Genomic DNA, 46508 nt, shown 5'->3' with positions numbered 1-46508 from the left:
GCTCAGCCCCCGCGCAGCCTCGACCTCCCTGGACAGATTCTGGCCATCGTCGCACTCACCGCCTTCACCGGCGCGGTGATCGAATGGCGTCCGCTCGGCCTGAGCCACCCTCTCGTGGCCGGCGGCTTCATCCTCGCGGTCATTGCGACGATCGCCTTCGTGACGATCGAAGCTCGCGTCGCGGCGCCAATGCTGCCGCTGTCGCTGTTTCGCAAGCGCACGTTCAGCGCCGCCGTGCTGTTCGGCATCTGCGTGAACCTCACGTACTACGGGATGGTGTTCGTGCTGAGCCTGTATCTACAACGGGTGCGTGGCTACACGCCGCTGCAGGCAGGGCTGGCGTTCTTGCCGCTGACGGGCGGCTTCCTGGCGTCGAACGTGATGAGCGGCTGGGTCGTGGCACGCTACGGCGTGCGCGTGCCGATGATCGTCGGCGCAGTGACTGCGGCGCTGGGTTACGGCTCACTGCATCTGGTCGATGCGAATACGCCTCTCATCGGCCTGCTGGTGCCCTTCCTGATGATTCCGTCGGGGATGGGCCTTGCCGTGCCGGCGATGACGACTGCCGTGCTGGCATCGGTGGAAAAGCAACGCGCCGGGACCGCCTCCGCGGTCCTGAACACCGCCCGGCAGGCGGGCGGTGCGGTGGGTGTAGCAGCCTTCGGCGCGCTTGTAAGCGGCGCGGGCGCGGCCCACATCGTGTTCGGCATGCAGGCCGCCACGGCCATTTCAGCCGGTCTGTTGATCGCAGGTCTCGTGCTGGCTTGCCTCGTGCACCCGCACCCGCATGCGCAGCATTCCGAAAACGAAACCAGCAAACGCTCATTGCGTACGGTGCGCGACCCGGAACGCGGTTAGCCTGGACCGGCGGCCCCGTGCGTCAATCACAAAGCACAACGGCCATGCATGCGACGCCGCGCTACAGCGCGGCCTCCTGAATCACGCCCGTATCCAGCGCGCGTTCAATCAGCCCTTCGCTCTGCACTTTGCTGATGGCATCGGCGATCAGTTTGGCAGGCTCTTCGATCTCGGCCTTGATGGCGCTGAGGAAGCCGGACGCGTCGAGAATCACCAGCGTCTCCGCCGAATCGGCCCGGCTGATGATCACGCGATGCGGTGTCGGCCCCTCACCGAGACTCGCGCAAAACTGCATGGCGTTACCGCCGATCGTTTGCTCGAAACTTTGAATCATCTCCACTCCTTGCAGACAGTCTGAATCGAAAAGACGGGGCGGCACGTAACCTGTACTCGCCGATGAGGACCATGCTCGCCTAAAGACCGACGCAAAAAACCGGCCTGATATCCAACGTGTCATCCAGCCTGACATCCAGGCTGGCAACCAGGCTCTTAAGCAGGCTAACGGCTCATCTGGCCCAGGCCGCCGCGCGGCGCGCGGGCAGCATCGATGCTCATGCGGCCCGGGCCGGTCACGAACAGCAGCAAGAAGCCGCCCGCGATGCCGATGTTCTTCCAGAAGTGAATCACCATATCGTGCTGCATGACCGGATCTGTGATGTTCCAGAAATCATGCCCGAGGACAGCGGTAGCCACCGTGTACACCGCCATGATGAGCGCCAGCGGGCGAATCTTGAACCCGAGGATCAGGAACAGGCCCCCGAGCGCCTCTATCGCCGTGGCAAGCGGCGCTGCGACCTGCACGAACGGCACGCCCTTCGAGTGCAGATAGCCGACGAAACCCGCGTATCCCACCAGTTTCATCACACCGCCCCATAAGAACAACACCGCAAGGGCAACACGTGCGAGGAAGATTACGCCGGAATCGACGGGACGCGTCATGAGAGAAGGCTCCAGTAATTGAATAAGCAAAGGACCGGGGAATGTGCCGTCAGTTCCCGGACGCAGACTGTCAGAATATGTGCATTGACCGGGTTTACCAAGCGAAACTAACCCGCGCCGACGCCTTAGTGGCCCGCATTTTTCCTACAAAAAGCCGTCAAAAGGGCGACCTATCTCTCGCCGCGCGCGTGCGCCCTTGTTATAATTCTTTCACGAATTCGAACAAAATCTAACGCACAGGTGCGTCACGGGCCCAGGAGTTCCATGCTGAAAACTGATCGCCTTCGCGCGCTCGCTGACGCGCTGGCCCGACAAAACGTGATGCGTCTGCGCGACGCAGCCGCGTTGCTCGGCGTTTCGGAAATGACCGTGCGCCGCGACGTGGCCGGCAGTCCTGGCCAATTCACCTATCTGGGCGGCTACATCGTCAGCGCCACGGATGTGCCCAACACCGCCGGCTATTCGCTGGAACAGGAAAAGGACCACTTCGCGCAGGCCAAAGCGGAAGCCTCAGCAGTCGCCGCGAAACTGATCACCCACGACGAGACGCTCTTCATCGACTGCGGCACTACGCTCACCACACTCGCCCGGCTGATTCCTGCCGAGCGCCATGTCACTGTGGTCTGCTATTCGCTGAACGTCGCGGAAATCCTGCGGCGCAAACCCAACGTGCGGATGATTCTGCTGGGGGGCATGTATGTGCCGTCGTCGGATTCATTCTCCGGCGAGGAAAGCATTGAGATGCTGCGCCGGATGGGCATCAACAAGGCGTTTATCTCGGCGGGCGGTGTAGATCCGGCGCGCGGCGTGACATGCTGGAATTTCCATGAAGTCGCGCTCAAGCAGGCGGCCATGGCGAGCTCCGTGGAACGCCACCTCGTAGTGGATACCAGCAAGCTCGGCGTGGTCAAGGCTGTGCGATTCTCGCAGGTCGACGACTTCGATTCGATCATTACCGAAAAAGGTCAGGAACTGCGCAAGCGCAAATGAGCGCGCCCGTCTGCCGCGTTTAAGGATAGGTAGCCACTTCGATCAGGTTGCCATCCGGATCGCGGCAATAGACCGACGTCATCGGGCCGCGCGCGCCGGCGCGGGCAACCGGACCGTCCTCGATCGCAACGCCTTGCGCCTGCCATTGAGCCTTGACCGAATCAGGGCTCGCCTTCGTCACAAAGCAGAGGTCTGCACTACCAGGCACTGGCGCGACGCCGGTGTACCAGGCAACCGTATCCGCATCCTTCGGCCGCAGATTGATCTTCTGCCCGCCAAAATGCACGGCCACCCGTGTCCCGCTGCGCGAATCGAAGTCCACACGTTGCATGCCCAGTACGCGCACATACCAGGCGGCACTCGCCTCGACGTCGGCTACGTTGAGAACGAGGTGGTCGATGCTGTCTATCGAGAAGCTCATGATCGTCCTAAGTCGTGAATCGTGAGAATGGATGGGCAATGCACGGGTCGATACTCGCCGTGGGCACGCGTCAAAGAACCCTTCGGTAGCGTCAAAATATCATGGGCGGACCAACTGCGTCGGCAGGGCCACCAAGGCGGGCTATGCGGAAAACCCGACCTCAACACAGCGCGTCGGGCAAACCGTTACCATCGCGAGATGAACTCGGATGACGCGTCACACGCATCGTCTGTGCAGATCGAACTACACCCCGGCAAAAAAGGACGCCCGCATGACACAGCTTTTCGATTTGACGGGTCGCACGGCCCTCATTACCGGTTCGGCGCGCGGCATTGGCTTCGCGCTCGCCGAGGGGCTTGCCAACGCGGGGGCGACTGTCCTGCTGAACGGCACGCAGGCAGACACCGTCGCGCAGGCGGTCGAGCGGCTGCAGGACAAAGGCTTAAAGGTCCAGGGCCGTGCCTTCGATGTGACGAACGAGCCGGCCGTCGCCGCAGCCTTCGAGCAATGGGACCATGAGGGCGTGCAGGTCGACATCGTCGTCAATAACGCCGGCATCCAGTTTCGCAAGCCTCTCGTCGAACTCGCACTGAGCGACTGGCAACGCGTGATCGATACCAACCTGACAAGCGCGTTCATTGTCGCCAGACAGGCCGCGAAACGGATGATCGCCCGCGGCACGGGTGGCAAGATCGTCAACATCGGTTCGCTCACCAGCGAGGGCGCGCGGGCGACGGTGGGCGCCTATACGGCGGCCAAAGGCGGCATCAAGATGCTCACCCGCGCGATGAGCGCCGAATGGGGTCCGTCGAACATCCAGGCCAACGCGATTGGCCCCGGCTATATCCTGACCGACATGAACCAGCCGCTGATCGAAAACGCAGCGTTCGACGCCTGGGTCAAAAGCAGCAATCCATCGCAACGCTGGGGCAAACCGGAGGAACTGGTCGGCACCGCGATCTACCTCGCGTCAGCGGCGTCGAGCTATGTGAACGGACAGATTATTTATGTGGACGGGGGCTGGCTCGCGGTGCTTTAAAGGGCGCAGTGCGCGTCGAGCAGCACCGAACATTCCTCTGCACACGCCTGCCTGACACGCTCGATCACCCCAGCCCAGCCCTCACCCGCGGACTGGCGGAATAACCGCATCGTGTCCGGGTACCAGGGTGAGTCGGTTCGATCGTGCATCCAGCGCCAGTCGAGGTCTTCACCGGGCAGCAACACCCAGCACCGCTTACCCAGCGATCCGGCCAGATGCGCAATAGACGTGTCAACGCAGATCACCAGATCGAGTTGAGCGACGATCGCCGCGCTGTCCGCCAGGTCCGTCACCTCCGAACCCAGCTGCAGCAAGGGCTGGCCAGCCGGCGGAGACTGTGCCTCGTCCTCCCCCTGGCCTTTTTGCAAACTCACGAAGCAGACGTCCGGCACGCTCCACAGCGGCGCCAACAGCGCCAGCGAGGGCAGCGACCGGTTCGCATCGTTGTGGTGTCTGGCATTGCCCTTCCACACCACGCCGATTTTCCGGCCAGCCGGTAAGCTACCGAGCCGCGCACGCCAGTGCTCGATCAGCGACGGATCGGCGCGCAGATAGTCGGCGTATGGAATTGTCTCCATGGTCGTGCCCACGTGCAGCGGGAGACTCATCGTGCTGGTCCAGTAGTCGTACCCCCCCGCGCCGGCGAGACCCGTTTCGTGGTCGAGCACGGCATCGACACCATCGATCGTGACAAACAGACGGCGCAGCGCGGCCATGCAGACCACCGCGACCCGCGTCACGCCCAGCCCCTTCAGTTGCGAGATATAGCGGCCAAACTGGAGCATGTCGCCGAGACCGTCCTCCTGCCAGACCAGCAGCGACTTCCCAGCGAGCGACTCCCCGCGCCACCGGGCACACGGCAGCAAGCCCGCGGTCTTGCCGTGGATGAACTCACGCATCTGATAGCGCGACTCGTACAGCCGCCAACCCTCGTGAAATTGACCCGTGCTGATCAAGAGGATGGACAAAGCGAAAGTCGGTTCGGCATAACCGTCGCGCAGGGCGATGGCCTGCCGGTAGGACGCCTCCGCTTCGGGCAGGCGCCGCAGGCCCTTAAAGACGTGGCCCAGGTTGTAGTGGGCCTCCGCGAGTTCGGGGCGCAACGCGAGCGCTCGCCGGTACGTCATAGCAGCTTCGGGCAAGCGGTCGAGCGCGTGCAGTACGTTGCCCAGATTGTTGAGCGCTTCGACCGCGCCCGGGTTGATTCGCACTGCTTCACGATAAGCCGTCTCGGCCTCGGGCAGGCGCTCCTGGTTCTGCAGCACGATGCCCAGGTTGTAGTGCGCTTCCGCGTAGTCGGGGCGGATCGATAGCGCCTGCCGGTAGGATGCCTCGGCTTCAGGCAGGCGCTTGAGGTCGCCCAGCACGCTGCCCAGGTTGTTATGCGCTTCCGCGTAGTTGGCGCGAATGGCGAGCGCCAGCCGGCAGGCAAGCTCCGCCTCGGGGAGGCGCTTGAATGTCTTCAGCACACCCGCGAGGTTATTCAACGCCTCTGGATATTGCGGGCGAATCAGCAGCGCCTGCCGGTATGCCTCATCCGCTTCGGGCAAGCGGCCTAGTTCCTTCAGTGCGTTGCCCAGGTTGTTATGGACCTCGGCGCAATCGGGCCGCACTGCCAGCGAGTCGCGGTAGGCGGTTGCCGCCTCCTCGAAACGGCGGTAATCGTAAAGCACGATCCCGAGGTTGTAATGCGCCTCCGCGTAATCGCCCCGCAGAGCGAGCGCCTGACGGTAAGCCTCTTCTGCATCCTGCGGGCGCTTCAGCGCATATAACACCGCGCCGAGATTGTTAAATGCCTGCGCCTGATCGGGACGGAGCCGCACCACGCTGCGAAACAGCGCCTCGGCTTCAGCCAGCCGGTTGAGGCCTTTCAGCAGGATGCCAAGGTTGTTGTACGCGTCGATGAAATCCGGTTGAACTTCGATCGACTGGCGCCAGAATCCTTCGGCTTCTGCCAACTGGTTCAGACCGAGTGCGCAGACTGCTGCGATGTTCAGCGCCCCGATGTGGGTCTCCGTGCCGACGGCGTCCTGATGTCCGGGTGTGCGGTCCAATCCTGGCTGCAACAGGGCCAGCGCCTCGGCGAATTTGCCCGCCTGGCAGAGTGAAACCGCCGTTTGCAGGCGCTCGGGGCTAGAAGGCGCGAGAGTCGAAGCCGAAGTCATCAGGGGTCGTGGCTGAGGTTAGCGGTTATCAGGTAGCGGTAACGGGCCGTTACGCGGGTTTCAGGCGCCCGGACGCCTCGTTGCGCGCGGGCGCCGCTGCGCCGCTGCACGGGCCAAACGAGGGTGCGCCAAGGATGAAGGTTACGGCAAGGGACGCCCGCCCGATGGCGGGAAATGAGGGGCGTGCAACGCGTTATTCGGGGGATGGGCGGCGCGCGATTCCCGCCTCACGTTCATTCGAAGCGCACTTCGCCGGAGCCGATCCGGTTGACCGTTCGCACAGCAGGTTTGCCTTGCACGTCGACAACGCCAGACCCCATCACGTTGACCGTGGCGGAGTCGGAGGCATAGCCATGCAGATCACCCGAGCCTTGAACATTCGCGACCAGTGCGTTCGCGTGAAGCGCGCTGACGTCGATGTCTCCCGATCCGGAAATCGAGGCGCTGACTTTATTTACGCTACCCGACGCCAGGATCGAACCCGACCCGGAAACATTAAGCGCGAGCGACCGGTCGCTGATCCCCGAGACGCGCATCGTTGCCGATCCGGCAATGCTAACCGCTTGCAGCGAAGGGCCCGTGATTACGACCTTCAACGGCGTGGCCAACGACGCAACATCCTTGAGTTCAACCGTGAGCACACCATTCTTCACCGCAGTGACGACATGCGGCAAGACTTCGGCCGGCGCCGACACGGTGACCGACGTATACGGGCTGATCGAGAATGCGCCTTCCACAGCCCCAACCAATCGAACCCCCGAGAACGCGTCGGTCTGCCGCTTCTCCGTCTTATCGGCGCCCGCGCTTCCACTGCTCTGGGCCATCGCGACGCACGCGAAGACGCTGCAAATCGCCGCAACGGTAAATCGAACTATCGATACTCGCATTTCTCTGCCTCCTGATTCGTCCGTTGCGTGGCCAACTGCTCGGTCAATCCACGGCAAAACCGTACCTCCGTCAAAGGCGCGCCGCCGATCACGATGTCCTTGCTGGCCTGATCGCTGACAAAGCCAATCCGCTCGTAAAATGCAATCGCGCGCCGATTCTCTGCGAGCACCCAAAGCGCGACCTGCGTATACCCCGCCTGATGCAACCGTTGGCACGCGGCGTCGCTCAGAATGCGGCCTATGCCTCGCTCCCAGAACCCAGGCGACAGATAGAGCGCTTCAACTTCGCCCCACTCGTTGTCTTTATCCGCATCCCGGCAGGCGCCAAAGGCGATCCAGCCAACGAGCGCCCCATCTACGGATGCGAGCAGAACGCGCAACTTGCCTGCTTCAAGCGCGGCGCGCCAACTCTTCGCGCGAGCAGCGACGGACAGGTCCTTGAGAAACGCCTCGGGAATAATCCCTTCGTAAGCTGCCTGCCATGACGACACATGAACCGTCGCGATGGCCTCAGCATCGTCTACGCTCGCCTCGCGTATATCCACGTTCATCTTGATCGCTCCTTGTTCAGACATGCGTGCCGCATGGTTCAGGCCCTGGCGGCACGCCTGCAACGTTCGGATTAAACAACGCAGTGCGTAATGCGCCTATCGTCCAATAAACGGCAGAGAAATAGCCGAACGCGCAATGCCTAATGCGAAATTGCGGAGAAACAATAAGGTTTGACAAACTGCCCGGCACAGATTCGACCGCATATGAAATGGCAATGAAAAAGAAAACCAATCTATCCGGCAAACGAGTTTCATGTCTTTCGTCCCATTACACAAATGGAATTCGCGGACATCGATAATACGGTAAAAAATAATCTTCGAAGAGCCTATGCGGCCGGGATTAAACGACGCAAGTTGGCGGCATGCGGCCCGCGACGCAGTGTCGGTGCGGATCAGATTGCGCTCAGGCTTACGTGCGGACCATGAGCACGAGCAAGTACATGCCGTCCAACGTCGTTCACACGCTCGCGAATGCTCGCGTGTGGCCCATACCGCTCAGTGCAGATCCGCTCGAACACGCGCTTCGTAGCTTTCTTCAATCTGCTCGGCATGATGAACCAGACTGTCTACGAAGCGCTGGGTAGCAGGATCCTTGATAAAGCTGGCGGCCGAAGTAGCCGCAAGAATAGCCGAGCTCTCCTGCGGCTTGGCGATGACAAAACCCTGCACATAGTCGACGCCGATCTCCTTGAGCGCGGCGAGCGTTTCGGCATCCTCCACCCACTCGGCGATGCTGCGCATCCCAAGGTTGCGCGCGAGCGCAACAATGGCCTCGACGATCGCCGTGTCGGCCGGATGCGCACACATGGTGCGGATGAATTCGCCGTCGATCTTCAATGCATCGGCTGACAGATCCTTCAGGTACTTGAACGACGTGTAGCCCGCGCCGAAGTCATCCAGCGCGATCTTGCCGCCCATATCATGCACGCGGGTAATGAAACGTTGCGTGTTCTCCAGATCGTGCAGCGCGACGCTTTCGGTGATTTCGAGGCACAGGTAGCGAATAATCGAGCGATGCCGCGCGAACAACGCGAAGATGTCCTCCATGAACTGCTCGTCGTTCAGCGAACCGCCGCTCAGATTGACGCAGATGAAGCGGGTTCTCGACAGCGCCGCGCGATTGACTTCAAGCCAGTCAAGCACCGAGGACAGCACCCATCGATCGATGGCGGCAATGTTGCCCGACTCCTCCGCGGCGACGATAACCTTGCCGGCCGGCAGCGTCGAACCATCAGGAGCGCGCCAGCGCAGCAGCACTTCGAAATCGAGCGAGCCGGTGGGCGCCGCGAGCGACATGATCGGCTGCATGACCAGAAAAAGACCCGACGGCAAACGGTTCTGCCCGAGCGTTTCGACCAGCATCAGTTCCTTGGCGCGCTCTTCGAAGGCGGCCGCACCCTTGCGATAGGTGACGAGATGGCCGTGAGCCACATTCTTCGCCTCACGGCACGCGCCATCGGCGTGCGACAGCGCGTCCTGCACACGCACGCCGGGCGAGCATTCCACCAGCCCAATCGAGGCCTTCACCTGAAACGCGCATTTGCCCACCTGGTACGGGGCCGCGCTGAGCAACGTGACGAGTTCGCGGCATTGCGCGATCGCATCGTCGATAGTCGTATTGCTCATCACGCAGATAAACTCGTCGCCGCCAATCCGCCCCACGGCATGCTCGGGCCGCACAAGCGTACGGGTGCGCGCAGCCACCTGCTTGAGCACCTCATCGCCGGCACGGTGTCCAAACAGATCGTTGACGAGCTTGAAGCGATCGAGGTCGATATACGCCAGCGCCCAGGGCGTCACCTCCTCGCTTTGCGCCGCAATCGCCAGCTCAACGCCACGCCGGTTGAGCGACCCTGTCAGCGGATCATGCTCGGCGAGAAACTGCAGCCGTTCGAGCGCCTTCGAGCGTTCGGTCACATCCTGCAGCGAGCCTTCAATGAAGCCATTCGAACGCGTCGCCTTAAGTGAGTAGCGGCGCTCCTCGGTGCCACGCGCCTCAACGCCGCTCAACTCAAGCTCACCTTCGCTGCCACGCTGCGCCAGCGCCTGCAACGCACCCCAGGCACCGGCTTCAAAATGCTCCTTCCAGTGACGTTCCCGGTACTCGGCCTTGCGCAAATCGAGCATTGCACGCAGCGCAGGATTGGCGCGCACGAAGTGCCCTCGTTCATCGAGCGTAAAGAGGCCGATTGGCGTGACTTCATAGGTATTGCGCAACTCGGTCTGCATCCGGCGGCGCCGCTCGCGCTCGGCGCGCATCTGCTCGGCGATCGCGAATGCTGCCATCATGCTCGACGACAGGGCCGCAAGAACCGGGCTGATGCCCGCGGTCAACGCCGGAATGCCGAACGCGGCGCCCAATACCTCGGAGAACGTTGCGACAAGCACGATGGCAAGCGAAGCGACGTACCACATCACGGTGCGCGAGCGCGCCTTCCACATGAGCCGGGCCAACAGGAAGATCAACACGCTAATGCCGAAGCCGCCTATGCCCCACAGCACTGGAATGAACATCGAGTAAGGCAGCGGGAACGCCAGCACCAGCATCGCCAGGCCCGCATACTGAGCGGCACGCAGCAGCCACCCATAGCCAATTCGCTTCAGTTCGCGGCGGAACAACTGGCTAAATAGTGCGCCTGTCAGCAGGTAGTACGCCGCAAAGGTCAGCCTGCGCAGTATCGAGAGGTCGCCGGCCGGAATGACCCGGTCGAGCCATTCGTTGTCCCAGCCCATCGCGTTCGCGCACAAGCGCAGATTGCCGACGAGCCAGACGGCGAAGATTACATAGGTCCACTCACGATTGATCAGCGCGGTGACGAACACGAAGAGCGAGAGAGTAAGCAAGCCGCCCGCGATCAAGCCGGAGCTTTCTTCAAAGTCGAGTTCGGAGTTGCGCAGTCCGCTGACGTCCCGGCCCACCACGGTAAGCTGCGCAGGCCCCGAGAACTGGCTGCGGCAAAGCAGCGTTTCCGGGCTCGACAAGGGGCCAAGAAACAACGCGAAGCCGGCTTTCGATGCACGCATCCGGCCAGACGCGCCATCCCGGTCCGCGCGCCCGAGTGACTCCAGCGTGTCGGCCCGCCAGCATTGCGCCATTGAGGCATGCCGGGACGGAAGTTCGATAGAGCTCACGCGTTTTGCGCTGGTCTCGACTGGCGCGGTGAACGCGAACCAGATCGGCGTCTCTGCAAGACGGGTACGAAAGTTGGTGACCGACGGACTACTGGCGAGGCGGGAGAGCGCCTGCTCGGATGTCATCGCGCCGGATTTGTCGTCGAATACGGTGAAAGAAATGGGCGTGCCAACCCGTGCCGGGAACTGGCGCGGCAAAAACACCAAAGCGACCAGCGCTCCAAGGGCAATCAAGGCCGGTACGGTATAAACCGAAAAACCGTACAGCGCCTGATCCAGCCACGATCCGGTGCGCCTGACTTTGAAGCGGGAAAAAGCACCAGACAGACCCATACCTGCAACTCTCCCCGAGTGATGCTTTGTACCATGTGGTAGACGACGCTGCGGCACTACCCTTACAAGTCCGCCGCGCCGCCACCTTTCTCTCTTATAACCCGATTCACATGGGAATCCGGGCTTATCTGACTAGCTACTTGCAACGATGTCTGATTCCTGATCGCATCCTACCGTGTCCAGCGTCAAAGTTGAATCTCCGGCGCCCCGCAAATTGATGTCCGGATGGCGAGTCTGGAAGATGAAGTTAAAGAGCGGATGCCCCGCTTCACGCCATTCCCGCCGCGCGACACCGACCTCGCCTGCCATCACGCGGTGTGGCAAGCCGCCTACGTGCGACATCGGTAAGAATTCCCGAGCACCGAATATGTCCTTGAATAGCATGGCCTCATATTCCCGGTCGATCGGCGATCTAGCCGTAATGATCATCCAGTCAACGTACTGCTGCTCGCAAAACAAAAACAACGACTTGAACAGCATCGCTTTCACCACGCGGCCCGGCGAGCCGCCGGCCACCGCGAGGCGTGTTGCTTCGGCGAGACGCCCCGAATTGCACCACGCCGGCAATTGCACCGAACTTTGCACCGGCAGTCGCTCGAAGTCGTTGGTTTGAATCCGCATCGTGCCGAGCGGCGCGCCGTCGAACTTCGATTCCGCCAGCAAGATGGTCGTGCCGGGCGCCCGATCGCAGTCCTCAACCGTCATCTTTTCAGCGAACTCCGGCAGATGCCGGCCATACGCCGAACGGCGAATGCCCACGGCCCTCTCGAGGTCGCTTTCACTTGCCGCTATACGAACAGTAAACGGCATCCATTCGGCTTTCTGAAGCGGTTTGACAGCAATCGATTCCTGCTTGTGGTCACGTTCTTGAGAAATACGGACGACTTCGTGCGTGATATCCAGACGGTCCATTTTTTGTTCCCCTTTAGGGTGGTGAAGGAAAAAGCCGTCCCTCCAGGTTAGCCTCCCGGACAGAACGACTTAACAAGCGTCTCACGAAGTCAATTTATGCAGTGCGGTATAGGCAAGGTTCAGTGCATCTTTTATGGCGGGACTCTAAATATGCCGAAAAACTATTGGTTATTCGCATGCCTTTCCCGTCCTTTCATGCGTACCGGATAGTTGCGCTTGCACTAAACTTGACGCCCCTAAGCCAGTTCGCGACGCGCTTCTGGCTGCTTTTCAAACACTCGCTTACGACGCAACTTAGGCAATGAACCCAAAACCGACGGAGCCGCCCGACGACGCGCAAGCGCTGGGTCAGGCACAACCCCAGGCCACGACGCGCCAGCAAGCCTCCAGCGAAACACCTGGAGCCGGCTTAAACGAAGCGCGGCTCAGCCTGCCGCGCAGCGGGCCGTTCCAGCGCTTCTGGGGTACCCGCGTACTTTCTTCGCTGTCCTTCCAGATGCTGGCCGTGGCCATGGGCTGGCACATCTATGCGCTCACGCACAGCGCCTATGCACTCGGCCTGCTTGGCCTCGCGCAATTCCTGCCGATGTTCACATTGACGCTGGTGGTCGGGCACGTTGCCGACCGCTACGATCGCCGGCGCATCGCCGCCATCTGTCAAAGCGTCGAAGCCGTCGCTGCATTGATGTTCTTGTTGGGCACCTTTGGAGGCTGGTTGAGCGCACCGGTTATCTATGCTCTCGCTGTATGTGTCGGCGCGGCGCGAGCCTTCGAGTCGCCCGCAGTGTCGTCCCTGCTGCCGGGCGTGGTGCCGCGTGGCCAGTTGCCCCAAGCCACCGCGTGGGCAACCTCGGCGGGGCAGACTGCGCAGATAGTGGGACCGGCGCTTGGCGGCCTGCTATATGGCGTCGGCCCTGGCGTCGCCTATCTGGCATGCATGATCGGCTTTGCCGCGGCTGCGGTGATGGTGCGGGGGATTTCATTGCAGGCGAAGCCCGCCACGCGTGCCCCCGTGACGCTTGAATCCGTCTTCTCGGGCATTGGCTTTATCCGCCGCCAGCCGGTCATTCTGGGGGCCCTGTCGCTTGACCTCTTCGCCGTCCTGTTTGGCGGGGCCACGGCCCTGCTGCCCGTGTTCGCCCGTGACATCCTGCATGCGGGGCCGCTGGCGCTCGGCATGCTGCGCTCGGCCTCGGCTGTCGGTGCGCTGGCGGGGACGATCTGGTTCGCCCACTTCCCATTGCGCACGAGGCCAGGCACGGCGATGTTCGGCGGGGTGATCGTCTTCGGCGTCGCGACCATTGTGTTTGGGCTGTCGCACCAGTTTCTCGTGTCGCTCCTGGCGCTGGCGGTGCTCGGCGCAGCAGACGTGATTAGTGTAGTGGTGCGCCTGTCGCTCGTGCAGTTGCGCACGCCTGAGGAGATGCTTGGACGCGTCAGCGCGGTGAACGCGCTGTTCATTGGCTCTTCGAACCAGTTAGGCGAGTTTGAGTCTGGTCTGACCGCGGGATGGTGGGGTGCGCAACCGGCCGTGCTGGTGGGCGGCGTGGCCACTATTTGCGTGGCGCTCTTGTGGATGAAGCTCTTTCCTGAATTGCGGCAGGTCCGCTCACTTGGGCATGAGGCTTGAGCCCGGGACATGATCATTTTTACCGATCTCGCGTCTGACCTGGCGGACGAAACGACCTGACGACCGTCACTGCTTAATTGCGGGCCTCACCTCACACGCCGTAAGCCCTGCTGAAATTGGGGACTTCACTAGCGGATTGCACCTTTCGCCAGAACTTCAGTCCAAGTAGATGCATTGATCCAGAACTGCCTTAAACACGGAGGAGACATGCAAACCGCCAATCACGCTCACCACTTCCACCTTGAGCTGCGTCACGCCACGGTTCCCACGTATGTGACCAGTTATCTGTTTCCGATTCTGTTGCTGGCCTACGAGGCCTATCGGGTCGGTCACTGGATCTTCGACTACGGGATGAACTTCGCGAACTTCCGCTACATGGGCTATGAATTCCTGCTCATGCTGGTGTTCGTCGGCCTGCAGATTTTCGTGGAGATCGTGTTCCTTGCCTGCGCGGCTGTCACGCGGCATCCGGACCTCCAACACAGGGTCGCGAATGTTCTGGCGGGGATTGCCTGCTCGTTTGTAGTGATCGGTTTCGACCTGGCGCTGCAGTACGCGCTGTAGGGGAAGCTGCCGTATGCACGGCGCTGGTTTGCCCGTCGCTTTGTCGACGGTGCTGCCCGCTGGCTGACGTTTGCCAGACAGCGGGCCGCACGCCAGGCGACAACCCCGCCTAGTTCTTGCGTTGCAGCGCGAACAGCGTGCCCGCGACCAGGATGAATGCGCCGATAATGACTTTCTGCCAGGTGCTAGGCACTCCTACCAGAATCAGCACGTTGTTGATCAGCGTGACCAGCACCACCCCCAGCAGCGTCCCCGCCACCGTGCCGGTGCCACCCGTGATGCGCGCGCCGCCCAGAATCACCGCGGCGATCACGTCGAGTTCAGAGCCAACCAGATCGAACGGATTGGCCAGCCGGTTATTCGACACGTGCAGAATCCCCGCAATACCGGCGAGCATCCCCGTATAGCCAAACACAAACAGGTGGATCGCGCGCAGGTTATAGCCGAGGCGTTCCGCAATCGCGAGGCTGCCGCCCATCGCGTAGACGCCGCGTCCCATCATCGTGCGGTTAAGCAACCACCATGTCACCGCCGCGGCCAGTACGAGTGCCAGCACCGAGACCGGCAGCACTGCGCGCAAGCCATCCGCAGTTTGATAGAAGAACAGCGGGAGGCGGCCGAAGCGGTCCATGCTGTGCGGAATGTTCATGAAAAACGTCGTGCCGACGAACGTCAGCAGGATGCCGCGAAACAGGTATTGGGTGCCGATCGTCACGATCAATGAAGGCGCTTTTAACCGGTACACCATCAGGCCGTTAATCAAGCCCAGCACAGTGCCGCCCACGGCACCCGTGATCAGGATCAACGCGAATGGCTCGTCGGGCCACCAGGCGAACACTGCCTTGGTGATGGAATACATGGTCAACGCGCCGATCGCCGTGAACGACACGTCGATGCCGCCCGATGCGAGCACCACCAGCGTGCCAAGCGCGAACAGCGACACGGTCGTGGCCGAGTGCAGCGTGTCAAACAGCGTCGCCCACTGGAAGAAGCGTGGGTTGATCGCGCCGACAACCACGCACATCACGACGATCAGGCCCGCAGTAAACCACTCGGGGCGGCGCGCGAGTTTCTCTCGCAGACTGAGCGATTTGACCTTTGGTGCGACGGCTACGACGGGTGGAGTAGTGGTCATGCTCTGGTTCATACGCGGGTTCATGCTTGTGACGTCCTCTACGCTGCTTCCGACAGCAGCGCGTGATAAAGGTCGGCTTCGTGCAAATCACCGGCCTGGTATTCGTTGGCGACGTGGCCCTTCTTCATCATCAGGATACGGTCGCAGTTCTGCAGCAGTTCGGGCAGGTCGTCGCTGATCAGGATAATCCCGATGCCGCGCTGCGACAGGCGCTGCATGATCCGGTAAATGATGTCTTTCGAGCCAACGTCCACACCCACGGTCGGGCCGTGCAGGATCAGCACGCGCGGATCGATGGCCAGCCAGCGGCCAATCAGCACGCGTTGCTGGTTGCCGCCGGACAGCGACTGCACCGGCTTGTCGACATCGGGCGTGGCGATCTGCAATTCCTTGACGGTTTCCACCGCCAGCGCCTGGGCGCGCTCACGATCGATCTGGCCAAAGCGGTCGCGCAGGCTCGAGATCATCGCGGTAATGACATTGTCGCGAATCGGCTTGTCGAGAAAGAGCCCTTCGTTCAGGCGGTCTTCCGGCACATAACCAATGCGGTGATCTTTGGCGTCTGAGGGCGTGTGCAAGGTAATGCGCTTGCCGTCGAGCACGATTTTGCCGTGGTGTGCGGGCGCAACGCCGGCCAGCGCCCGTGCAAGTTCGTTGCGCCCCGAATCGAGCAGCCCCGTTATGCCGAGAATCTCGCCGTGATGGAGCGCAAACGTCACATCAGCGAACTGGCCCGGGCGCGTGAGGCCGCTCACGTCGAGCACGACCTCTGCGCCGAATCCGCTTTCGCGATACCGCTCGCTCGACAGCTGTCGCCCTGTCATCAACTCGCTGATCTGCGCCTTGGTGTAATCCGTGATCGGCCCTTGCGCCATTTTCTGCCCGTCGCGCAGCACGATTACTTCGCCGCCGATCGCATAGCATTCGTCCAGCTTGTGACTGACGAACAGCACGGTCACGCCTTGCGAGCGCAAATTGGCGAGCACAGCGATCAGGTTGTCCACTTCTTTTTGCGTGAGCGACGTCGTTGGTTCGTCCATGATGACGAACTTCGCCTCACTCGCAATGGCACGCGCAATCGCCACCAGTTGGCGCGTGGCGAGCGGCAACTCTTCGACCAGGGTGTCCTGGAAATCCGCGTCGCCCGGCAGGCCGACAGCCGCCAGCGCACGTGCTGCGGTCTGAGCCAGCGCACGCGTGTCGAAGGTACGCGCCAAGCGGCCATTGTGCGCAGCCAGTTCCGAAGTCAGCCCGACGTTTTCCGCCACGCTCATGTTCGGCAGCAGCGACAAATCCTGGTATACGGTCTCGATGCCCGCTGCGAGCGACTCCAGCGCCGTCAGCTTCGCGTGCGATACCCCTTCGATAATCAGTTCACCTTCATCGGGCGGCTGCGCGCCGGAGATGATCTTGATCAGCGTGCTCTTGCCGCAGCCGTTCTCGCCAAGCAGGTGATAGATCTGCCCGGCCTGGAACGACAGGCTCACGCCACGCAGCGCATGCACGCCGGTAAAACGCTTGTGCACGCCAACCACTTGCAGGAACGGCACGGAAGCAGCGTCTGAATTCATAGTCCAATCGCAACCTAAAAAGAGTGCCCCTAACCTGTCGCTTTGCGCCAGGCTACCCGAGGGGACAATCCCCCGAGGGGACTTACTGCGTTACTGCGGTGCGAAAAACTGGGGCGGCCCAGCGTTTCCTTGCGAGGTGTGCCCGCCACCTTCACCTGCCGAAGCAGGCACACCGTTACACAGGAACTGACTCGCGTTAGAACGAGTAGTTCTTGTAGTTCGACTTGTCGACATCGACCCAGCCCTGACCGCGCACGATAATGCCCTTGCCCGGACCCTTGGTCACCGTCACCTTGTTGTAGCCCGGCAGGCCAAGGTCGTCGCCGTCATGCACCGTTTTGCCCTGGATCAGCATCAACGCGATCTTGTTCATCGCCAGGCCAGCAAGCTTCGGATCCCAGAACGAAATGCCGTTGATGGCACCGCTTTCGAGGAACTTGCCTGCTTCAGTCGGCAGACCCGTGCCGTACACGCAAATCTTGCCTTGCAGGCCCGCTTCTTCAACCGCCCGGCCAATGCCGATCACGTCCAGCGACGACGAACCCTGGAAGCCCTTCAGGTCCGGATGCTTGCGCAGCACTTCCTTCGCAACTTCATAGGCGCGCTCGCCATCGTTGTTGGTTTCGAGCTTCGGCTCGACCAGATCCATCTTCGGATACTTGGCCTTCGCGTTGCTGATCCCGCCATCGGCCCACTGCACCTGCGAGCGGCTGCCGAGCGAGCCCACCAGCGCAACCCACTTGCCTTCGTCGTGCATACAGCTGGCGAGGTGCTGGTTCAGGTTTGCACCATAGGCCGTGTTGTCGAACGCTTCGACGTCGACCATCGTGTTCTTTTCGTTGTCCGCCTCATGCGTGACCACCTTGATGCCGCGGTCCATCGCTTTCTTCAGCGCGGGTTCGAGCGTCGGCGGATCGTAGGGGACGACGGCCAGCGCATCGACCTTCTTGGCGATCAGGTCTTCGATGATCTTCAGTTGCTGCGCCGCGTCTGCCTGGCCCGGTCCGGTCTGATAGGCCGTCACGCCCGGGTTGTCCTTCGCGAATTGCTTGACGCCCTCGTCCATGCGGTTGAACCAGTTGATCCCGGTCACCTTCACCACCGTGACGATGGTCACGGGATTCGCCGCTTGGGCCGCAGTGATTACGCCCACCGCAAGAGCGCCTGCTGCGAGCGCGGCGGCCAGTCGATTCAGTTTCATGCCAAGTCTCCTTTTTTCTTTCGATGTCGCCCTGCTTCACGGTTGCGGACATCCAGGGCCCCGATGTCCGCCGCGTACTAAAACCTTGTCTGCGTGACCTAACCTCGCCACGCACCACGCCTGACTAACGCCTAACGTTTGGGAGCCGCCGAACTGGGGCGCGCGGCGAAGCCGAAGATCGCACTGACCTTCTCGCCACCTGCAAACGCCAACGACAGCAACAGCAAAAAGCCCCACGCGCAATCGCCGAAGAACTGCGACACGCCGAGCAGATTGAACAGACTCGCGAGAAATTGCAGCACCAACGCGGCAAAAAACACGGAGATGATGCGGCCACGGCCACCGGCGGGATTCACGCCGCCCATCACCGCGATCAGGATCGAGATCAGCAGATACGAATTACCGTAATCCCATTTCGCACTGGACGTGTGCGTCGCGCTGATCAGCCCGGCGAGCGAAGCGAGCACGCCGCACATCGTGTACGTGAGGATCAGCATGCGGTCACGCGGAATGCCAGCATAGAACGCGGCTTTCGGGTTGGTGCCCATCAGATAAAGACGCATGCCGAACGGACTGCGTCTGAGCAACCACCCCAACACGATAATCGCGGCAACAAAGATGACGAAAGAAATCGGTACCTGAAGCCATGTGCCATTGCCGATATCCGAAAGCTGATCGACATATTCGACCGGCACCGAGGCGCCGTTGCTCAACACGACCGCGATACCGGTGAACAGCAATTGCGTGCCGAGCGTACAAAGGATCGGCGTGAGCCGCAGCTTTGCAATGACCAGGCCGTTCAGGAAACCGCCCAGCACACCCACCACCACCACGATCACGCAAAAGACTGCGGTATACGCGACCGGCGACGCGTCGCTGCTGATGATCCTGGGAAGGATCAGCGCGGCGGCCATGCCCGACAGATTGGCGAGACCAACGCCGGACAGATCGATACCGCCGTTGCCCGAGATCATCGAAAGCATGATGCCGAGCGCCAGCAGGCCCAGCTCAGGCAACTGGCTGCCCATCGACTGCAGATTGTCGATGTCGACAAACTGGCCGTGCGACAGCAAGGTCGCCACCAGCACCACGACTACGTTGACCACCAGCAAAAAGTTGAGCTGCCGGTCGCCGAACATTTTTCCAGGAGCAAGCAAAGACTTCATGGTAAGGACAGACTCCTTAGTGGACCGCTTATTGCGCCGATACCGGCTGGCCCGACTGACTCAATACCTGATTCACTTCGGCGAGCGTCGGCATGGACGGCGCTGTACCAGCGCGCGTCACGGAGATGCCTGCCAACGCGCAACCAAAGCGCATCGCATCCACCGGATCGGCACCGCGTGCGAGCGCAGCAGCAAAACCGCCCGTGAAGCCATCGCCGGCACCGGCAGTTTCCACCACCCGCCCGCATTTAAATGCAGGTATCAGCACCGATTGCGAAGCCGAATGCAACAACGCGCCGGCCTCGCCTAGCGTGACGATTACCGTACCCACGCCTTTGGCAAGCAGCACATCTGCTGCGCGACGCGCGTCGTCCACCGTCTCGATGGGCACGCCTGTCAGCGTAGCGGCCTCCGTTTCGTTGGGCGTAATGTAGTCGCACAGCGGGAAAATGTCGTCGTTGAGCGGCACTGCGGGCGCGGGGTTGAACACCGTCGTCACGCCGTGGCGGCGCGCTACTTCGAGACCGCGCTTCGCAGCGGCAAGCGGCTGCTCCAGTTGTGTGACGAACACTTGCGCCTTGGCGATATCCGCTTCAATCGCATCCACGTCGCCGGCGTTCATCGTGCCAGCCGCGCCGGACGCGACGATGATCGCGTTCTTGCCATTGGTTTCGTCGACAAAAATATGCGCGGCGCCCGTCGACATGCCTTCCACCGTGGTGGCGCGTGCTGTGATGCCTTCGGCGGCCCACGTCGAGCGTGCAATCGTACCAAACGCGTCGTTACCGATACGCGTGCAGAACACAACTTGGGCGCCGGCTCGCGCGGCGGCCACCGCCTGATTCGAACCCTTGCCGCCGGGCCCCATTGCGAAGGCCGAACCAGCGATCGTTTCGCCGATCAGCGGCATACGTTCAGCGCGGAACGTCAGATCGGTCACGTAGATGCCGAGAATCACTACGCGCCCATCTTGTCGGGACGGCTCACTCATTTGTTGCGCTCCGTAGCCAACGGCGCGTCTGCAGCGAGCAGCACACCCTTCTTGAACACAAAGCAGCCATAACCGCGTTGCTCGCCGGTTGCGATCACGCAATACGCTTTCTTCGCCCGCTCATAAAATGCAAACCGCTCGATCGACGCAAACGGCACGTCGCGCCCTTCAGCGGCATTCACTTCAACCTGCGCTTCACGCTGCACGGCAGGGACGGTGTTCGGCTCGCCTACCACTTCCATGCGCGAGGCCGGATCATCGACAAAGCTGTCCAGCGGCAACACGGACAGCACGGCACGAACCGCGCGCGCTGCGTCAGCGTCGAGACGCAGCAGTTTGCCCAGTACCGTTGCACGCGCAACGGAGTCGCCCGGGAAATTCGCGTCGCAGATCACGACTTCATCACCGTGACCCATCGCGCGTAACGCCTGCAGTACATCGGCATTCAACAGCGGGTCCAGATTTTTAAGCATAGTGTCTCCTACATGTTCATTTGGCCGGCTGCCCGTCCACGTGTCAGACGGTCAGTCTCCGTACGGAATCCAGATGTTCTTCACTTGCACAGCCTGGCGCAGCCACGCGGTGCCTTCCGTCGAGCGGTCGAACCAGTCGAACTGGCGGCCATGATCGACGAACGTGCGCTTCAGGTTGCCAACCGACGCACCTTCTACCATCTTCGCGTCCGCCGCGCTACCGAAACACCAGAGCGCGTCGACGTCATCGTGTTTTGCCAGCGCGGGCAGCAGCGCAGCGCGCTCGCCGGTGACGATATTCACCACACCGGCGGGTACATCAGACGTTTCGAGCACCTGATACAGATCCGTTGCTGTCAGCGGGCAAGCCTCGCTTGGCAGCACGACGACCCGGTTGCCCATCGCCAGTGCCGGGCCGACCAGCGACACGAATCCGAGCAATGGCGCTTCATCCGGACAGGCAATGCCGATCACGCCGAGCGGTTCGTTCATCGCCAGCGCGACACCGCGCAACGGCGGCGTATGCACCGCGCCGTCGTACTTGTCGGCCCACGCGGCGTAGGTGAAGAGGCGCGTGACCGCTGCTTCGACTTCCGCATGCGCGCCCGCTTCATCGACCCCGGTACGCACCATCAGTTGCCGGGCGAATTCGTCAGCACGTACCGACAGATTCTCCGCCAGATAGAACAATACCTGCGCGCGGTTATGCGTGCTTGCAAGCGACCACTTTCCCGCAGCGCGCGCCGCTTCGACAGCGTTACGAATGTCCTTGCGATTGCCCTCACCCACTTCGCCGACCATCTCGCCAGCGGCACCATACACCGGCAGAGAATAACCGCCATCGGGGCGTACCTGCTTGCCGCCGATAAACAGCTTCGCGGTGCGATCGATAGGTGTGACGTTGGAGCGGCCCGCTTGCACTGCATGCGAGCCCGCACCGTTACCGTGCATCAAGGCAGAGCGCGGCGCACGCTCAGCGAGCTTAAGCCAGGCGCGCGGCTTCAGATATTCGTAAATGCCCTCCCGCCCGCCTTCGCGTCCATAACCCGACTCGCGATAGCCGCCAAATCCCACAGCGGCATCGAACAGGTTGGTGGCGTTGATCCACACCACACCGCTCGCGAGGCGCGGCGCGATATCGAGCGCGCGGCCGATGGTCTCGCTCCACACGCTGGCGGCGAGGCCATAACGCGTGTTGTTGGCGAGCGAAACCGCTTCGTCAGGCGTGCGAAAGCTCATCGTTATCAGCACAGGGCCGAAGATTTCTTCCTGCGCCAGCAACGAAGCGGGCGCAACACCGGTAACGAGCGTCGGTGGATAGAAGCAGCCTTGTGAAGGCATCGGTGCATCCGATGCTTGCCACACCGCGCAGCCTTCGCGACGGCCTGCTTCCACCAGCGACTCAATCCGCTCCAGTTGCACCGGATCGACAATCGCGCCGATATCGATGCTCTTGTCGAGCGACGAGCCCACCCGCAAGGTTGCCATGCGACGCTTGAGCTTTTCGATGAAACGCGCTTCGATGCCTTCCTGCACCAGCAGACGCGAACCGGCGCAACACACCTGCCCCTGGTTGAACCAGATGGCGTCGACTACGCCTTCGACAGCACCGTCGAGATCTGCATCGTCGAATACGATGAACGGCGACTTGCCGCCGAGTTCGAGCGTCAGCGACTTTCCCGAGCCTGCCGTCACCGAGCGAATCTGGCGGCCCACTTCCGTGGAACCCGTAAAGGCCAGCTTGTTGACATCAGGATGTTCGACGAGCGAGGCGCCCGTGCGGCCGTCGCCGGTCACGACGTTCACCACACCAGCCGGCAAACCGGCGCGATGCGCCAGTTCAGCAAACAACAGGGCTGTGAGCGGCGTGTATTCAGCGGGCTTCAATACGATGCAATTGCCTGTGGCGATCGCCGGTGCGATTTTCCACGAAAGCATCAGCAGCGGGAAATTCCACGGCACGATCTGACCCACCACACCGAGCGGTGTGAAGTCGGCAAACTCGCTGTCCTGCAACTGCGCCCAACCGGCGTGATGCAAAAAGTGGCGCGCGACGAGCGGCACATCAATGTCACGCGTCTCACGAATCGGCTTGCCGTTGTCGAGTGCCTCAAGCACGGCGAACAGTCGGCTATGCCGCTGCACCATACGAGCGAGTGCATATAGATGTCGGGCACGACCCGCGCCGCCAAGTGCGAGCCATGCAGGCTGCGCGGCGCGTGCGGCTGCAACGGCCGCGTCCACGTCGGCCTCGGTGCCCTGGGCGATCTTCGCGAGCAGTTGACCCGTCGCCGGTTCGTGCGATTCGAAACGCTCGCCCGAGGCCGGCTCATGCCATGCTCCGTTGATGAAATGCCCGAAGCTCGACTCGTGCTGCGCGAGCCACGCCCGCGCGGGCTGATCGTCCTCCGGTGCGGGACCGTACTCCATCGAAGAAAAATATTCGGCTACGCTCATGGGATCGATCTGCTCAGGCAACGGGGTGACGGTTAAAGGAGGAATAACGACCGCTCACGTAGTGTTCGAGTTGGCGTTCGATATCGGCCAGCAGGCTCGACGCACCAATCCGGAACAACTCGGGTTCGAGCCACGCGCGACCCAGCTCTTCTTTCATGAGGATCTGATACGTCAGCACGGACTTCGCAGTGGAGACACCCCCGGCTGGTTTAAATCCAATCAGGATGCCGGTACGTTCGTAGTATTCGCGGATCATCCGCGCCATCACCAGCGAGACATCCAGCGTGGCGTTCGTGCCTTCCTTACCGGTGGACGTCTTGATGAAATCCGCACCGGCCATCATGCAGACCATCGACGCACGCGCCACATTGGACAAGGTGCGGATATCGCCGGTAGCAAGAATCGCTTTCACATGCGCCGGGCCGCAGGCCGCGCGGAAATCGCGCATTTCGTTATAGAGCGCCTGCCAGTTGCCGGTGAGCACATGTTCGCGTGTCACGACGATGTCGATCTCTTGCGCACCGTCGGCGACCGACGCTTCGATCTCTTTGAGCTTGAGCGGATGCGGAATCAAGCCCGCTGGGAAGCCTGTCGAGACCGCAGCAACCGGAATGCCGCTGCCATCCAGCGCATCCACGGCGGCAGCCACGAAACGGTGATAGACACACACCGCTCCGGTCGTAATCGAGTTCGGCGGCATACCGAGCGCACTGAGGATATCGGCACGCACCGGCTGACGGGCTTTTGCGCAGAGGCGCCGCACGCGGCCCTCAGTGTCGTCGCCATTCAACGTGGTGAGGTCGATGTTGGTCACGGCTTTCAAGAGCCACGCCGCCTGGGCGTCTTTCTTGACCGTGCGCCGTGTGCCGAGCGTCGCAGTACGGCGTTCGACTGCCGACTGATTGACGCGCAGGCCATCGAGCCACGAGGCGTCGAACGGCACGCCAGGGTTGCGTTCCGGGTGAACGGCCACTGAGCTTCGCAGCGCGATGACCGATGAAGATAAAAAAGAAGGGGCTTCGGGCATGGTACGTCCGTGATTTTGTGCGTCGCACAACAACGGCTGGTGGTTTATTCGCAATCATCCTACATCGTTTGATAGGATCGTAACAAGTGGCGTTACGATCATTTCCTCATATACCGTTTGATCAACTGCTCTAAAGGGCCCGCCGGGCGCCATTGCCTCCACAGACCATAGGTGTTTTCACCAACAAAATCAGCCCAAATCAACAATAAAAAAATTTGTTGCTTGCCCTGGAATAACGCGAGCCCGGTTGTGTTTATCAACTTATCGCCGTCAATGCATGGACTCGGCGCGGCCGGTGGTGACATTGCCAACACAAACGTGTGTGTCACCGCCCCGAACAAAAAACGCTACCAACTCATGGGGTCGCAGTGAGTCACACCACGATTCAACCTGTCTGGGTTCGCGTCACCCATTGGATCAACGCGCTCGCCGTTGTACTGATGGTGATGAGTGGCTGGAAGGTGTACGACGCCTCCCCCATTTTTCCCGCGCTGACGTTTCCCCCCGCGATCACGCTGGGCGGATGGCTAGGCGGCGCCCTGCTCTGGCATTTCGCAGTGATGTGGCTGCTGGTCGCGAATTTTCTCGTCTACCTCGGGCTCAACTTTGCTTCCGGGCGCTTTACGCGAAAGTTGCTGCCGTTGACAGTCAGATCGCTTGCGAGCGATACCGTCTCCGCGCTACGCGGCAAGCTCACGCATGGCGATCTTTCCCGCTACAACGCGATTCAAAAACTGGCCTACCTGGTCGTGATTGTTGACATCGCGTTGCTGGTTTTATCCGGGCTCGCGGTGTGGAAATCGGTGCAGTTTCCGCTGCTGCGCACCTTGATGGGCGGCTATGACAATGCTCGCGTCGTGCATTTTGTCGCGATGAGCGTGCTGGTGGCGTTCTTCGTCGTACATGTCGTCATGGTCGCGCTGGTGCCGCGTTCACTGCTTCTGATGATTCGCGGACGGTAGACATGGATGCCCGCAAACCAAAACACAAGCTGAACGTGCCGCTGACTTCTCACGCGGCTTCTATCATCAAGGACGCACACGGCGAACTGAAAAGCCCGGCGCGCCGCCTGCTCGGCAAACGCATCCTCACGCTCGGCGGCATCGCGATGCTGTCCGGCTGCGATCTGAGCAATGACAAGTCGGTGAACACGATGCTGCGCAAGATGTCGTTTTTCAATGACGACGTGCAGGCGTTGCTATTCGACCCGAACCGGATGGCACCGACTTACCCCGAGTCGATGATCACGCGGCCGTTTCCGTTCAACGCGTTTTACGACATCGACGATGTGCCCGATGTGGACGCCGGCACTTACCGCCTGCAGGTAGGCGGGCTCGCGACCGGCAAACGGGTGTGGACGCTCGACGAGTTGCACGCGCTGCCGCAGCAGGATCAGATTACGCGTCACATCTGCATTGAAGGCTGGAGCGCGATTGGACGATGGGGCGGTGTGCGCTTTGCCGATTTCCTCAGGCGTGCCGGTGCCGACACAACGGCACGCTACGTCTCGCTGCATTGCGCGGACAACTACTGGACCAGCATCGACATGCCCACTGCGCTGCACGCGCAGACGCTGCTTACGCTTACCTACGACGGCCAGATATTGCCGCCCAAATACGGCTTCCCAATGAAGCTGCGTATGCCGACCAAACTCGGCTACAAGAATCCGAAGCATATCGTCGCGATCAGCGTGACGAACGAATACCCCGGCGGCTATTGGGAGAACCAGGGCTACAACTGGTTTGGCGGTTCCTGATGCGCTCAATCCTGTAATGCAGTTAATTCGTTCGCAGTCCATCCTTTCGTAGTCCGTTCTTCATTTCGCATTTCTTTCACGGAGCATCTATGTCTATCCGCCTGAAACTCGGCGTCACGCTTGCCACGCTCGCCTTTGCCGGCGCCGCCCTTGCCCAGACGCCTGCTGTCAAGCCGGCGCGCATCCGCGGCGAGATCGTCTCGCTCAATGGCGATACCTTGATGGTGCATCGTCGCAGCGGCGACACCGTCTCGATTGACGTCCAACCGACGGTCGGCGTCTCGGCCGTCAAATCCATGCAACTCGAAGACATCAAACCGGGATCGTTCATCGGCACCGCCGCCACGACCGGCACCGACGGCAAGCTGACCGCCACTGAAGTCGTGGTGTTTCCGGAAAGCGCGCGCGGCACTGGCGAAGGTCACTATGCATGGGACCTCGGTCCGAACAGTTCGATGACGAATGCCAATGTCGATACCGTAGTTCAAGGCACCAGCGGCCGCGATCTGAAGCTGTCGTACAAGGGCGGCAATAACGTGGTGACGGTGCCGGCCAATGTGCCTATCGTGACATTCGTGCCGGCTGCGCGCACGGATCTGGTCGCCGGCAAGAAGGTGTTTGTGGTGGCTACGCCTGCCTCGCAAGGCTCGTTCGTCGCGCAGCGCGTAGTAGTCGAAAAGGACGGCGTCGCGCCGCCGATGTAAAGACGCTGGTCTAGGAGCGCTGGTCCTGGCCGCACCCGCCGCGCCAGGACCAGCGCAACCAGCCAATCAATCCCAGCAAGACGAGTCCCGCACCGCCCAGTACCGGTTCACGCCACGCGAGCAACGCGGTAAAGGTAAAGGCACGCGCGCCCGCGAACAAGGCGAAGCCGGCAATCGTGGTGGATGCCCCTTCGAGCGCGGCCAGCACACGCGTGAGCATCAGCAGCGCCACGCAACCTGCGGCATGGGGCTCGTTCATGATCTGTTCTCCTATGTCGACCAGAGTTGGCGCTTGAGCGCTTACTCTGGTCCCATGCAAGCTGTTCCTGCAGTGTGAAAGCGAGCGGTTTCACTCGGCGCCGGGTGTCGAGTCCAGAAAACCGGTCACCGCTTGCAGACGGCCGCCGGTATCGACCACGCCGAAATCCGAACCCTTGACGATGGGCGTGCCATCGGGCGTCGTCAGTTCCCACGAGAAACGCAGCCGGTTCGAGAAACCGTCAACCTCGGTCGTGCGGCGGAAGCTGTGATGCGGGAAGCGTTCGTGGACGGCGCGAATCATCGCGTCGATGCCGTCGTGGCCATCGCCTGAGAGCAGCGGATCGAGGTACGCGGCGTTCGTGCTCCATGTCGAGGCGATCAGCTCGCGCCGGCGTCCCGCGTCGGTTTCATTCCATGCGTCGAAGTAGCGGTCGATCAGATCGGTATGCGTGTTCATCACAGACTCCTTCAGTGGACCCGGCGGCTTCGTTGGCCTTGCCTGCCTGAGTGGATTGAGTGAGCGCTGCGCACGGCAAACAGGGGTGTTTGTGGCGGGCTCGGACTGAAGGTTCGTCGATACGGCGCTGCGCGTCGATTACCTGGGAGGTAATGGAATCGCACAGAGATCGAGTGAAATTCGCAAAGGAGATGTGTTCGACGACCTCGGACACGTGTGCTTTCGATCCTTGCAGTTTGAAAAAGATTGACTACGCTAATCAAAGGCCAATGCTCGCGCATGCAATGCGAGCTGTCTATTGCCTGCACTGAGACAGACTTCCCTTCAATAAGCCTGGCAACAACGAGAAAGGCGATGTCGACCCTTTATCTGCTCCCGAACGACTTCTCCGATCTTGTCCAGTTGTACCCATTCGATTCCGCGGCCCGAACGGAAATCGACACGATGGTCGAGCTTGGGATTCAACGTTTGGCGGATGTCGGCGTCGATCCGGGACGTCGTGTTTATCAGGCAGCCGTGGATGATCTAAGAGAGTTTCTGGACGAGGCCCAGCGGCAAGCGCTTGCGGCAGGCAAATGGGATATCAGCAGAGATGACCTCGCGGCTGCAAGGCTGAGGTTCCCGCACTTTTGGCCGTTCTCTTAGACACAGGTTACGGTGGACACCCGGACACAAGCCGCCTACACCGCTGCGGGCGACAGTCTTAAGCAGGTTCTCACTCTTTCGACTGTGCTGCTCGGATTTGAGATCACGTTCGCCAAAGATCTGGTTTTGGATCTACCGCCGTTGTTGATCGATGCAATATGGACTTCGTTCTTTGCGGCGATATTTTTCGGAGTCCTTGGACTTTTGGCGCTAACGGGTCGCCTGGGTCGCGCCGACCGGCCCCCACTTTGGTGGGACACGTACCTGCCGAGCATCAGATGGACGAGTGCGGCTTCCGTCCTCTTCTTCATATTGGGAGTCGGCGGGACCTTCGGGGCTGGAATTCTGGCACTTCATCGAAGCGGCGGTGAGCTGCCAGGCGGCACGATAAGGTATCCGTTCTATTGGGCGCCCTATCTTGCGGCTCCAGTTCCACCACCTGCATCGACAGTGACAATTCAACTTCCACAATGCAATGCTGGCACATGCTGTGGAACGCATCCACCTCCCGCGCGGCATCACGTCAAACCACGAAGGCAGAAAATTGAATGTGTTGGCGAAGGGAAGTAGCACTTGCGTCTGGCGGCTGAAAATGCGAGCCGACCGGCGGCGGGACTCTCCGAAGCGATGCCAGGCGATGAGAAGCGCTCCGTCGAACGAGCGTCTGCTGATGAGGGCGTTTCACTGCCCTATGTTTCACTGCCCTATGTTTCGCTGCCCTTTACCTGGGAGGTAATGGATTGCGTGCGTGCTTTCGCTATGATCATCAGCATGAGCACACTCTCCCAACCTCAAGCCTCCCCGACGGCCAGCCGCCCCGTCGGCGAACTTCTGCGCGACTGGCGGCAGCGGCGCCGGATGAGTCAGTTACTGCTGGCGACGGAAGCGGACATCTCCACGCGCCATCTGAGCTTCGTCGAATCGGGCCGCGCGCTGCCGAGCCGCGAGATGGTGATGCATCTCGCCGAACGTCTCGACGTGCCGCTGCGGGCCCGCAATACCTTGCTGGAAGCAGCTGGATACGCGCCGCTCTTTCGCGAGCGGCCGTTGAGCGACCCGCAGCTCGCGGCGGCGCGCGAAGCGGTGGAGCTGGTGCTGAAGGGTCACGAGCCCTATCCCGCGCTCGCGATCGACCGGCACTGGACCATCGTCGCCGCCAACGGTGCCCTCGCGCCGCTGGTCGGCGCTGCGAGCGCAGCCTTGCTTGCGGCACCCGTCAATGCGTTGCGGTTGAGCCTGCATCCCGAGGGCATCGCGTCGTCCATCGTCAACTGGCACGCGTGGCGCGCTCATGTGCTGGCGCGGCTGCAGCGGCAAATCGAGGTCAGCGGGGACGGCACGCTCGCCGCTCTGCGCGAAGAACTTACCGCCTACCCGACGCCGCCAGGCGCGCAGACCGAGCAGGAAGACGGCAACGCCGCGCTGAACCAGATTGCAGTGCCGCTGCGTCTACGTACGCCGTTGGGTGTGCTGTCGTTCTTCAGCACGACCACGGTGTTCGGCACCCCCGTCGATGTGACGCTTTCCGAGCTCGCCATCGAAGCCTTCTTCCCCGCCGATCCGCAAACCGCCGCGGCGTTACGCGCGTACGCTGAAGCGTCCGCTGGCGAGGCGCCCGGCCAATAATGGCAATAGCGGGGACAGCGGCAAACTGGCAATCGGCGCGCGCCCCGCTTAAGCTGCGCAACACCCTTTCACTGGAGTAATCCCGATGCACCGCGCCCCGCTGATCCGGCTACTCAATCCCGCCGACCGTGACGCGTTTTTCCAACTTCGCCTGCGCGGTTTGCAGGAGCATCCCGAGTCGTTTGGTCAAAGCTATGAAGAAGCGCTGGCAAAGGGACCCGCGCAACACGACGCCATGCTCGAAGGCAGGCATGCGGCCGAGGGCAACTTCATCCTCGGCGCGTTCGGCATGTTCAACCACGAATCCAGGGCGAAGGACGGCAGCGAATACCACACGCAGGACGGCGAGATGATTGGAACCGTCGGACTCGTCCGGAATCAGTCGCTCAAGCAACGGCACAAGGCGTCGGTGGTCGGCATGTATGTCGCGTTAGAAGCGGCGGGCCGCGGCGTCGGGCGGGCTCTGCTGATGGAGCTGTTGGCGCTCGGCGGCCAGGTGCAAGGGTTGCGGCAAATTCAGTTACTGGTGTCCAGTAACAACGAGCCCGCCCGTCATCTATATGAGAGCCTTGGTTTTCGCCATTACGGCCGTGAAATTGAGGCGCTATGCATTAACGGTCAATTTCATGATGCGGACATGATGGCTCGTTTCTTGTGAGTCTTGCGAAGTGCGGCGAAACGGCTGATATCACCCTGAAACGCCCACTTTGCGTGGAGTTGTCAAATGGCTGTTTGATTTATTGGCAGTGTGTCAGGCAGCCCGCCCGATTTGTAACGTAGGCGAGGAAAGCTTGAGCAGCGAGACCTCCCATCACCCGGTCATCCGTAATTACCCCGCCAATTTCACTATCCAATCTCGCAGGTCAACCTCTTCTCCCCCTCACCCGTTACAAATGGCGGCGAGTTTGTAACTGGGGCTGCACCAGGATGTTACATACGGATGCGGCCCCGAAAAGCATCACCGCAGTCAGTATTTATTACTGAAAATTTGGCACCCTTTCTTTTACCTTTCCAGGTCAATCGCGTATTAGCGTAATTACTTAGAATCAGACCGTTTCCTCACATCAATTTCGCTACCCCCCGTCGTGCAAGGGATAGCGGGCAACGACGGCGTCGGAATACGGATTGGCGGGCCTCTCGTCCGGCGTATTACGGGACCGTGAAAGTCTTACCGAAAATTGTTGTATTTTTGTGAGATATTTTTTTGAGATGGTATTGCTTTCCTGAATTCGTGTTCATACAATTGCTTCCAAGGTGTTACGAGATGTAACACCTTGTATCAAACAGTCAGGACCGGCATCAGAAGTAGCAAATCGTCGGAGGATTTGAAGTCCGGCGGGGGCACAAGAGCATAACGGCAAAAAAAATAGCCGACACTAGCAATTCGGGGCTTCGGAAACACACAAAATGGACCGTAGCAGCGAGACGCGGGAATCGATCCGCGAGATCAATTTGTCTTACATCATGCTCGCACAACGTATGTTGCGCGAGGACAAACCCATCGGGATGTTCCGTTTGGGCCTGTCGTCGGAACTGGCCGATTTGCTTGCCGGGCTGTCGCTCGCGCAAATCGTCAAACTGGCCTCTTCCGACCAGCTTCTCTGTTTTTTCCGCTTCAACGATCACACGATGCTGTCGGCATTGACGCAAACGTCAAAGCACGCAGAAGTTTCGCCGACCCACGCGGCTATCCTGCTTGCAGGCCAGCCCGCAGAGCAGTTCGCTTAATACAGGTGACCGCGATGCTCAAGCGAAGCTTGACCGAAGATGCGCAGGAAGTATTCCGCGCGATCGCGCTGATCGAACTCGGCGCACGCATGCAGGTGCTTGAAAGCGAGTTGACGCTTTCGCGCGACCGCATGATCCGTCTGTATCGTGAAGTGAAGGGCGTATCGCCGCCCAAGGGCATGCTGCCGTTTTCGGCGGACTGGTACATGACGTGGCTGGCCAACATCCATGCATCGCTGTTCTACAACACGTACCTGTTCCTGAAGAAAGAAGCGCGTTGCTCGCATCTGGATGCGCTCACCAAGGGTTACCGGCTGTATCTGGAACATTGCCAGCACACCAACACGGAACCCGTGCTGGATCTGACGCGGGCGTGGACTCTCGTGCGTTTCTTCGACGCCGATATCCTGCAACTGACGCCTTGCTGCCGTTGCAGCGGTAAATTCGTGGCCCATCGGCACGATTTGCAGCACAACGTCGTGTGTGGTGCCTGCCAGCCGCCTTCGCGCGCCGGCAAGACCAAAAAGGCCGCGGCTGCCGCCAAGCTGGAAGCGCAAGAAGCGCTCGAAGCAGCGCAAATCGCAGAAGCTGCCTGATTCACCGCTTTATCCGCCTGACCTGCCTGAACTACCCGCTTGAGCCAACGCTATCCGGTTGGCTCGTGAGTTGATGCATGGTCGACGCCTGAGTCGACCGATTGGCAACCTTCCCCCCACGCGATAGCGGCGCGTCTGCACTTCCCCTCTGAACTTTCCCGTTTGAAACAGGCTTTAGACCGGCCGCTGCCGTGCTTCAGCTCACGCTCAATACCACCCGGCTTGCTACCAGCAACTCGCCCACCGCGCCGTTACCCATGGTTTGGACACGAATCAAGGCCGCCCCTGTCTCCTTGGGTGCGGAGGTGGTGACGCAGTTGTGCGGTCGGTCTGACATCGGGGCACGAGGCGGCGGTCGCCTCGTGCCCATCTACCGCAAAACGCGGACGGTTATTGCTTCGCCACCTGCTGCGTTCCCGCGGTCGCCACCGTTGCGCTCGTTGCGCCGAGTGCCGACGTTGCTGCCGGTGCCGCCGCAACCGCAGGCGTGTCAGCCGGCACATCCCCCCAGCCGCCGCCCAACGCGCGAATCAGGTTCACGGTCGAGACCGCCTGGACGCCGGTCAGATGGCTAGACTGCAACTGCGACTGCAGCACTTGCCGCTCGCTATCGATCACATCCAGGTAGCTCACCTGCCCTTCCTGATACTGCGTCTTCGACAGATGCGAAGCACGCTGCGATGCATTGACCGCATCGTTCTGCGCCTGAATCTGATCGTCGAGCAAACGCAGATCGGCGAGGTTGTCCTCGACTTCCTTGAACGCGACCAGCACCTGCTCACGATACTGCGCGACATCCTCGTCATACTTGCCGCGCGCCTGAGCCAGATTGGCCTTGCGACGGCCGCCGTCGAACAGCGGCACCGTCAACGCGGTCCCGGCAAGCGGTCCCAGCAGGAAGGCACGGCTCGACCACATGAAGAGGTCGCCGAGCGTCGCCGATTCATACCCGAACGCGCCGGTGATATCGAGCTTCGGGAAGAACGCCGACTTCGCCAGCCCCACCCGCGCATTGGCCGCTGCCATCGAGCGCTCTGCCGCCGCAATATCCGGCCGACGTTCGAGCAGCGCGGACGGCAACCCGGCCGGCACACGAGCCGTAACCGGCACAAGCGGCGTCTCAGGGAACGAGAAATCCGCCGGCGGTTTGCCCAGCAGAATCGCAAGGCTATGCTCGGCCGCCGCACGTTGACGTGCCACGCCCACCGCATCCGCTTTCGCGCTCGCCAGTTCATTGCGCGCTTGCGCGAGATCCAGTTCGCTGATGTCACCTTCGTTAAAGCGTCGCTGGATCAGCTTGAGCGTATCCTCGCGCAGGCTCACCGTCTGGCGATACAGGTTCTGATCCGTATCAAGTTCACGCAACTGGAAGTAGTCTTGCGCCACATCCGCTTGCAGCGAGAGTTGCACCGAGCGGAACAACGCTTCGCTCTGCTGTTCATCTGCATGCGCCGCGTTGACGTTCGAGCTAACACGCCCAAACAGGTCCGCCTCGTACGACACGGTGCCTTGAGCGCGCCACAAGGTGGTGGTTTCCGAGCCACTGCTTTGCGGCAGGAATTGCGAGGCCGGCGACGCCGTCTCACGCGTCGGCCCAAAACCCGCGTCGAGTTTCGGGAACCAGTCGGAGCGAGCCGACTGTTGCAACGCACGCGACTGCTCGACGCGCGCCGCTGCCGCCTTCAGATCCTGGTTAGCCGCCGCAGCTTGCTGTTCCAGATCGTTGAGCGTCGAGTCACCGAAAATCGTCCACCATTCGCCACGAAGCGCATCGTCGGAGGGTTGCGCCTGCTTCCACGTGCCCGCGTCCTGTGGCGCGATAGTCGGCGCTTCCTTGAATGCCGTCGGCGTATCCACATCCGGACGCTTATACGTCGGCTCGACCGAGCAGGCGGCGAGCAGCGCCACCAGCAAACCGCTCGCAGCAGCCATGCCCCAACCGCTTAGCGCGCCAACCCGTATTCCAAACCGTGATTTAAACCGTTTCATTGTTTTTCTCCTCAGGCGTCCGTTACCGGCAACGCGTAGTGCGGCGAGTCTTTCTGCGCGACGTGGATCTTGCCGCCTGCGAGCGTACGCAGCACGACATAGAACACCGGCGTCAGCATCAGGCCGAACAGCGTGACGCCAAGCATGCCGAAGAACACGGCGATACCCATCGCATGACGCATCTCCGAACCCGCTCCGCTTGAGAGCACCAGGGGAACCACACCCATGATGAAAGCAATCGACGTCATCAGGATCGGTCGCAAGCGCATGCGGCTCGCTTCGATCGCGGCAGACAGCGGCGTGTGTCCATCATGTTCGAGTTCGCGTGCAAACTCGACGATCAGGATCGCGTTCTTCGACGCCAGCCCCACCAGCACCATCAAGCCAATCTGCGTGAAGATGTTGTTGTCGCCGTGGGTGAGCCATACGCCAGTGAGTGCGGACAGCAGACTCATCGGCACAATCAGGATCACCGCGAGCGGCAGCGTCAGACTTTCATACAGCGCGGCCAGCACGAGAAACACCAGCAGCACACTGATCGGGAACACCCACATGCCCGCATTGCCGGCAATGATCTGCTGATACGTCAGGTCGGTCCATTCGAGCTTTACGCCACGCGGCAGCGTTTCTGCTGCGACGCGTTCGGCTGCGGCTTGCGCCTGACCCGACGAGTAACCCGGCGCAGGACCACCGTTGATATCCGCAGCGGTATAGCCGTTGTAACGCACCACCATTTCGGGGCCAAAGGTCGGCGTCACTGTCACCAGCGATGACAACGGCACCATGTCGCCCGCAGCATTACGTGTCTTCAGTTGCAGGATGTCGTCCGCACGCTGGCGGAATGGCGCATCCGCCTGCACACGCACCTGATATACACGGCCAAATCGGTTGAAGTCGTTCACATACAGCGAGCCCAGATAGATCTGCATGGTGTCGAATACGTCCGTCACCGGCACACCCAGCTGCTTGGCCTTGACACGATCCAGATCGACGTTCAGTTGCGGCACGTTGATCTGATAGCTGGAGAACGTCGGTCCCAGCTCCGGTGTTGTCGCTGCCTTCTTGATGAACGCCTCGGTTGCCTTGTTCAACTCGGCGTAGCCAACCGCACCGTGATCTTCCAGCTGCATCTTGAAGCCGCCCAGCGTGCCGAGCCCCAACACGGGTGGCGGTGGAAACACTGCGACGAACGAGTCCTTGATCGCGCCGTACTGCTGGTTCAGCGCACCGGCAATCGTAGCCGCCGACAGGCTCTTGTTACCGCGCTCCTTAAACGGCTTGAGCGTGACGAACACGATGCCCGCGCTCGAACTGTTGGTGAAGCCGTTCACCGAGAGACCCGGGAAGGCGACCGCGCTCTCCACACCCGGCTGCTTCAACGCAATTGCGCTCATGTCGCGAATCACTTTCTCGGTACGGTCGAGCGACGCACCGTTCGGCAATTGCGCAAACGCAATCAGGTATTCCTTGTCCTGCGCAGGCACGAAGCCACCCGGCACCACGCGCGTGATCAGCACCGTCGCGCCGAGCAGGATGGCGTAGACCGCCAGCATGCCGCCCTTGCGACGCAATACCCCGGTCACACCACGACCATAGGCCGTCGAACCGCGATGAAACACCTTGTTGAAGCCCTTGAAAAAGCGGCCCAGCAGGCGGTTCATCACACGCGTCAGAAAGTCCGGCTTTGCGTCATGGCCGCGCAGCAGCATCGCCGAGAGCGCCGGCGACAGCGTCAGCGAGTTGAACGCCGAGATCACCGTCGAGATCGCGATGGTCATTGCGAACTGCTTGTAGAACTGCCCCGTCAAACCCGTCATAAATGCGAGCGGTACGAACACAGCCACCAGCGTGAGCGCAATGGCGATAATCGGCCCACTCACTTCCTGCATGGCCTTGTAAGTTGCGTCACGCGCACTTAACCCGCTTTCGATATTCCGCTCGACGTTCTCCACCACCACGATCGCATCGTCCACCACGATCCCAATGGCGAGCACCATGCCAAACAGCGACAACGCATTGATCGAGAAGCCGAAGGCCAGGAGCAGCGAGAACGTCCCGACGATCGACACCGGCACCGCGATCAACGGAATGATCGACGCGCGCCATGTTTGCAGGAACACGATCACGACGATCACCACCAGCGCAATCGCTTCAAGCAGCGTGTGAATCACCGCCTCGATACTGGAGCGCACGAACTGCGTCGGGTCATAGACGATCTTGTAATCGACACCCGCCGGCATGTCCTCTTTCAGCTCCTTCATCTGCTCGCGCACCTGGTCCGAAATGGCGAGTGAGTTCGCGCCCGGTGCCTGGTTGATGGCAAGCGCCACCGCCGGCTTGTTGTCGAGCAACGAACGCAGGCCATATTCAGAAGCTGCGAGTTCGATACGCCCGATATCGCGCAGATAGGTCACGCCGCCATCCGGTGCAGTCTTCACGACGATATCGCCGAACTCTTCCGTCGTCTGCAGACGGCCGCGCGCATTCACCGACAACTGCAACTGCGTGCCCGGCACCGAAGGCGACGAACCAATCTGACCGGCCGCCACCTGGATGTTCTGCTCACGGATCGCATTGACCACGTCCGTTGCCGTCAGGTTGCGCTGCGCCACCTTCTGCGGATCGAGCCACACGCGCATTGCGTAATCGCCCGAACCCCACAACTGCACTTCGCCCACACCCTGAATCCGTTCGAGCCGGTCCTTGACGTTCAGCACCGCGTAGTTGCGCAGATACGTCATGTCGTACTGATTGTTCGGCGAGATCAGGTGGACCACCATCGTCAGCGTCGGCGAGCTCTTGATCGTCGTCACGCCCAGACGCTGGACGTCGTCAGGCAAACGCGGCAGCGCCTGATTGACGCGGTTCTGCACCAGTTGCGTCGCTAGATCGGGATTGGTGCCGAGCTTGAACGTCACTGTCAGCGTCAAATTGCCGTCGCTGTTCGCTTGCGACTGCATATACAGCATGTTTTCGACGCCGTTGATCTGCTCTTCGAGCGGCGACGCCACGGCTTCGGCGATCACTTTCGGGTTCGCACCCGGATACTGGGCGTGCACCACCACCGAAGGCGGCACCACTTCCGGGTACTCGGAGATCGGCAGCTTGAAGAGCGAAATGACGCCCGCCAGCAGGATCAGGACCGATAGCACACCCGCAAAGATCGGCCGGTCGATGAAGAATTTGGATATGTTCATGAGAGGCTCTTGAAATTGAAGCGCTGGGCAGCGGCGCGCAGAGGAAACCCGTGACGCACGCGGCTCACGAGTTCTTCTGCGCCTTGGCGCGGCCTTGCGTCTGTGCGACCGACGCGCTGTCTGAATCGTCGTCGCCGTTCATCGGCACTGCATGAGCGCGAACGGTCTCACCCGGACGAACGCGCTGCGTACCGTTCACAACGATCCGCTCACCGCTTTGCAGACCCGACTTGACGACCCGCAGGTTGCCCTGCATTGCACCGACCTGCACTTCGCGGTAGACGACCTGGTCGCTCTTGTCGACTACGAACACGAACTTCTTGTCCTGATCGGTGCCGACCGCGGCATCATCGATCAGTAGCGCCGCATGCGGCGCACTGCCGCTCACCTTGATACGTGCATACAGGCCCGGAATCAGCGTGCCGTCCGCGTTATCGAAGCGCGCGCGCACGCGGATCGTGCCGGACGAGGTATCGAGCTGGTTATCGACCGAATCGATCACGCCAGTGCGCGAGTAGCCCGACTCATCCGCGAGTCCGAGTTGCACCGGTACCTTGGTGCCGTCCTTCTCGCGGCCGATGTATTGCAGATAGGTCTGCTCATCGGCGTCGAACGACGCGTAGATCGGCGAGACCGACACCAGGGTCGTGAGCGGCGGCGCACTGGCACCAGCCGACACCACGTTGCCCAACGTGATTTCAGCCCGCGACACACGGCCCGATACCGGCGCTTCGACCTTGGTATAGCCGAGGTTGATCTGCGCGGTTTCGAGCGCGGCCTGCGCGGCTTTGACGTTGGCGCTAGCGCTGCGCGCAGCGTTCTGCTTCTCGTCGTAGTCGCGTTTAGCAATGGCGTTATCGCCAATCAACCGCTGCGCGCGTTCCCAGTCGCTTTGCGTGTATCCGGCCTGAGCCTGAGCCGCCGCCAGTTGCGCAGCCGTCCGGTCCACTTCCGCCTGATACGGACGCGGATCGATCACGAAGAGCGTATCGCCCTTCCTGACGAGCGCACCGTCCTTGAAATTCACCGACACGATGGTGCCTGACACCTGGGGACGCACCTGTACCTTCTCGACCGCTTCCAGACGCCCCGAATAGCTCTGCCAGTCAGTGATGGTCTTGTCGATCACGGCAGCCACATCGACTTCCGGCACGATAGTCGGCGCAGCATGCGCAGGCGAGCTTGCATCAACGCGAATCGCGCCGAACGTGCCCAGCCCCGCAATCACGATAACGCTCAGAACCGCTAGCGCCACACGATGGCGCGATGTAGAAAAGATAGACATGAAGTAACTCCCGGGTATTGTTGGTTGGATTAATTGGGGTTTATCGGTGGGCGCGCGCATCGAAACGCCACTGGAAAAAGCGCACAGCCTCCTGCAGGGCCGCCGGATGATTGGCAAGCTCGGCGTGCGACACGCTCGGAAAACGGACCACCTGCGTCAGCACCCCTGCATCGATCAGGTTGCTGGCGTACTTTTCGGCTTCGACATGCAGTACATCGTTTTGCGCAGTTGCAATCAGCGTCGCGGGCAAGCCCGCGAGTCGCGCCGACTCGAGCGGCGCCGCATATGGGTGCATGCGCTGCGACGCTTGCGGCAGGTACGCGCGATAACACGCGGCGCATTCCTTGGCGGTGATATCCGAGCCGAGCCGCTGCTCGTCGCCAAGGCGCGTCAGGCTCGGATCGAGCATTGGCCCGAACAGCGCCTGTGCACCAATCCGGACATCGCCGCGATCGCGCCCGATGAACGCCAGGCAATTCGCCAATTGCCCGCCCGCGTCATGGCCAGCAACACCGATATGCCGGGTATTGCCGCCAAACGCGCGGGCACGGGTCTGCACCCACAGCGCAGCGCGGTGAGCATCTTCAGGCGCAGCGGGAAACGGGAAGCGCGGCGCCAGCGAATAACCCACCGAAACGACTAACGCCGGTAAGTGTTCTGCGAAATAACGCGCGGCGATGTCCGCATGCGCGAGCGAACCCCGCACAAAGCCACCGCCATGAAAATAAAGGAGTACCGGCAGCGCGCTTTTTCCGGCCTTGCGATATAGACGCAACGTAATGTCCTGCGCGTGCCCCTCGATCGTCACGTCGGTCGTGTCGATCGACGCGTGATCGTCATCCACCCGGGCAACGCCAGGCGGGACAAAGGAGTACGGCGGTTTGAATGCATCCATGAGGAACGGCGCAATGCGCATAGAACTCGATGGTGCGAATTGTGGGTTCGGCAGACTTCTAAATAAATGCCTATAATCCGGCAACACAATTCGGTACGCCCAAACAATCGAATTCAAGCCCCGCCTGATCTGGGGCTGATCTCGCGCAGTGCGCTGCGTCTGCATGTGCTGCATATTCGGTTGGGATCGCGGGCAGCCAGCCCCTTATCGGAGGTTAGTCATGGACCGTCTCCAGGCCATGCAAGTGTTCACCCGTGTCGTCGACACCAACAGCTTTACCAAAGCCGCTGAAACGCTCGATCTGCCGCGCGCTTCGGTCACCACCATCATCCAGAATCTGGAATCGTTTCTCGGCACACGCCTGATGCATCGCACGACGCGCCGTCTGTCGCTGACACCGGATGGCGCCGCCTACTACGAACGTTGCGTGCGTATTCTTGCGGACGTCGAAGAGACCGAAGCCAGTTTCCAGAGCGGCAACAAGAAACCGCACGGCAAGCTGCGCATTGACATGCCGGGCTCGATTGGCCGTCTGCTGGTGATTCCTTCTCTGTGCGAATTCCACACGCGCTACCCGGATATCGACTTGCAACTCGGCTTGACCGACCGACCGGTCGACTTGCTGCAGGAAGGCGTGGATTGTGTCGTGCGCGTGGGCGAGTTGCAGGATTCGTCGCTGGTGGCGCGCAAGATCGGCATTTTCGAAGGCGTGACATGCGCGGCACCCACGTATCTGCAGAAATACGGCAACCCGCATTCGCTTGAAGATCTCGACAACCATCGGGCCGTGAATTATTTCTCGAGCCGTACCGGGCGCGTGATCGACTGGGCGTTCAAGGTGGATGGGAAGGAAGTCGAGGTGAAAATGAAGGGTACGGTGTCAGTCAACGATGCGGACGCCTACGTCACCTGCGGCCTGGAGGGCTTTGGCCTGATCCAGCCGGCCCTCTTCATGGTATTGCCGCATCTGCAATCCGGCCAGCTCGTCGAAGTGCTGCCGGAGCTCAAGCCCATGCCGATGCCGATTTCCGCGGTTTATCCGCACAGCCGGCATCTGTCACCGAAAGTGCGCGTTTTCGTGGACTGGATTGCCGAACTGTTCGACCGTTGCCCGTTGCTCAGCGGCCGCTGCAGTCTCGAGAAACCTTGCACGAAGCGCACATTCGAAGAACGCGAGTCCACGTCAGTGCTCGATACACCGGTGATGAACGAGTGGGTGGCGTGATCCGCGCCACTGATCCGGCACGCTGCTTCAATCCACCATCTAAATCGCTGCCATAGCGTCAATCGCGGCCCCCATGCCGCGATTGTTCTGATTCCCCGACAATTCATTTCGGCAATGGCCGGTTTATCCGGGCTTTGCCGAAGTCTACATTTCAGCCTGTCGCCACGCCCCTTGCGTCGCAAACGAATCGACAGGAGTGAATCATGAAACGCAATCTGTTCGCAGCCGTTGTTCTTTCGCTTGCCGTCAGCGCGCCCGCTTTCGCAGGTGGTGGTGGCGGCGGTGGAATTGGCCATGCAGGCACCTATGGCCAAACGCCCGTGGGTCCGAGCGCAGTGAGCCGCACCAATGTGAAAGCGGACATCGCTGTCGCCTATCGCGATGGCACGCTGCCTTCGCTGAACAAGCCGACTTATCCGAACCTGAGCCTCGAAGGTCAGACACAAGCTGCGCGTCTAGCGGCTCGGGACCATCGTCAGGGTAACGAAACAACCGCAAGCCTCGCCCGTAGCGAGTAAGCAGGCTGAGCGCAACACCTGAACGCGGCGGCCGATGTAGGATTGTGGCCGCCGCGTGGTGCCAGGCGCGCAATAGCTGTCATGCAAATTAAGGAGTCAATCATGAGCCCATCAGAACTGGACAACTGGGATACCGATACCCCCGTATGGACGCCGTTCCGCTCGCCCCAGCATTGAGCGTGAAGCAAGCGGAATCGCACAGTGTTAAGGATGCTTAAGCAACGTGACATCCTAAGGTTGCGGCACGCCGGTACGCCACTGGTTCCAGTGGGTCACGATCTGCTGGACGAGTGGATTGCCCGTGCGATAAAGATTGTCGATTGCAATTTCAAACCCACCTTGTGCCGCGTAGTTGAGCAGGTTATCTGCGCTTGATTGCCCCTGGTAGGGACGATCAAAGTCCGATCCCGCGCGCAATACAGCGACGCGACTCAAATCCACGCGATGCGCGCTCGCCGCGCGTTTTAGCGCTTCATACGTCGCGTTGTCTTCCTGTTGCGTCGTGCAATAGACGCCTTTGCCGTCAGTGAGCGTTTTAGTCCAGTCGCGCGCGCGATCACCGAGCTTCGTACCGGACCACCACGTGTCACCCGCCAACGTATCGCATTGAATCACCGCAGGCGGCTGGTTGGCTGGCGCGTAGTCATATTTGGCTCGGGCAGCTTGCGCCTGGGTGTTATCGGCCAGTGTGACCTTGCGTGACAACGCGACGGCCGCATCCACGAGTTGCGGGTTCAACTGGAACACCTCCGTGCGATAGTCGAGCGGCGGTTTATCCGCTGGGGTTTTGGTGTTGATGCCGAGATAACCCGAGTGCCAGTCTGACGGAATCTCTCGCGCATCGATTTCCCACTGAATGCCGAAGTCCACCAGGTACTTCGCCCATGCCGCCGACCCCAGCGTGCCGCGCAGCGGATCGATACCCGCAATTCCAGCCACCATGAAGTACGTATGCCGCAAATCGAAGCGCGGCGAGAAAGTCAGCGCCATGATGGACGCAGCGGCATTGGCATGTCCCATGCCGGTGGTCATCACGCAGACGTCCTGCGCATTGCAGTGAACCTCCGGATAATCCGGTGACAGGCCGTCAACCGGAATGGCCTGCCACGGGCCGAGGTGGTCGAGCCAGACCTTCCCTTCCGGTCCGAACATCGAAACGATCATCACCTTCACCTGCCGCGCGTGCGAGGGACCCGCATGCTGCGCGCCGCTGCGGGTTTCCGCATGCGCAGGAAGTGCCGACACAATCGCACCAGTGGTCATGGTGAACGCAGCGGCCGCCGCGAAAATACGCTTGAGCATCGATGTTTGTCCTTCGTTAGATGAAGCCGGTTGAGCAGAACGCTGCCCTTGCAACCCGAACCTTCGTTCAGGGTGAGCCAGATTTTTAAACGGACCATGCCGTGAAATCCCCGCCGTTTTGAAATATGCTTAGCGACGCAGGCGCGCCGTGTTCATAGTAGCGCCACGCATTCCATAATCGCAAATTCAGTGTTGCGCATTTCAACAGGAGTCGAACAAATGGACTATGTAAAACTGGGACGCACCGGTCTTGACGTATCGCGTCTTTGCCTGGGTTGCATGAGTTACGGTATCCCGGAGCGCGGCAATCATCCGTGGACACTCGGCGAGAACGAAACGCGCCCGTTCATCAAGCAGGCGCTCGATCACGGCATCAACTTCTTCGACACCGCCAATGTCTATTCCGACGGCACCAGCGAAGAGATCGTGGGGCGCGCGTTGAAAGACTTCGCCAAGCGCGACGAGATCGTGCTCGCCACCAAGGTTCACGGCCGCATGCATCCCGGTCCGAATGGCATGGGTCTGTCGCGCAAGGTGATCATGGCGGAGATCGACGCAAGCCTGCGACGTCTTGGCACCGACTATGTCGATCTTTACCAGATCCACCGCTGGGATGACACGACGCCGATCGAAGAGACCATGGAAGCGCTCAACGATGTCGTGCGAGCAGGCAAAGCGCGCTATATCGGCGCGTCGTCGATGTACGCGTGGCAGTTTTCGAAGGCGCTGCAGGTCGCCGAAAAGCACGGCTGGAGCCGTTTCGTGACGATGCAGAACTACGTCAACCTGCTGTATCGCGAGGAAGAGCGCGAGATGCTGCCGCTGTGCGAAAGCGAAGGCATTGGCGTGATTCCGTGGAGCCCGCTTGCACGGGGGCGTCTCACGCGTGACTGGAACACCAGCAGCGCACGTTCGGAAACCGATGAATTCGGCCGTGGGCTGTATGCGAAGACCGAAGACGCGGACCGTCAGATCGTCGAGCGGGTTGCCCAGATTGCAGCCGCGCGCGGCGTGCCGCGCGCTCAGGTGGCGCTCGCGTGGGTGCTGCAAAAGAGCCCGATCAGCGCGCCGATTGTTGGCGCAACCAAGCCCCATCATCTGGACGACGCGGTCGCTGCGCTTTCGGTGAAACTAACCGCGGAAGAGATTCAGCAACTCGAAGAACTGTACGTGCCGCATAACGTGACGGGTTTCAAATAAGCCGTACCACGAAGGCTATTGGTACTGAGCCCGCTCGCTGCGCGGCACGTCGGGCTCGAAGAACACCCAGCGGACCTGCGGGAAAGTCTCCTGCAAGTCCGCTTCGATTACGTTGATCGCGTCGACCATGGCGCGGCCGCTTGCATACTCGATCATCTCGGCCTGCACCGCGACCACCACATCGCGCCCCCACTGCAAGGTAATCAGATTGATGATGCTGCGAATCTCACTGCGAGCGTGCAGATGCGCTTCAATAGCACGCCGCACTTCTGGCCCCGCCGATTCGCCAACAATCATCGATTTCACTTCCCGCGCCACCAGACACGCAATCACCATCAGCAGCACGCCCACGCCAATCGAACCGAGCGCGTCATACACAGGGTTGCCGGTAATCATGGTCAGCAACACGGCGACAAACGCGATCGCCAGGCCCGCGAGCGCGGCAATATCTTCGCCCGCAATCACCAGCAGATCGGATTCGCGCGTTTCACGGAACCAGCGCCACATCGACGTGTCGGGATGGGTCTTGCGGATCTCCTTGACCGCGCCCATCAACGACAACGATTCCAGCACCACCGAAACGCCCAGCACAACCAGTGCCACAAATGCATAGGACAGCGGCTCGCGTGCAAAGAGCCGATGCACACCCTCATACACCGAGAACGCGCCGCCGACAAAGAACAGCAACAACGCCACCAGCAGCGAATAGAAATTGATTTCGCGCCCTGCTCCCATGGGATGCAGCGGGCTGGGCGGTTTGCGCGCCTCGCGCAGGCCAAACAGCAGCAGAAGCTGGTTGCCGCAGTCGGCGGTCGAATGGATGGCTTCGGCGAACATCGAGCCGGATTGCGTGAAGATCGCTGCGGCGAACTTGCAAATCGCAATTCCGACGTTGGCGGCGAGCGCGTAAAAGATGGCTTTCGGCGATTCCTCTTTCAATCACGCCACCTCGACGCGTGGTGCGCCATCGCGCATCTCGCCGATCACCACGGCGCTGTCAAAACCGTCGGCACGGAAAATCGCCAGCACCTCATCCACGCTTTCCGGCGCACAAGCCACCAGCAAGCCGCCCGAGGTTTGCGGGTCAGTCAGCAGCGCCTGCGCAATTGCCGGCAGGCCGTCGCGCAAGCGAATGCTTTCGCCATACGCAGCCCAGTTGCGTCCCGATGCGCCCGTTACGACGCCGGCCGCCGCAAATGCTTCAACGCCGGTAATCCATGGCAGGTCCGCATAGCGCAGATGTGCGCTCAGGCCGGCCCCGCGCGCCAGCTCAAGCGTATGGCCGAGCAGGCCAAAGCCGGTCACGTCGGTCAGCGCATGCACGCCTGGCAAGGCGGCGAGCTCCGTTCCCGGACGATTGAGCTTGGTGGTGTTAGCGATCATCGCTGCATATCCAGCGTCGTCGAGCTGGTCTTTCTTCAGCGCAGCGGAAAGCACGCCCACGCCGAGCGGTTTGCCGAGCACCAGTACGTCGCCTGCGCGCGCTGCCGCGTTGCGTTTCACTCGCTGTGGATGCACCACGCCGAGCGCAGCGAGGCCGTAAATCGGCTCTACCGAGTCGATCGAATGGCCACCGGCTACCGGAATGCCCGCCTGCGTGCATACGTCCTCACCACCGCGCAGCACGGCTGCAATAACATCATGCGGCAACACGTTGATCGGCATACCCACAAGCGCCAATGCGAGAATCGGTTTGCCGCCCATCGCGTAGACATCCGAGAGTGCATTGGTTGCCGCAATACGGCCGAAATCGTACGGATCGTCGACGATCGGCATAAAGAAGTCCGTCGTGGCGACAATCGCCTGCTCGTCGTTCAGACGGTACACCGCTGCATCGTCAGCGGTCTCCGTGCCCACCAGGAGGTCGGGAAAGGCCGGCAGTGGCACGCTGCGTTTCAGAAGGTCGGCCAGCACTCCCGGGGCAATCTTGCAACCACAGCCACCGCCATGCGAGAGGCTGGTTAAGCGAGGCACTGCGCGGGGCACTGCGGGATTCGTAACGGCGTGATCGGTCATGGCCTAGGCAAAGTGAAGAAAGTGACGAAACAATACCCGTATTATGGGCAATCCCGGCGGCATGCGTCCAACTTGCATGCCGCCCGGTCGTTTTTCGTCATGCGCCGCAAGCTGTGCGCATGACGCCACGTTCACTCTCCGCTTCGCTCCAGCACCGCCATTTCGCGCACGATCACCAGCAGCGTGGCCAGGCTCGCGCCGCCGGTGGCCCGCAGATCGGCCAACAAACGCGCATAGCGCTCAAGCGGTGCAGCACGCCGTTCCTGCCATGCTTCGACCAGATCCGCCGGTGCCGAGGATTCCGTGGCGCCCGCCAGCGCGCTAGTGGTCAACGCGCGTTTCAGGCGCGCCAGTTCTGCCAGCGCGGCCGCTCGCGCGAGCATGTCCCAATGCGTCGGGGCAGGTAGCGAATTGGCACGTTCCGCGATCCAGCCATAGTTGAGTTGCGTGCCGAGCGCGAAGTACACGCCGGCGACCAGTTCCAGACTGCGGCCACAGGTCGCCGCCACTTCGGCGATATCGAGCAAGGCCGCCGAAATCTCGCCGCTCGCCACACGCACCGCGAGTTCGCTATCGACGCCTGCGTCCACCAGTACCCGCTGCCGCTCAGAGAGCGCCTCGAGGTCAGCGGCCGGCAGCAGCGCCGGCCATTGCGAGGCCAGGCGT

Annotated in this window: 41 protein-coding genes and 1 pseudogene; 16 read left to right on the top strand and 26 right to left on the bottom strand. The window is 61.1% G+C overall.

The features are described 5' to 3' along the window. The coding region (locus WCA85_RS32025; RefSeq protein WP_424069222.1) for an MFS transporter at positions 1–858 on the top strand (858 nt) is incomplete at its 5' end. Positions 859–919: 61 nt separating this feature from the next. On the opposite strand, the gene WCA85_RS32020 is transcribed toward WCA85_RS32025, so the two are convergent. Together WCA85_RS32020 and WCA85_RS32015 are read right to left on the bottom strand one after the other, a co-directional pair. Continuing rightward, positions 920–1192: a hypothetical protein gene (locus WCA85_RS32020; protein ID WP_424069220.1), complete on the bottom strand. Its 273-nt coding sequence runs from the start codon at positions 1190–1192 to the stop codon at positions 920–922. A 164-nt stretch (positions 1193–1356) separates the two neighbouring features. Continuing rightward, positions 1357–1797, bottom strand: coding sequence for a DoxX family protein (locus WCA85_RS32015; protein ID WP_424069218.1), 441 nt, complete (start codon positions 1795–1797; stop codon positions 1357–1359). Between the two features lie 264 nt (positions 1798–2061). Here WCA85_RS32015 and WCA85_RS32010 point away from each other — a divergent pair, with 264 nt between their 5' ends. Further along, positions 2062–2787: a DeoR/GlpR family DNA-binding transcription regulator gene (locus WCA85_RS32010; RefSeq protein WP_424069216.1), complete on the top strand. Its 726-nt coding sequence runs from the start codon at positions 2062–2064 to the stop codon at positions 2785–2787. A gap of 19 nt (positions 2788–2806) precedes the next feature. On the opposite strand, the gene WCA85_RS32005 is transcribed toward WCA85_RS32010, so the two are convergent. Continuing rightward, positions 2807–3208, bottom strand: coding sequence for a VOC family protein (locus tag WCA85_RS32005; protein WP_424069214.1), 402 nt, complete (start codon positions 3206–3208; stop codon positions 2807–2809). A 271-nt stretch (positions 3209–3479) separates the two neighbouring features. Here WCA85_RS32005 and WCA85_RS32000 point away from each other — a divergent pair, with 271 nt between their 5' ends. Further along, complete coding sequence (locus tag WCA85_RS32000) at positions 3480–4247, top strand: SDR family oxidoreductase (RefSeq protein WP_424069212.1); 768 nt, start codon at positions 3480–3482, stop codon at positions 4245–4247. Here the strand turns inward: WCA85_RS32000 and WCA85_RS31995 are convergent. The 5 genes from WCA85_RS31995 to WCA85_RS31975 form a co-directional block, all read right to left on the bottom strand. Beyond that, on the bottom strand, positions 4244–6412 hold the full coding sequence (locus WCA85_RS31995) for a tetratricopeptide repeat protein (protein WP_424069210.1): 2169 nt from the start codon (positions 6410–6412) through the stop codon (positions 4244–4246). The genes WCA85_RS32000 and WCA85_RS31995 overlap by 4 nt on opposite strands. 233 nt (positions 6413–6645) lie before the next feature. After that, positions 6646–7299, bottom strand: a complete 654-nt coding sequence (locus WCA85_RS31990) for a GIN domain-containing protein (protein WP_424069208.1) — start codon at positions 7297–7299, stop codon at positions 6646–6648. After that, a complete protein-coding gene (locus WCA85_RS31985; RefSeq protein WP_424069206.1) occupies positions 7284–7850 on the bottom strand; it encodes an N-acetyltransferase family protein in 567 nt (188 codons plus the stop codon). The genes WCA85_RS31990 and WCA85_RS31985 overlap by 16 nt, the downstream gene beginning before the upstream one ends. Positions 7851–8345: 495 nt before the next feature. Then, a complete protein-coding gene (locus WCA85_RS31980; protein WP_424069204.1) occupies positions 8346–11315 on the bottom strand; it encodes a putative bifunctional diguanylate cyclase/phosphodiesterase in 2970 nt (989 codons plus the stop codon). Positions 11316–11447: 132 nt separating this feature from the next. Continuing rightward, on the bottom strand, positions 11448–12227 hold the full coding sequence (locus WCA85_RS31975) for an N-acyl amino acid synthase FeeM domain-containing protein (RefSeq protein ID WP_424069201.1): 780 nt from the start codon (positions 12225–12227) through the stop codon (positions 11448–11450). Between the two features lie 301 nt (positions 12228–12528). Between WCA85_RS31975 and WCA85_RS31970 the strand changes: the two genes are divergently transcribed. Together WCA85_RS31970 and WCA85_RS31965 are read left to right on the top strand one after the other, a co-directional pair. Further along, a complete protein-coding gene (locus WCA85_RS31970) occupies positions 12529–13857 on the top strand; it encodes an MFS transporter (RefSeq protein WP_424069199.1) in 1329 nt (442 codons plus the stop codon). 207 nt (positions 13858–14064) lie between these two features. Beyond that, the gene (locus WCA85_RS31965) at positions 14065–14421 is read left to right on the top strand and encodes a hypothetical protein (protein WP_424069197.1); all 357 of its coding nucleotides are present in this window, start codon (positions 14065–14067) and stop codon (positions 14419–14421) included. 109 nt (positions 14422–14530) lie between these two features. On the opposite strand, the gene WCA85_RS31960 is transcribed toward WCA85_RS31965, so the two are convergent. The 8 genes from WCA85_RS31960 to deoC all read right to left on the bottom strand — a co-directional run bounded on the left by WCA85_RS31960 (position 14531) and on the right by deoC (position 24442). Then, entirely contained in the window at positions 14531–15580 is a 1050-nt protein-coding gene (locus WCA85_RS31960; protein WP_424069195.1) for an ABC transporter permease, read from the bottom strand. A gap of 14 nt (positions 15581–15594) precedes the next feature. Continuing rightward, positions 15595–17127, bottom strand: coding sequence for a sugar ABC transporter ATP-binding protein (locus WCA85_RS31955; protein WP_424069193.1), 1533 nt, complete (start codon positions 17125–17127; stop codon positions 15595–15597). Positions 17128–17323: 196 nt separating this feature from the next. Next, positions 17324–18328, bottom strand: a complete 1005-nt coding sequence (locus tag WCA85_RS31950; protein ID WP_424069191.1) for an autoinducer 2 ABC transporter substrate-binding protein — start codon at positions 18326–18328, stop codon at positions 17324–17326. Between the two features lie 131 nt (positions 18329–18459). Beyond that, a complete protein-coding gene (locus WCA85_RS31945) occupies positions 18460–19494 on the bottom strand; it encodes an ABC transporter permease (RefSeq protein WP_424069189.1) in 1035 nt (344 codons plus the stop codon). A 28-nt stretch (positions 19495–19522) separates the two neighbouring features. Continuing rightward, positions 19523–20485 (bottom strand): ribokinase, encoded by a 963-nt coding sequence (gene rbsK / locus WCA85_RS31940; RefSeq protein WP_424069187.1) that lies wholly within the window; start codon positions 20483–20485, stop codon positions 19523–19525. Next, positions 20482–20958: an RbsD/FucU family protein gene (locus WCA85_RS31935; RefSeq protein ID WP_424069185.1), complete on the bottom strand. Its 477-nt coding sequence runs from the start codon at positions 20956–20958 to the stop codon at positions 20482–20484. The genes rbsK and WCA85_RS31935 overlap by 4 nt, the downstream gene beginning before the upstream one ends. Positions 20959–21009: 51 nt before the next feature. After that, positions 21010–23415 carry an aldehyde dehydrogenase family protein gene (locus WCA85_RS31930; protein ID WP_424069183.1) on the bottom strand — a complete coding sequence of 802 codons (2406 nt, stop codon included), beginning with the start codon at positions 23413–23415 and terminating at the stop codon, positions 21010–21012. 13 nt (positions 23416–23428) lie between these two features. Next, positions 23429–24442 (bottom strand): deoxyribose-phosphate aldolase, encoded by a 1014-nt coding sequence (gene deoC, locus WCA85_RS31925; RefSeq protein ID WP_424069181.1) that lies wholly within the window; start codon positions 24440–24442, stop codon positions 23429–23431. Between the two features lie 368 nt (positions 24443–24810). On the opposite strand from deoC, the gene WCA85_RS31920 reads away from it, so the two are divergent. The 3 genes from WCA85_RS31920 (at position 24811) to WCA85_RS31910 (ending at position 26902) form a co-directional block, all read left to right on the top strand. After that, positions 24811–25404 carry a cytochrome b/b6 domain-containing protein gene (locus tag WCA85_RS31920; RefSeq protein WP_424069179.1) on the top strand — a complete coding sequence of 198 codons (594 nt, stop codon included), beginning with the start codon at positions 24811–24813 and terminating at the stop codon, positions 25402–25404. Positions 25405–25406: 2 nt separating this feature from the next. Then, positions 25407–26198, top strand: a complete 792-nt coding sequence (locus WCA85_RS31915) for a molybdopterin-dependent oxidoreductase (RefSeq protein ID WP_424069177.1) — start codon at positions 25407–25409, stop codon at positions 26196–26198. Between the two features lie 89 nt (positions 26199–26287). Continuing rightward, positions 26288–26902 (top strand): hypothetical protein, encoded by a 615-nt coding sequence (locus tag WCA85_RS31910; protein WP_424069175.1) that lies wholly within the window; start codon positions 26288–26290, stop codon positions 26900–26902. A 10-nt stretch (positions 26903–26912) separates the two neighbouring features. Here the strand turns inward: WCA85_RS31910 and WCA85_RS31905 are convergent, their stop codons facing one another. Together WCA85_RS31905 and WCA85_RS31900 are read right to left on the bottom strand one after the other, a co-directional pair. After that, positions 26913–27161, bottom strand: a complete 249-nt coding sequence (locus WCA85_RS31905) for a hypothetical protein (RefSeq protein ID WP_424069173.1) — start codon at positions 27159–27161, stop codon at positions 26913–26915. A gap of 90 nt (positions 27162–27251) precedes the next feature. Further along, a complete protein-coding gene (locus tag WCA85_RS31900) occupies positions 27252–27620 on the bottom strand; it encodes a nuclear transport factor 2 family protein (protein WP_424069171.1) in 369 nt (122 codons plus the stop codon). 354 nt (positions 27621–27974) lie between these two features. On the opposite strand from WCA85_RS31900, the gene WCA85_RS31895 reads away from it, so the two are divergent. From WCA85_RS31895 to flhC, 5 genes are all read left to right on the top strand, one after another. Beyond that, a complete protein-coding gene (locus tag WCA85_RS31895) occupies positions 27975–28265 on the top strand; it encodes a hypothetical protein (protein ID WP_424069169.1) in 291 nt (96 codons plus the stop codon). Positions 28266–29036: 771 nt separating this feature from the next. Further along, on the top strand, positions 29037–29891 hold the full coding sequence (locus WCA85_RS31890; protein WP_424069167.1) for a helix-turn-helix domain-containing protein: 855 nt from the start codon (positions 29037–29039) through the stop codon (positions 29889–29891). An 85-nt stretch (positions 29892–29976) separates the two neighbouring features. After that, a complete protein-coding gene (locus WCA85_RS31885; protein WP_424069165.1) occupies positions 29977–30549 on the top strand; it encodes a GNAT family N-acetyltransferase in 573 nt (190 codons plus the stop codon). A 749-nt stretch (positions 30550–31298) separates the two neighbouring features. Further along, positions 31299–31619: a flagellar transcriptional regulator FlhD gene (gene flhD, locus WCA85_RS31880; RefSeq protein ID WP_424069163.1), complete on the top strand. Its 321-nt coding sequence runs from the start codon at positions 31299–31301 to the stop codon at positions 31617–31619. Between the two features lie 14 nt (positions 31620–31633). Then, positions 31634–32215: a flagellar transcriptional regulator FlhC gene (flhC, locus tag WCA85_RS31875; RefSeq protein ID WP_424069161.1), complete on the top strand. Its 582-nt coding sequence runs from the start codon at positions 31634–31636 to the stop codon at positions 32213–32215. A 390-nt stretch (positions 32216–32605) separates the two neighbouring features. Here flhC and WCA85_RS31870 read toward each other — a convergent pair whose 3' ends face one another. The 4 genes from WCA85_RS31870 to WCA85_RS31855 all read right to left on the bottom strand — a co-directional run bounded on the left by WCA85_RS31870 (position 32606) and on the right by WCA85_RS31855 (position 39581). Then, positions 32606–34204 carry an efflux transporter outer membrane subunit gene (locus tag WCA85_RS31870; RefSeq protein ID WP_424069159.1) on the bottom strand — a complete coding sequence of 533 codons (1599 nt, stop codon included), beginning with the start codon at positions 34202–34204 and terminating at the stop codon, positions 32606–32608. Positions 34205–34215: 11 nt separating this feature from the next. After that, on the bottom strand, positions 34216–37401 hold the full coding sequence (locus WCA85_RS31865; RefSeq protein ID WP_424069157.1) for an efflux RND transporter permease subunit: 3186 nt from the start codon (positions 37399–37401) through the stop codon (positions 34216–34218). A 64-nt stretch (positions 37402–37465) separates the two neighbouring features. Continuing rightward, positions 37466–38686, bottom strand: coding sequence for an efflux RND transporter periplasmic adaptor subunit (locus WCA85_RS31860; RefSeq protein WP_424069155.1), 1221 nt, complete (start codon positions 38684–38686; stop codon positions 37466–37468). Between the two features lie 40 nt (positions 38687–38726). Further along, entirely contained in the window at positions 38727–39581 is an 855-nt protein-coding gene (locus WCA85_RS31855; protein WP_424069153.1) for an alpha/beta hydrolase, read from the bottom strand. Positions 39582–39801: 220 nt separating this feature from the next. Between WCA85_RS31855 and WCA85_RS31850 the strand changes: the two genes are divergently transcribed. Beyond that, complete coding sequence (locus WCA85_RS31850) at positions 39802–40806, top strand: LysR family transcriptional regulator (RefSeq protein WP_424069151.1); 1005 nt, start codon at positions 39802–39804, stop codon at positions 40804–40806. 203 nt (positions 40807–41009) lie between these two features. After that, positions 41010–41324, top strand: a complete 315-nt coding sequence (locus WCA85_RS31845) for a DUF4148 domain-containing protein (RefSeq protein ID WP_424069149.1) — start codon at positions 41010–41012, stop codon at positions 41322–41324. A gap of 231 nt (positions 41325–41555) precedes the next feature. Here WCA85_RS31845 and WCA85_RS31840 read toward each other — a convergent pair whose 3' ends face one another. After that, the gene (locus WCA85_RS31840; RefSeq protein ID WP_424069147.1) at positions 41556–42626 is read right to left on the bottom strand and encodes a purine-nucleoside phosphorylase; all 1071 of its coding nucleotides are present in this window, start codon (positions 42624–42626) and stop codon (positions 41556–41558) included. A 219-nt stretch (positions 42627–42845) separates the two neighbouring features. Between WCA85_RS31840 and WCA85_RS31835 the strand changes: the two genes are divergently transcribed. Further along, positions 42846–43826 carry an aldo/keto reductase gene (locus WCA85_RS31835; protein WP_424069145.1) on the top strand — a complete coding sequence of 327 codons (981 nt, stop codon included), beginning with the start codon at positions 42846–42848 and terminating at the stop codon, positions 43824–43826. Between the two features lie 15 nt (positions 43827–43841). Here the strand turns inward: WCA85_RS31835 and WCA85_RS31830 are convergent, their stop codons facing one another. The 3 genes and pseudogenes from WCA85_RS31830 to WCA85_RS31820 all read right to left on the bottom strand — a co-directional run. After that, on the bottom strand, positions 43842–44765 hold the full coding sequence (locus WCA85_RS31830) for a cation diffusion facilitator family transporter (protein WP_424069143.1): 924 nt from the start codon (positions 44763–44765) through the stop codon (positions 43842–43844). Next, a complete protein-coding gene (selD, locus tag WCA85_RS31825) occupies positions 44766–45842 on the bottom strand; it encodes a selenide, water dikinase SelD (RefSeq protein ID WP_424069141.1) in 1077 nt (358 codons plus the stop codon). A gap of 131 nt (positions 45843–45973) precedes the next feature. Continuing rightward, a pseudogene (locus tag WCA85_RS31820) lies at positions 45974–46508 on the bottom strand (NAD-glutamate dehydrogenase); the annotation flags it as partial.

Source organism: Paraburkholderia sp. (assembly GCF_049581445.1).
In the GTDB taxonomy this organism is placed as follows: domain Bacteria; phylum Pseudomonadota; class Gammaproteobacteria; order Burkholderiales; family Burkholderiaceae; genus Paraburkholderia.
The sequence above is the reverse complement of the archived record's forward strand: the minus strand, read 5'-3'. Positions and strand labels throughout refer to the sequence as shown.

What these genes read in the sequence shown, in the direction of transcription:
- WCA85_RS32020 (WP_424069220.1), bottom strand. Translation starts at nt 1,192, where the DNA reads ATGATTCAAAGTTTCGAGCAAACGATCGGCGGTAACGCCATGCAGTTT.
- WCA85_RS32015 (WP_424069218.1), bottom strand. Translation starts at nt 1,797, where the DNA reads ATGACGCGTCCCGTCGATTCCGGCGTAATCTTCCTCGCACGTGTTGCC.
- WCA85_RS32010 (WP_424069216.1), top strand. Translation starts at nt 2,062, where the DNA reads ATGCTGAAAACTGATCGCCTTCGCGCGCTCGCTGACGCGCTGGCCCGA.
- WCA85_RS32005 (WP_424069214.1), bottom strand. Translation starts at nt 3,208, where the DNA reads ATGAGCTTCTCGATAGACAGCATCGACCACCTCGTTCTCAACGTAGCC.
- WCA85_RS32000 (WP_424069212.1), top strand. Translation starts at nt 3,480, where the DNA reads ATGACACAGCTTTTCGATTTGACGGGTCGCACGGCCCTCATTACCGGT.
- WCA85_RS31995 (WP_424069210.1), bottom strand. Translation starts at nt 6,412, where the DNA reads ATGACTTCGGCTTCGACTCTCGCGCCTTCTAGCCCCGAGCGCCTGCAA.
- WCA85_RS31990 (WP_424069208.1), bottom strand. Translation starts at nt 7,299, where the DNA reads ATGCGAGTATCGATAGTTCGATTTACCGTTGCGGCGATTTGCAGCGTC.
- WCA85_RS31985 (WP_424069206.1), bottom strand. Translation starts at nt 7,850, where the DNA reads ATGAACGTGGATATACGCGAGGCGAGCGTAGACGATGCTGAGGCCATC.
- WCA85_RS31980 (WP_424069204.1), bottom strand. Translation starts at nt 11,315, where the DNA reads ATGGGTCTGTCTGGTGCTTTTTCCCGCTTCAAAGTCAGGCGCACCGGA.
- WCA85_RS31975 (WP_424069201.1), bottom strand. Translation starts at nt 12,227, where the DNA reads ATGGACCGTCTGGATATCACGCACGAAGTCGTCCGTATTTCTCAAGAA.
- WCA85_RS31970 (WP_424069199.1), top strand. Translation starts at nt 12,529, where the DNA reads ATGAACCCAAAACCGACGGAGCCGCCCGACGACGCGCAAGCGCTGGGT.
- WCA85_RS31965 (WP_424069197.1), top strand. Translation starts at nt 14,065, where the DNA reads ATGCAAACCGCCAATCACGCTCACCACTTCCACCTTGAGCTGCGTCAC.
- WCA85_RS31960 (WP_424069195.1), bottom strand. Translation starts at nt 15,580, where the DNA reads ATGAACCCGCGTATGAACCAGAGCATGACCACTACTCCACCCGTCGTA.
- WCA85_RS31955 (WP_424069193.1), bottom strand. Translation starts at nt 17,127, where the DNA reads ATGAATTCAGACGCTGCTTCCGTGCCGTTCCTGCAAGTGGTTGGCGTG.
- WCA85_RS31950 (WP_424069191.1), bottom strand. Translation starts at nt 18,328, where the DNA reads ATGAAACTGAATCGACTGGCCGCCGCGCTCGCAGCAGGCGCTCTTGCG.
- WCA85_RS31945 (WP_424069189.1), bottom strand. Translation starts at nt 19,494, where the DNA reads ATGAAGTCTTTGCTTGCTCCTGGAAAAATGTTCGGCGACCGGCAGCTC.
- rbsK (WP_424069187.1), bottom strand. Translation starts at nt 20,485, where the DNA reads ATGAGTGAGCCGTCCCGACAAGATGGGCGCGTAGTGATTCTCGGCATC.
- WCA85_RS31935 (WP_424069185.1), bottom strand. Translation starts at nt 20,958, where the DNA reads ATGCTTAAAAATCTGGACCCGCTGTTGAATGCCGATGTACTGCAGGCG.
- WCA85_RS31930 (WP_424069183.1), bottom strand. Translation starts at nt 23,415, where the DNA reads ATGAGCGTAGCCGAATATTTTTCTTCGATGGAGTACGGTCCCGCACCG.
- deoC (WP_424069181.1), bottom strand. Translation starts at nt 24,442, where the DNA reads ATGCCCGAAGCCCCTTCTTTTTTATCTTCATCGGTCATCGCGCTGCGA.
- WCA85_RS31915 (WP_424069177.1), top strand. Translation starts at nt 25,407, where the DNA reads ATGGATGCCCGCAAACCAAAACACAAGCTGAACGTGCCGCTGACTTCT.
- WCA85_RS31910 (WP_424069175.1), top strand. Translation starts at nt 26,288, where the DNA reads ATGTCTATCCGCCTGAAACTCGGCGTCACGCTTGCCACGCTCGCCTTT.
- WCA85_RS31905 (WP_424069173.1), bottom strand. Translation starts at nt 27,161, where the DNA reads ATGAACGAGCCCCATGCCGCAGGTTGCGTGGCGCTGCTGATGCTCACG.
- WCA85_RS31900 (WP_424069171.1), bottom strand. Translation starts at nt 27,620, where the DNA reads ATGAACACGCATACCGATCTGATCGACCGCTACTTCGACGCATGGAAT.
- WCA85_RS31895 (WP_424069169.1), top strand. Translation starts at nt 27,975, where the DNA reads ATGTCGACCCTTTATCTGCTCCCGAACGACTTCTCCGATCTTGTCCAG.
- WCA85_RS31890 (WP_424069167.1), top strand. Translation starts at nt 29,037, where the DNA reads ATGAGCACACTCTCCCAACCTCAAGCCTCCCCGACGGCCAGCCGCCCC.
- WCA85_RS31885 (WP_424069165.1), top strand. Translation starts at nt 29,977, where the DNA reads ATGCACCGCGCCCCGCTGATCCGGCTACTCAATCCCGCCGACCGTGAC.
- flhD (WP_424069163.1), top strand. Translation starts at nt 31,299, where the DNA reads ATGGACCGTAGCAGCGAGACGCGGGAATCGATCCGCGAGATCAATTTG.
- flhC (WP_424069161.1), top strand. Translation starts at nt 31,634, where the DNA reads ATGCTCAAGCGAAGCTTGACCGAAGATGCGCAGGAAGTATTCCGCGCG.
- WCA85_RS31870 (WP_424069159.1), bottom strand. Translation starts at nt 34,204, where the DNA reads ATGAAACGGTTTAAATCACGGTTTGGAATACGGGTTGGCGCGCTAAGC.
- WCA85_RS31865 (WP_424069157.1), bottom strand. Translation starts at nt 37,401, where the DNA reads ATGAACATATCCAAATTCTTCATCGACCGGCCGATCTTTGCGGGTGTG.
- WCA85_RS31860 (WP_424069155.1), bottom strand. Translation starts at nt 38,686, where the DNA reads ATGTCTATCTTTTCTACATCGCGCCATCGTGTGGCGCTAGCGGTTCTG.
- WCA85_RS31855 (WP_424069153.1), bottom strand. Translation starts at nt 39,581, where the DNA reads ATGGATGCATTCAAACCGCCGTACTCCTTTGTCCCGCCTGGCGTTGCC.
- WCA85_RS31850 (WP_424069151.1), top strand. Translation starts at nt 39,802, where the DNA reads ATGGACCGTCTCCAGGCCATGCAAGTGTTCACCCGTGTCGTCGACACC.
- WCA85_RS31845 (WP_424069149.1), top strand. Translation starts at nt 41,010, where the DNA reads ATGAAACGCAATCTGTTCGCAGCCGTTGTTCTTTCGCTTGCCGTCAGC.
- WCA85_RS31840 (WP_424069147.1), bottom strand. Translation starts at nt 42,626, where the DNA reads ATGCTCAAGCGTATTTTCGCGGCGGCCGCTGCGTTCACCATGACCACT.
- WCA85_RS31835 (WP_424069145.1), top strand. Translation starts at nt 42,846, where the DNA reads ATGGACTATGTAAAACTGGGACGCACCGGTCTTGACGTATCGCGTCTT.
- selD (WP_424069141.1), bottom strand. Translation starts at nt 45,842, where the DNA reads ATGACCGATCACGCCGTTACGAATCCCGCAGTGCCCCGCGCAGTGCCT.